At 46.2% G+C, this 57,671-nt stretch carries 53 protein-coding genes, 1 CRISPR repeat array and 1 riboswitch (1 of these 55 cut by a window edge); of the genes, 2 read left to right on the top strand and 51 right to left on the bottom strand.

Annotated features, from left to right (window positions below; translation table 11 throughout):
* Nucleotides 1–339: 339 nt before the first annotated feature.
* The 42 genes from M3629_RS19185 to M3629_RS18980 all read right to left on the bottom strand — a co-directional run bounded on the left by M3629_RS19185 (nt 340) and on the right by M3629_RS18980 (nt 47,181).
* Nucleotides 340–681 (bottom strand): hypothetical protein, encoded by a 342-nt coding sequence (locus M3629_RS19185; protein WP_090922908.1) that lies wholly within the window; start codon nt 679–681, stop codon nt 340–342.
* A 205-nt stretch (nt 682–886) separates the two neighbouring features.
* Nucleotides 887–4,792 carry an S-layer homology domain-containing protein gene (locus M3629_RS19180; protein WP_251509501.1) on the bottom strand — a complete coding sequence of 1,302 codons (3,906 nt, stop codon included), beginning with the start codon at nt 4,790–4,792 and terminating at the stop codon, nt 887–889.
* A gap of 170 nt (nt 4,793–4,962) precedes the next feature.
* A complete protein-coding gene (locus tag M3629_RS19175) occupies nt 4,963–6,090 on the bottom strand; it encodes a glycosyltransferase family 4 protein (protein WP_251509500.1) in 1,128 nt (375 codons plus the stop codon).
* 428 nt (nt 6,091–6,518) lie between these two features.
* Nucleotides 6,519–7,277 carry a WecB/TagA/CpsF family glycosyltransferase gene (locus M3629_RS19170; protein WP_251509498.1) on the bottom strand — a complete coding sequence of 253 codons (759 nt, stop codon included), beginning with the start codon at nt 7,275–7,277 and terminating at the stop codon, nt 6,519–6,521.
* Nucleotides 7,278–7,284: 7 nt separating this feature from the next.
* Complete coding sequence (gene csaB / locus M3629_RS19165; protein ID WP_251509496.1) at nt 7,285–8,442, bottom strand: polysaccharide pyruvyl transferase CsaB; 1,158 nt, start codon at nt 8,440–8,442, stop codon at nt 7,285–7,287.
* On the bottom strand, nt 8,418–10,439 hold the full coding sequence (locus tag M3629_RS19160) for a DUF5693 family protein (protein ID WP_251509494.1): 2,022 nt from the start codon (nt 10,437–10,439) through the stop codon (nt 8,418–8,420). The genes csaB and M3629_RS19160 overlap by 25 nt, the downstream gene beginning before the upstream one ends.
* Before the next feature lie 191 nt (nt 10,440–10,630).
* Entirely contained in the window at nt 10,631–12,352 is a 1,722-nt protein-coding gene (locus M3629_RS19155) for a phospho-sugar mutase (protein ID WP_251509492.1), read from the bottom strand.
* 317 nt (nt 12,353–12,669) lie between these two features.
* Nucleotides 12,670–13,101, bottom strand: coding sequence for a 3-hydroxyacyl-ACP dehydratase FabZ (gene fabZ / locus M3629_RS19150; protein WP_251509491.1), 432 nt, complete (start codon nt 13,099–13,101; stop codon nt 12,670–12,672).
* A gap of 480 nt (nt 13,102–13,581) precedes the next feature.
* Nucleotides 13,582–13,809: a DNA-directed RNA polymerase subunit beta gene (locus M3629_RS19145; RefSeq protein ID WP_221791282.1), complete on the bottom strand. Its 228-nt coding sequence runs from the start codon at nt 13,807–13,809 to the stop codon at nt 13,582–13,584.
* Between the two features lie 11 nt (nt 13,810–13,820).
* A complete protein-coding gene (locus tag M3629_RS19140) occupies nt 13,821–14,657 on the bottom strand; it encodes a flagellar hook-basal body protein (protein WP_251509488.1) in 837 nt (278 codons plus the stop codon).
* Nucleotides 14,658–14,737: 80 nt separating this feature from the next.
* Nucleotides 14,738–15,622: a flagellar hook-basal body protein gene (locus M3629_RS19135; protein WP_251509486.1), complete on the bottom strand. Its 885-nt coding sequence runs from the start codon at nt 15,620–15,622 to the stop codon at nt 14,738–14,740.
* A 104-nt stretch (nt 15,623–15,726) separates the two neighbouring features.
* On the bottom strand, nt 15,727–16,725 hold the full coding sequence (locus M3629_RS19130; RefSeq protein ID WP_145334462.1) for a rod shape-determining protein: 999 nt from the start codon (nt 16,723–16,725) through the stop codon (nt 15,727–15,729).
* 220 nt (nt 16,726–16,945) lie between these two features.
* On the bottom strand, nt 16,946–17,233 hold the full coding sequence (gene spoIIID / locus M3629_RS19125) for a sporulation transcriptional regulator SpoIIID (protein WP_024632710.1): 288 nt from the start codon (nt 17,231–17,233) through the stop codon (nt 16,946–16,948).
* 171 nt (nt 17,234–17,404) lie between these two features.
* Complete coding sequence (locus M3629_RS19120; RefSeq protein ID WP_251509484.1) at nt 17,405–18,142, bottom strand: M23 family metallopeptidase; 738 nt, start codon at nt 18,140–18,142, stop codon at nt 17,405–17,407.
* 380 nt (nt 18,143–18,522) lie between these two features.
* Entirely contained in the window at nt 18,523–19,917 is a 1,395-nt protein-coding gene (gene spoIID, locus M3629_RS19115) for a stage II sporulation protein D (protein ID WP_251509482.1), read from the bottom strand.
* Between the two features lie 475 nt (nt 19,918–20,392).
* A complete protein-coding gene (gene murA / locus M3629_RS19110; RefSeq protein WP_145334457.1) occupies nt 20,393–21,739 on the bottom strand; it encodes a UDP-N-acetylglucosamine 1-carboxyvinyltransferase in 1,347 nt (448 codons plus the stop codon).
* Between the two features lie 522 nt (nt 21,740–22,261).
* On the bottom strand, nt 22,262–22,519 hold the full coding sequence (locus tag M3629_RS19105) for a DUF1146 family protein (protein ID WP_090922880.1): 258 nt from the start codon (nt 22,517–22,519) through the stop codon (nt 22,262–22,264).
* Between the two features lie 636 nt (nt 22,520–23,155).
* Nucleotides 23,156–23,560 (bottom strand): F0F1 ATP synthase subunit epsilon, encoded by a 405-nt coding sequence (locus tag M3629_RS19100; RefSeq protein ID WP_251509480.1) that lies wholly within the window; start codon nt 23,558–23,560, stop codon nt 23,156–23,158.
* Nucleotides 23,561–23,623: 63 nt separating this feature from the next.
* Nucleotides 23,624–25,027, bottom strand: a complete 1,404-nt coding sequence (gene atpD, locus M3629_RS19095; RefSeq protein ID WP_123065309.1) for a F0F1 ATP synthase subunit beta — start codon at nt 25,025–25,027, stop codon at nt 23,624–23,626.
* A gap of 95 nt (nt 25,028–25,122) precedes the next feature.
* Nucleotides 25,123–25,995, bottom strand: coding sequence for an ATP synthase F1 subunit gamma (gene atpG / locus M3629_RS19090; RefSeq protein WP_123065308.1), 873 nt, complete (start codon nt 25,993–25,995; stop codon nt 25,123–25,125).
* Nucleotides 25,996–26,165: 170 nt separating this feature from the next.
* A complete protein-coding gene (atpA, locus tag M3629_RS19085; protein ID WP_251509478.1) occupies nt 26,166–27,680 on the bottom strand; it encodes a F0F1 ATP synthase subunit alpha in 1,515 nt (504 codons plus the stop codon).
* Nucleotides 27,681–27,696: 16 nt separating this feature from the next.
* Complete coding sequence (locus M3629_RS19080) at nt 27,697–28,245, bottom strand: F0F1 ATP synthase subunit delta (protein ID WP_251509476.1); 549 nt, start codon at nt 28,243–28,245, stop codon at nt 27,697–27,699.
* The gene (atpF, locus tag M3629_RS19075; protein ID WP_251509474.1) at nt 28,242–28,730 is read right to left on the bottom strand and encodes a F0F1 ATP synthase subunit B; all 489 of its coding nucleotides are present in this window, start codon (nt 28,728–28,730) and stop codon (nt 28,242–28,244) included. Before atpF ends, M3629_RS19080 begins: the two co-directional genes overlap by 4 nt.
* A gap of 113 nt (nt 28,731–28,843) precedes the next feature.
* Nucleotides 28,844–29,068 (bottom strand): F0F1 ATP synthase subunit C, encoded by a 225-nt coding sequence (atpE, locus tag M3629_RS19070; RefSeq protein WP_090922866.1) that lies wholly within the window; start codon nt 29,066–29,068, stop codon nt 28,844–28,846.
* Nucleotides 29,069–29,142: 74 nt separating this feature from the next.
* The gene (gene atpB / locus M3629_RS19065; RefSeq protein WP_090922864.1) at nt 29,143–29,961 is read right to left on the bottom strand and encodes a F0F1 ATP synthase subunit A; all 819 of its coding nucleotides are present in this window, start codon (nt 29,959–29,961) and stop codon (nt 29,143–29,145) included.
* Nucleotides 29,962–30,008: 47 nt separating this feature from the next.
* Nucleotides 30,009–30,386: an ATP synthase subunit I gene (locus M3629_RS19060; RefSeq protein WP_090922862.1), complete on the bottom strand. Its 378-nt coding sequence runs from the start codon at nt 30,384–30,386 to the stop codon at nt 30,009–30,011.
* Nucleotides 30,379–30,633, bottom strand: a complete 255-nt coding sequence (locus M3629_RS19055) for an AtpZ/AtpI family protein (RefSeq protein WP_251509472.1) — start codon at nt 30,631–30,633, stop codon at nt 30,379–30,381. The genes M3629_RS19060 and M3629_RS19055 overlap by 8 nt, the downstream gene beginning before the upstream one ends.
* 186 nt (nt 30,634–30,819) lie before the next feature.
* Entirely contained in the window at nt 30,820–31,977 is a 1,158-nt protein-coding gene (wecB, locus tag M3629_RS19050; protein ID WP_251509470.1) for a non-hydrolyzing UDP-N-acetylglucosamine 2-epimerase, read from the bottom strand.
* Nucleotides 31,978–32,016: 39 nt separating this feature from the next.
* Nucleotides 32,017–32,646 (bottom strand): uracil phosphoribosyltransferase, encoded by a 630-nt coding sequence (gene upp / locus M3629_RS19045; RefSeq protein WP_090922856.1) that lies wholly within the window; start codon nt 32,644–32,646, stop codon nt 32,017–32,019.
* Nucleotides 32,647–33,116: 470 nt separating this feature from the next.
* Nucleotides 33,117–34,364 (bottom strand): serine hydroxymethyltransferase, encoded by a 1,248-nt coding sequence (glyA, locus tag M3629_RS19040; protein WP_167375780.1) that lies wholly within the window; start codon nt 34,362–34,364, stop codon nt 33,117–33,119.
* A gap of 219 nt (nt 34,365–34,583) precedes the next feature.
* Nucleotides 34,584–35,177, bottom strand: a complete 594-nt coding sequence (locus M3629_RS19035) for a TIGR01440 family protein (protein WP_251509467.1) — start codon at nt 35,175–35,177, stop codon at nt 34,584–34,586.
* Nucleotides 35,178–35,321: 144 nt separating this feature from the next.
* A riboswitch (ZMP/ZTP riboswitch) is annotated at nt 35,322–35,403 on the bottom strand.
* A 96-nt stretch (nt 35,404–35,499) separates the two neighbouring features.
* Nucleotides 35,500–36,072 (bottom strand): low molecular weight protein arginine phosphatase, encoded by a 573-nt coding sequence (locus M3629_RS19030; RefSeq protein ID WP_251509465.1) that lies wholly within the window; start codon nt 36,070–36,072, stop codon nt 35,500–35,502.
* Nucleotides 36,073–36,136: 64 nt separating this feature from the next.
* Complete coding sequence (locus M3629_RS19025; RefSeq protein WP_090922831.1) at nt 36,137–36,697, bottom strand: manganese efflux pump MntP; 561 nt, start codon at nt 36,695–36,697, stop codon at nt 36,137–36,139.
* A gap of 256 nt (nt 36,698–36,953) precedes the next feature.
* Nucleotides 36,954–38,213: an L-threonylcarbamoyladenylate synthase gene (locus M3629_RS19020; RefSeq protein ID WP_251509463.1), complete on the bottom strand. Its 1,260-nt coding sequence runs from the start codon at nt 38,211–38,213 to the stop codon at nt 36,954–36,956.
* Between the two features lie 205 nt (nt 38,214–38,418).
* Entirely contained in the window at nt 38,419–39,084 is a 666-nt protein-coding gene (spoIIR, locus tag M3629_RS19015) for a stage II sporulation protein R (protein ID WP_251509461.1), read from the bottom strand.
* Nucleotides 39,085–39,487: 403 nt separating this feature from the next.
* Nucleotides 39,488–40,714 (bottom strand): FtsW/RodA/SpoVE family cell cycle protein, encoded by a 1,227-nt coding sequence (locus M3629_RS19010; RefSeq protein WP_251509459.1) that lies wholly within the window; start codon nt 40,712–40,714, stop codon nt 39,488–39,490.
* Nucleotides 40,715–40,918: 204 nt separating this feature from the next.
* Nucleotides 40,919–42,148 carry an FtsW/RodA/SpoVE family cell cycle protein gene (locus M3629_RS19005; protein WP_221791297.1) on the bottom strand — a complete coding sequence of 410 codons (1,230 nt, stop codon included), beginning with the start codon at nt 42,146–42,148 and terminating at the stop codon, nt 40,919–40,921.
* 85 nt (nt 42,149–42,233) lie between these two features.
* The gene (gene prmC / locus M3629_RS19000) at nt 42,234–43,124 is read right to left on the bottom strand and encodes a peptide chain release factor N(5)-glutamine methyltransferase (protein ID WP_251509674.1); all 891 of its coding nucleotides are present in this window, start codon (nt 43,122–43,124) and stop codon (nt 42,234–42,236) included.
* Between the two features lie 24 nt (nt 43,125–43,148).
* Complete coding sequence (gene prfA, locus M3629_RS18995; RefSeq protein ID WP_123065296.1) at nt 43,149–44,216, bottom strand: peptide chain release factor 1; 1,068 nt, start codon at nt 44,214–44,216, stop codon at nt 43,149–43,151.
* Nucleotides 44,217–44,653: 437 nt separating this feature from the next.
* Nucleotides 44,654–45,253, bottom strand: coding sequence for an SUKH-4 family immunity protein (locus M3629_RS18990; protein ID WP_251509457.1), 600 nt, complete (start codon nt 45,251–45,253; stop codon nt 44,654–44,656).
* Nucleotides 45,254–45,475: 222 nt separating this feature from the next.
* Nucleotides 45,476–46,576 (bottom strand): redox-regulated ATPase YchF, encoded by a 1,101-nt coding sequence (gene ychF / locus M3629_RS18985; RefSeq protein WP_123065294.1) that lies wholly within the window; start codon nt 46,574–46,576, stop codon nt 45,476–45,478.
* A gap of 134 nt (nt 46,577–46,710) precedes the next feature.
* Nucleotides 46,711–47,181: a GNAT family N-acetyltransferase gene (locus tag M3629_RS18980; RefSeq protein WP_221791300.1), complete on the bottom strand. Its 471-nt coding sequence runs from the start codon at nt 47,179–47,181 to the stop codon at nt 46,711–46,713.
* A 371-nt stretch (nt 47,182–47,552) separates the two neighbouring features.
* Here M3629_RS18980 and M3629_RS18975 point away from each other — a divergent pair, with 371 nt between their 5' ends.
* Nucleotides 47,553–48,014, top strand: coding sequence for a hypothetical protein (locus M3629_RS18975; protein ID WP_251509455.1), 462 nt, complete (start codon nt 47,553–47,555; stop codon nt 48,012–48,014).
* Nucleotides 48,015–48,102: 88 nt separating this feature from the next.
* Here M3629_RS18975 and M3629_RS28705 read toward each other — a convergent pair whose 3' ends face one another.
* The 6 genes from M3629_RS28705 to M3629_RS18950 all read right to left on the bottom strand — a co-directional run bounded on the left by M3629_RS28705 (nt 48,103) and on the right by M3629_RS18950 (nt 52,727).
* Nucleotides 48,103–48,180 carry a hypothetical protein gene (locus M3629_RS28705; RefSeq protein WP_353056759.1) on the bottom strand — a complete coding sequence of 26 codons (78 nt, stop codon included), beginning with the start codon at nt 48,178–48,180 and terminating at the stop codon, nt 48,103–48,105.
* The gene (locus M3629_RS18970) at nt 48,152–48,274 is read right to left on the bottom strand and encodes a hypothetical protein (protein WP_353056762.1); all 123 of its coding nucleotides are present in this window, start codon (nt 48,272–48,274) and stop codon (nt 48,152–48,154) included. The genes M3629_RS28705 and M3629_RS18970 overlap by 29 nt, the downstream gene beginning before the upstream one ends.
* A gap of 341 nt (nt 48,275–48,615) precedes the next feature.
* Entirely contained in the window at nt 48,616–48,753 is a 138-nt protein-coding gene (locus M3629_RS18965; protein ID WP_251509453.1) for a hypothetical protein, read from the bottom strand.
* Nucleotides 48,754–48,755: 2 nt separating this feature from the next.
* Nucleotides 48,756–50,099 (bottom strand): transcriptional regulator, encoded by a 1,344-nt coding sequence (locus M3629_RS18960; RefSeq protein ID WP_251509450.1) that lies wholly within the window; start codon nt 50,097–50,099, stop codon nt 48,756–48,758.
* Nucleotides 50,100–50,976: 877 nt separating this feature from the next.
* Nucleotides 50,977–51,582, bottom strand: a complete 606-nt coding sequence (locus M3629_RS18955) for a hypothetical protein (protein ID WP_251509449.1) — start codon at nt 51,580–51,582, stop codon at nt 50,977–50,979.
* Nucleotides 51,583–51,608: 26 nt separating this feature from the next.
* Nucleotides 51,609–52,727, bottom strand: a complete 1,119-nt coding sequence (locus M3629_RS18950) for a hypothetical protein (protein ID WP_251509447.1) — start codon at nt 52,725–52,727, stop codon at nt 51,609–51,611.
* 347 nt (nt 52,728–53,074) lie between these two features.
* On the opposite strand from M3629_RS18950, the gene M3629_RS18945 reads away from it, so the two are divergent.
* A complete protein-coding gene (locus tag M3629_RS18945) occupies nt 53,075–53,638 on the top strand; it encodes an RNA polymerase sigma factor (RefSeq protein ID WP_251509445.1) in 564 nt (187 codons plus the stop codon).
* 589 nt (nt 53,639–54,227) lie between these two features.
* Nucleotides 54,228–54,530: a CRISPR direct-repeat array (repeat unit 33 nt; unit sequence ATTTCAATCCACGCACTCCATACAGAGTGCGAC).
* A 408-nt stretch (nt 54,531–54,938) separates the two neighbouring features.
* Here the strand turns inward: M3629_RS18945 and M3629_RS28465 are convergent.
* The 3 genes from M3629_RS28465 to M3629_RS18935 all read right to left on the bottom strand — a co-directional run.
* The gene (locus M3629_RS28465) at nt 54,939–55,073 is read right to left on the bottom strand and encodes a hypothetical protein (RefSeq protein WP_285888925.1); all 135 of its coding nucleotides are present in this window, start codon (nt 55,071–55,073) and stop codon (nt 54,939–54,941) included.
* Between the two features lie 24 nt (nt 55,074–55,097).
* Entirely contained in the window at nt 55,098–56,165 is a 1,068-nt protein-coding gene (gene fni / locus M3629_RS18940) for a type 2 isopentenyl-diphosphate Delta-isomerase (RefSeq protein ID WP_251509443.1), read from the bottom strand.
* Nucleotides 56,166–56,639: 474 nt separating this feature from the next.
* Nucleotides 56,640–57,671, bottom strand: partial view of a phytoene desaturase family protein gene (locus M3629_RS18935; RefSeq protein WP_251509673.1) — the 3' portion only. It continues 489 nt past the right edge of the window; the window shows 1,032 of its 1,521 coding nt (coding positions 490–1,521); the start codon falls outside the window, past its right edge — the gene reads right to left on this strand; its stop codon occupies nt 56,640–56,642.

The following is a 57,671-nucleotide window of genomic DNA, read 5'->3' as shown; positions in this document are numbered from 1 at the left end:
TTCTAATAAATAGACAAGATTCTTCACGAGGTCATTCTTGGTAAGTTCCCCAATGTTTTTGACTCTACATCTTAAACGCAGTAGATTTCAAAAAGTTGCGCATTCCACTAAAAAAGTTTTGAATTTATTTATGTATTGATGCAGTGCGGGTTTATAGTGTATTCAAAACCAGTCGTGGCGCCACTTTGCTGATTCACCACCTGCGGGCATGTCAGTGTCAGAAATGTGTTGGACGTTTATTTATACCCGATATTTCTGACAATGAAGCGACAAATTCCACAAACTTCAAAATAAAAAAAGAGAGCCTGTTGGCCCTCTTCCAGATGTAAATTTTGTGAATTAACGAATTTTCATAGCCAAATCGATAATCTGTGCGCGCATTTTCGGATCACTGTTCAACTTCAGGTACATGTCATCAATCGCAATTCTGTTCTCACGATATGTCTTCTCATGTTTCATTGTCGTATGAGACCATTCGATCAGTTCGTTCTCCGCCAGAACCAGATTATTATACGCATCATGGAAGCCGGTCGTCTGAACTAGCCCTTCCATCACTTCCTGAGAGATCTCCTGTGTCTTGCGAGTGTCTTCCAGCTTCTTCTCCAGAAAGACTGCCTGCTTCTCAAATTGTGTCTTTGCCTTCATGTAGCCCAGTTGGGCCTTAGAATAAATCGGTTTCATAAGCTAACTTCACCCTCTAGATCATTGTGTATTTACCGCTATTGTATCTTAATCTCTAGCAAATTACAAAAATAGTTATTGGTAAAAATCCGTTTTCTTCTATTATAAATGCTTTCTATACAATCTCAACTTTCCCCATAAAAAGAGCCTGTCCCTTCTCGTTTAAGGGACAGGCTCTTCCTAAACTAATTCCAGATCTGTTAAATTAACTTAGCGTTTTCGGGAAAAGTTTTGTACCTTTCTTGAACAATTCCACGGCAATCTTACCTGCTTCAGCACGAGTCAGGTTCCCTTTTGGATTGAAAAGGAACATTTTGGCGTTACCCTGTACTGGGCCACCTTCCATGATTTTAGCCTTGGATACTGCCTGCACGGAAGGACGTGCATAGTATTCAATAGAAGATGAATCCTGGAACGATTTAGATAACTGTGATGCGAGTTTACTATCATTCGCCGCAAGCTTCATACTCATCGCTCTTGCGATCATAACAGCCGCTTGTTCACGTGTAATTGGATCTTCCACGCCAAAGAATCCGTCACTAAGTCCTGTAACAATACCCGCTTTGGCTGCTGTCTCAATAGAAGCATAATCCCATGTATCGCTTTTGGTCGTTGGCGAAACGTCAGAGAAGGTCTGTGTATTTGTAAAATTCAACGGAATATCCAAACCTTTGACCAGCAGGGTAGCGAACTCTCCACGTGTCGTCTGATCATCTGCTCCGAACGCGTTAAAGCGCAAATTGTTCATGATACCTTTGGAATACAGAGCATTCAGGATATTTCTTGCCCATGGGTGATTCGTAATATCCGGGTAGCTCTTACTTTGCTTCATTACTTTGTAGTAACCAAACTCGTCGAAAGAAACGGTAATGGTATGTTTCTTGGTGTCGACAGCTCCGCCAATCGGTTCCCATTGTCCGATATTGCTCTTGTCGGAGTAGCGGAATACGCTAATGGTTGAACCTACCTCATCTACGATCGATGGATCGTAAGCAAGAGTCAGTGTACCTCGGTTAGAAGGTACCAGAATCCGTTCTGTAGGGAATTGTGTAAAGCTTCCTTCCAGAGAGTACGGCGTTACCCCATTCGTTCCTGGCTTATAACCGCTTGTCCCCTTATCTCCAAGTTCGCCAATTCCGCCATTAATCCAATACGTATCGGATACCGGAACGAAGTTACTTGTCGTCAGGTTAGAGTTGAACATCTCTGTCAAAATCGTCGGAACTGTGATCGGTGACAAACCTCCGGTACTGCGTGGATCGGCCTGTCCAATATTAAAGCCATAATCATTTTTCCGCTCCAGTACGCCATCCTTCGGATCAACAATACCAAACAGAATTTTGTTGTCCGGGTAGTACTTGATTACGCCACTGCTTGACTTGGAAGCCGATTGCAGAATGGTTGCTTTCGGGAACGACAATTCAAGCTTCTTATTAAATGCAGAATATTTGTTAGCTACTTTCGGAGCCATATACTGTGCATCTACACCAACAGTACTTGTATAGAATACGTTAACCGTATCGTTAATCTTGCCGCCATCTCGCGTAATCTGGATTTTGATGGCATTGTTCTTATCCGGAGACAATCCTACGTAATCCAGAACAAAACGGTTATCCATATCCGGACGTTTAACAGCCGCTTCTTTACCGATCAACACCTGTGTTGCACCTTCTGCTTCAATATCAAAGTGAACATAGTTTTTGTTAACGACAATCTGTTGTCCTACCGTTGCTACAGGAGACAGGATACGGTAAGAAGAAGGTTCTCTTACAATCTCCAATCGTTGTGTCGTTCTTGCTCCCGTGCTGTTGATCAATTCTAATGTATACACATGACTGCCCGGTGCTTCAAAAATATAGTTCCGCACACGGATCATGAATTCATCCTGATTCCCGGCAAAGTCAGCAATATGACCATCTTGAGTTGCCTTGTTTGGATCCGGGGTATCTGTAACAGGAATCGGATAGCTATAAATCAGCTTGGAACCGGAGTACAGATTTGCAATGGTAGCTCCGCCGCCCTTAAATACCAGATCATATCTATCTTTACTCGTTACATACTTGCCATCACGAATAATGAAATCTGGTGTTACTTTGAAGATGTTGACCATCTCTTCGGGTGTGTACACACTAACATCTGCCTTGCTAAACTCCACACGGCCATCCGTTGGAACAGGCACCGGCATGAATTTATCAATATTGGACACATTGCTGTCTGAAATGTAAATTCTGATTTTTTTCTCAATGACTTTGGTTTTGCCAGCTCCGTCTTTATCGGTTCCTATAATGGTGATGGTATTCTCACCGTATACCAGTTCTCCCGTACCACCAATAGTCAACGGGAAAGAAAACTTACCGTTGGTGCCCGGGAAACCAGCTGGTGTTCTGACTACCCCATTCACTAATAGTTGGCTCGTGAACTGTGGAGACGCGAGCGTACTAAAACCGACAAACTCACCATTGACCGTTAAGGACTGTGTTGTTTTTGAATTGAACGTATAGTTCTGTCCATCATACAAGTTAGCTACGTAAATATAGCTTTTGGAAGCATACGATACGGTAACATCGTAATGTGGATCAGGATTGCCATAGTAGAAACGAATTTTCTGCGTGCCATTCGCCACATTTTTTACCAAATAAACGGCTTGATTGTTCGAAATACCCGTAGGCGCATTCGTCCCCGTTGGTGCTCCCTCAATCGTCAGTTTGGTTGTTCCCGTTGGCAGGTACTCACCCTTTACCAATTCACCTGCAATATCTTGGCTAGACTCAACCAAAATATAGAAATCTGCTGTAGCAATCTGTGCATTGTCGAGTGGTACTTTATTGGTTACTGCTCCGCCACTATAATCTGGCAGATAGTACATATTGGTAATCGCTTTAACGCCTGGAGCATAAGTGAATTTCCCTTGGTATCCAGAGCTAAATGTTCCATGCCCCACAACGGCGTTAACGGTTTGATTCTTTAAAATTTCAGCTGGTGTTGTGGTTGACGTTTGTAGCGGATACGCATTATCGGTTGTGAATGTAACAATTCGATATTCAGGCGTTGATCCGTCCGGACCCGGGATAATGGTTTCCGTTGCGTTACTGAAAGTCATGGTTGTTCCATTGACTGTGAACGATCCTGAATCTTTAAAAGAGCTATTGCTTGCGATATAAGGCAGCACCATTTGCACTTCAAGCTTCGCTTCGGTAGCTGCGTTCGAGAATGTCGGGATCATGTTCAGTACTGATTTCTTATCTGTGTTCCCACCGCTCGTTAATGAAACATTGAGTGTGGAGAATGGCTGATCCTTGTCATAGTAATAAACTGCACGTTCCGTAATAATCGAATCAGAGCCATTGGCAATTCTAAACTTCAGGTTATTCAAACCAGCCGTCAGTTTTAACTGTGGCGTGAAAAATGTTCCGTTTTGCAGCAAAGACGAATCGAGTTCTTCTCCGCCATTCAAAGAAACGGTTACTTTAATTGCATTCTGCACTTTACCTTGTACAGACACAAACTGTGTATTAACTACGGTTTGGGCACCTTCATTCAAGCCATAGGAAGTGTTAGATCCTGTGCTTGGGTCCGTGAAGATTTTGAAGTCCTGAATAAAAGGAACCTGGTCATATAACACATAAAACGTATCTGAACGTTCTACCGATCCTTGAGTACCCGTGAAGGTAATCCGGTTAAAACCCGGAAACAAGGTGATGTTACTTGCCGTAAAGTTATTGTTGCCGCTTGTACTCGCGGTCACTGCAGTCGTGTTAGAACGGGTAGCATCCGGCTCCCACTTCGTTTTGCCAGTTCCTGCGCTAACCGAGTTGAGTTGCTCGACTTTGACACGCATCGTATCTTTGGATACAAAAGCGTATGCACCTGTTATTGTAATTGTCCCTTGTGTTGTTTGATAAGCCAAAGAACGGGACAGAAACTTTGCATTAGCTGAGTCTTCAATGTTCAGATCCGCTGTCTTGCTAATCGCGGTATTATCTGGTGTAAAGTAGGTAGTCAGTGCGTTGGCAGCCGAAGCAACGGACCCACCGAATAGACCTTGTGGGAACAACGAGAGCACCATGGTGACCAACATGATCCAAATCAACGGCCGTTTCTTTTGTTGCATTACGTATCATCTCTCCTCTTTTTAAGTCAGTTACCCATATTTATCGGCAAAAAGGTTCCAATTATTTAGTAAAAATCTCAAAAAAAACAAAAAAGCCTTATCCGCAACCGGGATAAGGTAAGGGTCTACATATAATATTGAACGATAGCAGGAAACGAAACTTATCTATTCTAGGATTTCGAACGGGTCTGTGGATTAAGCTTCACACGCATACGCATGAAGAAGTTAATGACCGGTTTTCTCGTTTTACTTACAAGTCCAATGACTTCCGCCCCTACTTGCAGGAAGAACATCATGATACAGATTACAACAAAGGTTACCCAGTTGGCTTCAAACATGGCAGCTGAAGACTGGATAATAGCCAGTATCCCGAAGAATGCCGCAATACCATAGATAATCAGCACGGTCTGGCGGTGGCTGAACCCGAGTTCACGCAAGCAGTGATGCAGATGACCTTTATCCGGTGAGAAGATCGGTTTCCGTTGTACCGCACGGCGAATAATCGCAAACAATGTATCCGAGAGCGGTACACCGATGATGATCAGCGGTGTAATGAAGGACACGACTGCAATCTGTTTGAATCCAAGCATCGAAAGCATCGCCAGAGAGAAACCGAGGAACAGTGAACCGGTGTCCCCCATAAATATTTTCGCCGGGTGGAAGTTAAAGAACAGGAATCCGATAATACTGCCGAGTAACACCAAGCACATCAGAGCAATCATCGTATTGCCCATCAGGAAAGACATCACTGCAATGGTTCCAATGGCAATACCGGATACGCCGGCAGCCAGACCATCCAGTCCATCAATCAGGTTAATCGCGTTGGTTACACCAACGATCCACAGAATCGTCAGCGGAATGGACACCCACGTTTCGAGTGAAGAATACGCATCCTGAAACGGAATGTTCACGAAGTCTACGCGAATGTTAAATCCAAATACAACAACGGACGCTGCTACGATCTGTCCGAGCAGTTTCACTTTGGCAGACAGTTCAAAGCGGTCATCCAGCGCACCAATCAATACAATAATGGAACCGCCGACCAGAAATGCACTGACAAAACTCATATCACGCGTTGTAAACCAGGCAGAGACAAACGGAAGCAGGGCAGCAACCGTAATAATAAATGCCAGAAATATACCCAATCCGCCTAGACGCGGCATAATCCGGGTATGCACTTTACGCGCATTCGGTGTATCCATTGCCCCGATGCGAACTGCGAACTTTTTAACAAGCGGTGTAAGAGCTAGAGCAAGTCCCATTGACACCAGAAATCCAATGATAAAGATCGCTACCATTTGAACATTCGACCCCCAATTATAATACCTGCAGAAAAATTATAAATCCCCTGATCTCTTTTTCTATATATGAAGAAACATTGTTTTTCACTTTTGATGAAAATTTATTGTTGATTCTGAGGCAACAGTTACACGGTACGAAGGGTGCAAGGGAAAACCTGTAGAAGCGCAGCGTTCGCATTTATCACCGAATTTCATCCTTAATAAGGATAAATAGAAATTTGGGGATAAGGGCAATCGGAGGGTTCTCTTGCAATCGTAGTAATAAAGTGTAACAGCTCCTTTAGCGGGAGTGCCTAGTGCAACCAAAGAATGTTTTCATTCGAGTGACACACGTATGTGCCGGATTGAATTATACGCTGATCATTTCTGAAAAGCTATCCTCAATTTCTAGCAAAAACAAGCATTTATCTCGTAATTACCTGTTTTTAACGGACTTTTGTCACGTTTTCTTTGTCCCGCATCACTTTCACTGCGAATTTCGGGAGCGCGAGCATCCGTCCGGCCCGGCTAGGTTCACGAAGCAAACGATAAAACCATTCCAGTCTTAACTTTTGGAACACTTTAGGCGCCCGTTTGCTTTTGCCCGAGATCACATCAAAGCTGCCTCCAACCCCCATCATGACAGGAACTTGCAGCGCATGCTTATGCTTGTGAATCCACGGTTCTTGGGTATCCGCACCGCGAGCGACAAATAACAGATCAGGCGCAGCCTGCTTTATCGCAGCTACAACCTGCTCATCCTCAGCCGAACCGAAGAAACCGTCACGGTAACCCACAATACGAATAGCCGGATACTGCTGTTGTAACCGAACTGCCGTTTCTTGAATCACCTCTGGTGTCGAACCGAGCAAATACACGCCCCATCGATAGTTTTCTCCAACCCGCAGCAATTCATGTAAAAGTTCAAAGCCCGGCACTCGTTCTGCTACCGGATCACCGCAGTAGTTCGCAGCCCATACGACGCCGGTTCCGTCCGGAACAATCATCTCCGCATCCTTCATCACTTTCATGATTGCGGGATTCTCTAGCGCAGCCATCACCATAATCGGATTCGCAGTGATGACCTGATGCGGCTGTTTCGACAACACGGCTTCTTCAAGCACCTGTACCGTTTCTTGCATCGTTAGTTTGGAAAAGGGGATACCATAGATGGAAACGGTAGGGAGCGATTCGGTCTGACTCATTGTTATCTCATCCTTTGCGGCCTAAATAGGTAATAATTTGCTTGGCAGGCTCTATAGCCTCCTGCTTCAATGCAGTAATGCGATCTTCATGTTGTTTCAGCCACTGTGAACGCTGGTCCAGCAAGCCGCCAACCGTATCGGCAAGCTTATCCCCATCCAGTGAACGGGTATTGCCCGCAGGCTCGCTCTCCAATCGAAGCAGGAACTGATCGATTTTCGGATCATACGAAATGCCCACAGGTGGAACATACTGCGAAGCGGCATAAATCAAGCTATGCAGACGCATACCGATCATCAGATCACAACGGCTGACTTCCTCCAACATTTGTTGAGGATCCGTAAGATCCTCCGTCATGCTAATCTCGCTGCCTTTGCTTGTCACATCGCCGATCATTTCCATAATGAAACGGGATGCCTGCACATCATCGGGCAGATGAAACGGCATAAAGCGCAGATGCACAGCCTTTTTGGCAGCCAGTTTCTTCAATCCAGCCGCAATAGCCGTTAATTCTTTGCGATCCGATTCCCAGAACCGAACGGATACGCCGATCACCGGCAGTTTGGCATGGGCTGGTTGTTCTCCACTGGTGGAAGTGCCTGCTTCATCCCGGACTGGTGTTGCTATATCCGGCAAAGGTAATCCCATCACTGGATCAGGCACGACATGAATTTGGTTCCATTTTAGTCCGAGACCCCGCAGATAATCTGCGGATTGCTCGTCTCGAACGGATACATAGGTGCACGATTTAAATACCGACTTGATCATCGGGTTAAACATTTTACGATTAACAGGGCCAATCCCCTGCGCATAGATAAATGTAGGTTTTTTCAACCACTGAGCGAGCTTGATCACACCCAGATAATAAGGAATGGACTTCAATCCAGTTGCATCCTGGAGCAGACTTCCCCCGCCACTGATAAGTCCGTCACTTTCCTTCAGTGCCTCACGAACTTCCTTCAGCTTCATGCGATGTACGGCGCGAACGCCATACATCGAGGTTGTCCACTCCGGATCAATGGAGAGCACAATCGGTTCAATGGTAACATTGGACCGCTGGCTCTCTTCCTGGAGGGCAGTCAGAATGGATTTCAGCACGGCTTCATCTCCGCTGTTGCGGAATCCATAGTATCCTGAGATGACTAACTTTTTAGAAGTGGTGACCATTTTTTCCAACATCCTTCCGCGACTTGCCACACACCCACAGCAATGATACCAAAGATCAAGCCAAGTCCGAGTCCCATCACCCCACGAATCAGTGACAGTACAGCTGGTGTATGAATATGCGCAAACGTATCCACCATCGACAATTGACCCATCGTGGCGATGATTAGCGCAAAAATCACTTTACGGTATTTTAAAGCGGCGAACACGCCAACGATAAACAGTGGGTGTCCCAGCACGAATTCTTTGAATCTCGGCCGTACGCCAAACGTATCCTCCAGCGTGGTACGCAGGAACATCTCAAATGGTGTAACGGAACCAGCGTTCCCTGTACGGCTCAAATAATAATATCCAACAGCAGCAGCAACAAGTGCCAATATGACCATCAAAATGTTAATTGGCATACGAAGCATGTCTTTCACTTGTTTCACAGAGATTGAACCGGAACCACGATAGAATATAATATAGATCGCAACCAAACCAATCGGAGCAAAGTGCAACAAGCTGACTCCACGGAACTGGTTAATAACCAGGCTGTACGTAATGTTATTCAATAATGCGATCACAAACGGTACGGCTACGAACGAAATGATCGATGTTCTTACATATAAAACAAGGGTCTGTGCCAAACGACGGCCCGCAGGGGCATCCGGTTGACGCAGTTGTGTTGCATTCACTGTACGAACCGCCAGTACCATCGCAATGGTTGGTGCGGAAATGGCAGCCAGCAAGGCGATTCCTTGCTCCAGCAATGTAGGTTTCAACAGGAACAGACCCGCGCTTCCTACTAGTCCAAACAGGAACACGGCAATGGTGAATACAGGTGCAAAATATGAAACCATCAGAGTGATCAAAGCGATTGCTCCGATAAGAGCGATCAGCTTCGCAACCCGTTGAATAGACGAATCTTTCACAGTGAATGCTTCAGCTTGTCCAAGCTCAAAGCCGTGTTTGGCCATACGTTCAACGGCATGTCCTGGCTCACCCAAACTTTTGATCAGATTTTCGATCGGGTCGGTGATCTCAGCTTTGGCCGTATTCCGGCTCGGTGAAGCGTTCATATAAATCATGCGAATATTACGGTCTTTGGTTGCCAGTACAAAACGGTCGGCAATAGTATCTTCTTTCAGATTCGCATCGGAGTCGCTTAGTGAATAGAGACGAGTTACGTTGTAATCAATTTTGTAAGCCAGCGTCTGGAATCCTGCCTGTGGCTTCTTCAGATTTTCAATCGCCGCCAGACCAATATGATGTTTGTTCAGGAGCTGGGCAAACTGATCCAGACTTTTCATCTCTGCATTATCATTGTACCCTTTCACTGCATCCCCATCAAACAGGATACGTGTTACGCCATTCTCTTCGAAGAAGGTTAGCAAACGTTCCATCGATTGTTGGTTATAAGGTACCGTGTCGGAGATACGGGGTAAAATATGAAAACCTTTATCACGCAGCATTTTTACCGCGATCGGGTCCGGCTGCATGGGCTGCATGTTGGCATTCTCCGGCGGTGTCTGCAATATTAAGCCGCTGCGACCTTCATACTCCCAGGGTTGAACCGGGATCTGACGTTCAGCGAACGTTTGTTCAATAATAGGGGTGTAGGTCTGCGCATTCTCTTCCGATGTGAACAATACATAGGTATAGTTCGCATTGGAAGGGACCACTTCTTTTGTCATATTTGCGAGATCCTGGCCTGAGTAAACCATCAAGCGGCGTGTTTTTTTGAGTTCGTCCAGCGTGCTCTCAAACACAGCCATCGTTGTCACACCAGCGTCCTTCAGACGTGTCATTTGTTGATCAATGAAGTCTTGCGGGTGAGCCTGATACGCGGAAATATCCAAGAGTCCTCGGTAGTTGAAGACCAGTTCTACTTTGTTCGTAGAAGATTCTGTCTGCACCCGGTCACGGATGACCGGAATGGATGCCACCAAACCAATAATAACGATGAGCCACAACCACTTCCGGGAAGCGTTATTCCAATAAAGCCATTTTTGACGCACTACATGTACCTCCTCAGTTGTTGGAACCAAATGCCCGTTCTGCTCTTAAAATTCTTACGTTCAGCATGTGTTAACACGCTCTCTAATATGCCAGCACACGATCCATTTTATTTCAAAGAAAAACCCCTCCGCCAACCAACCTTACGGTGCGGAGAGGCCTTCTGCATCTTTTTCTTACAGTACCATTTGTTTTATTGTCCGTCTACACGCGACATAACTTCCGAAACCAAACGTTCGATCCGGCTCTCTGCATCTTGCAAACTTTCACCGCGCACAGCGAAGTACACTTTGATCTTCGGCTCTGTACCGGAAGGACGCAGACAGAACCATGATCCGTCCGCCAAAATAAATTTCAGCACGTTCTCCTTCGGCAGGCCGTCCAGACCCAGGGAGTAGTCCAGCACATCCTGCACAGCGATGCCCGCGACTTCCTTCGGCGGATTAGAACGCCAGTCGGTCATTTTCGCCTGAATCTGTGCAACTCCGTCTTTGCCTTTCAGCGTGCGGGACTCCAGCTTCTCCAGGAAGAAACCGAACTGGTTGTACAGCTCCTGCAACACATCGTAGAGTGTTTTGCCTTGACTCTTGTAGTAAGCAGCCGCTTCGGCAATCAACATCGAGGCAAGGACAGCGTCCTTGTCACGGGCATAGTTGCCGGAGAGGTAGCCGTAACTCTCTTCATATCCGAAGAGGAAGGTATGACTTCCGGTTGCTTCGAACTGGTTCATTTTTTCACCGATATATTTAAATCCAGTCAGGGTGTTCATCACTTCTGCACCGTAATGCTGAGCGATAACTGCACCCATCTCACTCGTTACAATCGTTTTGATTACTGCACCGTTGCTTGGAAGCGCGCCTGTCTCTTGGAGACGACTGAGCAGATAATGTACCATAATGGCACCCGATTGGTTACCGGACAAGACGAAATATTTACCATCTTTATCTTTCACGACGGCCCCCATACGGTCTGCATCCGGATCTGTACCGATTAGAATATCTGCACCTACGGATTCACCCAGCTTCATCGCCAGTGTGAATGCTTCGCGTTCTTCCGGGTTAGGAGACTTCACTGTGGAAAATTCAGCATCCGGTTGCTCTTGCTCCGCAACGATATACAATTGTTCGAATCCGATCTGCTCCAATACGCGGCGAACCGGAAGGTTACCTGTACCGTGCAGCGGTGTGTATACAATTTTGAACTCACGGCCGATGCCGGATTGGATCAATTCACGGCTTAGACTGCGGCTTGCAACCGTATTTGCGAATGCCTGATCCTCTTCCTCACCAAGCCAGATCAGCAAACCTTGTGCTTCGGCTTCTTCTTGCGTTAGCTTTTTCACATCCGCGAGAGAAGGCACCTCTTGAATGTACTGGATGACTTTCTCTGCTTCATGCGGTACCAGTTGTCCGCCTTCGTGATTGTACACTTTGTATCCATTGTACTCTGGCGGGTTATGACTTGCTGTTACCACGATACCACCCGTCGCTTGCAGATGACGCACACTGAAGGACAGTTGCGGTGTAGAACGCAGGGAAGGATACAACTTGGCTACGATACCATTAGCCGCCAGTACCAGCGCCGCATCCAGCGAGAATTCAGGTGAGAAATGACGGGAGTCATGCGCGATGACAACCGAAGGTTTGCCTTCCTTGTCCCCATGCTGCTCCAGCAAATAACGGGCAAAACCTTGTGTGGCACGACCGACCGTATATTTGTTCATCCGGTTGCTACCTGCACCAATCACACCGCGCAATCCACCTGTACCAAACTCCAGATTTCTGTAGAAACGCTCCTCCAGCTCTTTCGGTTGATCCTTTAGATCACGAAGCTCCTGTTTCGTTGCTTCATCAATAGAAGCATCCTCCAACCACTGTTGCAACGTCTCGGCTGCTGCTGCGCTTAACTGTTCCATATCCAATAAGCCCCTTCCGTCTATATAAAATTCTATTTTATGCACGTAGCTGTTCAGCGTAGTCATAAGTTGGACTAAAGATCTTTACACCTGCACTCCAATGACAGAACAACCTTCCAATCGCTGTTATCTCCAGATTTTTTGTATTCCCTTTTCTAAAAGGGAAAAATCCGGTGATAAGCATATGCTTCCGATGTAGCTTTCTTTTAGAAAGCCTTCAGGCAAACGCTTCGCTTTTTCAGGTTTTCTCTGTCCTCTCCGTTTATGTGTGAAGAATTAGTTCAACTTATCTGCATGATGTATACATGCCTATGTAATCAGCTTGGGTCTGACAGTGCAAACATGATTTCGCCTTCAGCGACAATTTTGTCGTCCACGCGAGCAGTAGCTTGCCCTTTACCGATCGAACCTTTTAGACGTGTAATTTCTACTTCCAGAATCAACGTATCCCCAGGCACCACTTGTCCACGGAATCGGAAATTATCGAGTCCCGCCAAGAAACCAATCTTACCTTTGTTTGCTTCCAAATTCAGCATCGCTGCTGCGCCAACCTGAGCCAGCGCTTCTGTAATCAATACGCCTGGCATTACCGGATACTCAGGGAAATGACCGATGAAGAACGGTTCGTTAATCGTTACGTTTTTCAAACCAACCGCACGCTTGCCATCCTCCATCTCCAAAATTTTGTCCACCAACAGGAACGGCGGGCGATGCGGGATAATGGATTGAATCTGTTTGATATCTAACACAATGTAATCTCCTCTCGGGGTGTTTATACGAAGGCTCTCCACCATGCAATAATGCCGGCGCAATAGCGTCGTTTCGGAAAGAGATCGTTCTATGATCGCCATTGTCCCTGAATTTTTTTGATTCCATTATTAATGGGTAAAATTCTGTGACAAACGCGAACGCTTTGTTTCTTTTGAATGATTCTCTTCCCTCTACTTACTGTAGTGCAAACCATTAAGCAAGCATGATCAAGTCGATCCTCATATAAATGAGTTTTCATTTTAATGTTGTATGAAATTTGCTTTTAGGGTTAACACTAGTTATATCCTTCATGACTGCAGTAGTGAAGGTTGAGATAAGGGGTCTCTCTTCGCGATGACATACAATGTCTTTCGCAGGGGAGGCCTCTTCTGACGTTAAACGTCATCCATCATTATACTGTTTTCAACACCAAAAAGAAAACTCCTGCCTACGCAGGAGTTTTCGCTGAACTCGTTATCTTATGGAGCAAATACCAGATCATAGACATGTTTCCAGGTACTCCATTGCCATACGGAACCGATATCCTGTTTGCCCAGTACCACATATCCAGCGACCATTCCGCCAGCGAGGGCAAGAACAAGCAGAATCGGAATCAGAAACCATCTTGCGATGCGCCACCAACTCTTCTTTTTCTTCTTGACTTCCTTCTGCTCCGGCTTGCTGTTCTGCTGCTGTGTTTCTGTCATCCCATTCACCTTTATGCTCTCATATTATTGGCAAGACCCGCCATGGAATCACTGGATGTGAGCGCCCGTGCTGCCAGTTGATAAGTCCGTTGACCTTGCATAAGCAATGCCATCTCCTGTGTCATATCCACGTTGGATTGCTCAAGGAAACCGGTGCGGATGGACGCCTGAGGTGCACGTGTTGCTGCATTAGCCCCGAACACATCATTCTCCGTTAACCCTGTGTTCAAACCGAACAGATTGCCGGCCAATTGCACCAGTCCTTCAGGGCGCTCGATATCCACCATCTGCAACTGTCCCGTAATGACAGGGTTATTGTTCCCCTGACGCACGAGCAGATTACCTTTTTCATCAAATGCCACGGTGCTGCCCATTGGAGCCGTCATCGGCTCTCCCTGGCGATTCAGAGCAAAATGGCCATCGTCATTGACGAGCACCATCAGATCAGGATCGTTCGGATTCGCTTTTGGACGCGTATCAGGCACAAAATGAAACGCGCCTTGACGTGTCCATACTTTCTGACCATCCGCCTGAACAGCAAACATCGCATTGCCCTCAATAGCTAAGTCTGTCGGGTTACCCGTCTCCTGCATGCTACCTTGGGACATATCTCTGGTGAGATTGACCAGACGTGCTCCAAAACCAAGGTTATACCCCATCGGTGTCGAACGACCATCCTGCTTATACTTGTCATCTTGTTGCTGTATGCGAGTCAATACATCTTCAAAGTTTGCCTGTTTGCTTTTATAGCCTGCCGTATTCACGTTGGCAATATTATCGGAAATGACATCCAGCCGTTGCTGGATAGCAGTCATCGACACCTTGGCACTAATCATGGAATTATTCATGCGGTGGCTTTACCTCCCCTGCTTTGCTCTTCAAAGGGCTTATCGCCCTGTACTACACGGTTATATGGTAACCATTGGCATCAGACACGACCAACTTCGTTAACGGCTTTTTCTAAACTGCGGTCATAGAACTGAATGACCTTCTGGTTCGCTTCATAAGCACGGAACGCGGCATTCATGTCTACGGCAGCCTGAGAGGCATCTACATTCGATCCTTCCAGATAACCTTGATGAATCTGTACAATATCAGTAGCGCCCATCGTCCGAGCCGTTGCACCATCATCTTCATTCAGGCTAAAGTTACCGTCACCTTGGCGAACCAACTGATTGGGCTGGTCAATAATACTGATTCCAAGCGTAACACCTGTTGGAACACCCGTAACCGAATTAACAAGGCGGCCTTGCTCATCCACTTTAAATTGCTCCACGGAACCTGTCAATACAATCGGCTGCCCATTGCTGTCCAGCACCTGAGAACCGGTAGAACTAAGCAACTGTCCTGTTCCATTTACCTCCATGTGGCCATCGCGTGTGTAACGCGTATTGCCCTGTGCGTCTCGGACGGTGAAGTATGCTTGCGGCTGGTACGTGACCGTTCCATCTGCTCGTACATACTTGCCCGAAGCATCAAACGGAATAGGCTGGTTGGTCTGCGGATCATCCACGCTCAGATTGGACGAGATCGCAAAATCACTTGTACGCTTCGTTTCCATGAGAGCGCCTTGAACATTCATAGATAAACTCTCTTCGGCGAACACACCCGAGTTGAGTCTGCCCAGCCGCTTTGTTGGAAGATTGGCATCCCCGCCTGTTAAAGTAATGAGCATTTCCGGGAAGGAGCGGTTCACGCTGTTCACCTGCTTGTATCCCGTTGTGTTCATATTTACGATATTTTGTGTAGCGGTGTCGTGGCGGCGCTGTTCTGTAATCATTCCCGCAGCAGCGGTGTACAGACCTCTTAACATGAATGAACCCCTCTCCTCAAACGCTTGTCCCTGCATAGCAGGTAGCTGTTTGTCCGTTCTGTTCACCTTTTTCGGTGAACCTGCCTGCTTTTTATATCGGCAGACTAGAACTTTTTCTTAACCACTTGGTCCAAATTATTCAGCATGATTCCTGTTCCTTTTACGACGCAGTGCATCGGATCCTCTGCAACCCATACCGGAACATGCAATTCATTGGACAACAGTTCATCCAATCCGTTCAGCAATGCACCTCCACCAGTCAAAACGACACCACGGTCGATAATATCCGCAGACAGTTCAGGTGGTGTGCGCTCCAGTACCGACTTGGCCGCAACGATAATGGATTGCACGGAATCCCATAGCGCTTCCTGCACTTCACTACCTGACACAGTGACTGTAACCGGCAGACCGGTTACCATATCGCGGCCGCGAACGTCCATCTCGGCTTGAAGACCCGCCGGGTTAACGGTGCCAATCGCGATTTTGATATCTTCGGCTGTACGTTCTCCGATCATGAGTTTGTATTTGGCTTTAATATACTTGATAATCGCTTCGTCGAACTTGTCCCCCGCAACTTTAATAGAAGAGGCGGTGACTACGTCGCCCATAGACAGGACTGCAACGTCAGTCGTTCCGCCGCCGATATCCACGACCATATTGCCGCTCGGCTGGAATATATCCATGCCTGCTCCGATGGCTGCCGCTTTCGGCTCTTCTTCCAGGAATACTTCTTTGGCACCGCTGCGCTCCGCTGCTTCACGGATGGCCTTCTGCTCTACAGAAGTGATATTCGTTGGTGCACAGATCAAAATTCGCGGGTGGCTATACCAGCTTCTTGCCCCTACACGACTAATGAAGTGTCTAAGCATCGCTTCCGTAATTTCGAAGTCCGCAATAACGCCATCGCGCAGCGGTCTAATGGCAACAATGTTACCCGGCGTACGCCCTACCATACGACGCGCCTCTTCCCCGACAGCAAGGACACGCTTCGTATCGCTTTCAATGGTCACGACGGAAGGTTCATTGAGCACAACTCCGCTTCCTTTCACGTGAATAAGCACGTTAGCCGTGCCAAGATCAATACCGATATCCTTGCTAAACATAAAAGAGCCCCCAAAGTGATATTATTTGGTCAGCGTATCCTGTGAAAAAGTGTCTCTTATCACGTCACCGCTCGTTCGACAAAGTGCAACATATATATGTAAAAATCGGGCTGATAAGATGTCATAATTCGATCCTGTACCAGCTTTTAACATATCATACTTCAGGGGAGGGATTCAATCCATACTGTGAGCTTTTTGGCCTAGTTCTCGAAGAACTTGCTTATGATTTGGCGGAAGCCAGCACCTCACGTTTTTTTCCACTCGTTTTTTTGTACTTGATCTTAGTCGCTTCACCGCCCCGCAAATGACGGATCGACTTATGATATTCCAAAATGTGTTTGACCTGGTCAGCAAGATCAGGGTTGATTTCCGGCAGACGCTCCGTCAGATCCTTATGCACAGTACTCTTTGACACGCCGAATTCTTTGGCAATGGTACGGACCGTATTTCTTGTCTCAACAATGCAGCGACCAATTTTGATAGTCCGTTCCTTGATGTAATCGTGCACGCTCCCGCCTCCCTACTGTGTGGATAGTTTGGTACATTATATGAGGAGCATGCCTATATATTCGCGGTTTAGAGGTGTGACAAGCTTCGAAGGTCCCATTATTTTCTGAAAAGCATAAAAAAAGCAGAGGTTATTCACCCCTGCCCATCATGTTAGTACGGTAAAAATCATTTATTTTTCCGGAAGATATCCTTGCGGGTTCACTGGCTGGCCATCTTCATACACTTCAAAGTGAAGGTGGTTCCCCAGGTTTTTGCCAAGCTCGCTCACACCGGCAGATGCAATCGCATCTCCTTGCTTCACTTCATCGTCCTGTTTTACTTTGACGTCCGCAAGGCTTTGGTATACGGTTTTCAGGTTATCGCCGTGAGTAATCTCCACCACTTGACCTGTAAGCGGGTTTTGCTCAACACGTGTAACTTTTCCGCTGAGTGCTGCTCTAACTTCAAATGATTTGTTATCGCCGCGTGCCAGGTCGACACCTGTATTCGGAATAAATGTGTCATTGTACTGCACCATCGCTGCCTCATGCTCTTCACTTGAAGCCTCGTTGTCATAGAAAGGTTTCACGACCGAAATCTCGGACGAAGATGCTACGGGCCAAACAAAATTTTCCGACTTTGCAACAACTTCCACACTTTCCTGATCCCCACCTGTAACGGCTCCTTGGTTGCTCGCTGCACCCGATTCTACTGTTTCTTTAGGAGAGTCCGGGTTCAGTGCTTTATCGCCTGTTCCCTGATAGACCCACACTAGAGTTAGTATAATGCCTGCTGCTGCGATGTAGACTGCCGGGAAAACCCAACGTTTGGACATTGCTTTTCTCCATGAAGAGGGCTGAGCTGCCGGTACTCCTTGTGTTGTTTTAGGAGTTTCTTCTTGGATTGTTTTTTTGTTGTTTTCATTCATCTTGATCACCTCAGTAACAAGTGTTACCGGGTGCAACTCTTTTATACACGCGCGACTCTAAAAATTTTCACACAGCTTTCAAAGAATGCTATATATTGGAGAACAATGTTAGTACGTGCACCGCTCCGAGGCCAGAAAACCTTCCGACCGCAGGTTACTATCAGATTTCTTCTATCTCCTTTTTCAAAGGTGAAATCCGGTAGTAAAGGCAAGTTGCTTCCGATGCAGCTTTTTTTCAAAAAGCTTTCAGCTTCGCTTCTACAGGTCTTTTCTGTCCCCTGCGCTCTCCGTATGCTCTCACTTTACACATATATAGCCAAATCTTAAAAGCTCCGGAACGGGAGGGTAACAGAGAAACATCCACCATAGTCATCAATCAGTCATCTCTCCTGTTTTGAGGCTAGCATCTTGGATGCCTGTCCGAAAGAGATTCCCGTGTAATAATGTTTCAGAATCTCTGTAGCCGTGTGTCCCTCTTGCGCCATGCCATTCGCTCCCCATTGACTCATACCCACTCCATGACCGTAACCGTACGTTGTGATCTGTACTTCATCCCCAACAGTTTTCCAGCTGAACTGGCTGGATCTGAGCCCGAGACGTTTGCGGACTTCCGGGCCACTGAATGTTTCGCCTGCAATCTGTATTTCTTTAATACGATGCCCTTTTGTCGTAGATAACACGTTGATCCAAGAACCGTTCTTATTTGCTGACACCGGAATCGCATCCAGGTTCATCTTTTGCAAAATTTCACTGCGCTTCAACGTGATCGTTTCTTCGAAACCCGGTGCAAGCTTTTTATCCCACGGGCTAGCCACACTTTTTAGATAGGGAACCACGTTGCCCCACACATCCTCTGCATTTTCCGTATATCCATTGCTGGTTGAGAAAAAGGATGCTGTGATCGCGCGGCCTTGATACGTCATAACTGCATCTCGGCTTTCACGAACGGCCTGCTGAAGTTTTTCCCATTCCTTCGCTTTACCTAACCTTGTCCAATCCGCCTTGACCTGATCGGGTGGAAGGAAGACCTGATGATTAATCGTATCCGTCACGTCGGCTTCACCTGAAGGCACGCCGCTTGTATCATTTGCGGCCATTCTTCTGACGATAAATGTGCGAGCGGCTATCGCCTGAGCTTTCAATGCTTCCAGTCTGAACTCAGCTGGCATCTCGGCAGCGACTACTCCCGTCACATACGACTCAAGCGGCAATTCAAGCGTTGTCCCGGTAGCAGACAAGTAAACACGCACCTTCGGCTCAGGATAGCTTACAGGCGTTGCAGATACAGGATCAGGAGTCTTTAGACCCGTGCTAGGATTCGTCTCTGTAGGAGTGGGCTTTGGTTTTATCTGCTCCCCTGCACGCGGCCACACCAGGATGACCGGAATGCATATCGCCAGAACAAGCAGTGCTGATACAGCTGCTGCAGGCTGCCACCGCCCTGGGTGACGTCCCCAGCGGTGACTACGACCAAAGGTACGCATACGACGACGCTTTACCTTACGAAACGCATCCAACTCAATAAGAGGCATATGGATATGTTCTGTGGCTTCCTCTCTCAATTCCTCTGTAACATATTTCCCGGGTTTAACATGTAACGTTTCCCGCTTGCTCCCTATCACTACGTGCATCTTCGCCATCTGTAGCGGGTTACCTGTCTTCTTATCAGGAGCCAGCCTGTCCAGGTCTGCATCCTGCGTCGTACTCTCCTCTGATCCCTGCATCCCGGGCCGCGGGACAAGAGGTACTTTTACCTGTACACGAGCTTCTTTCATCCGTGATACCCCTCCGTTGTATATGGGCATGGTATGGCTGGTTCTTTTCTCAATTCCATAGTTTAAGATATGAGTTCACTCGATCTGATAGAACCGGATTTAAGAGAAACGGGAACCGTTGCTACCTAATAAGCACTTCTTCCATTACTTGTTCAGATCCCTTAAAGCACCGCTACTACGCGGGTTGCAAAGTGAAGCCCGATCAATGGTTATGGAATAACCGGCCTTTCATATGGTCAGATTAGATACAAACATAGATGGTTATGTTATACAAAGTTAGGATCAGGTATTAATAGAATCAGGTCCTTAACAGACCATCCTCATATATCTTTTGAAATTGTAAAAAACAAAAAGAAGCCAAGCCCGGAGGCTTAGCTTCATCATCAAACGGATATGATCCATTTAATCTTGTTCCTGTATATTCTACACTGTACGGCAGCTATCAGAAATAACACTATGTGATTTAAACGAGGATTTACACCCAAGTTGGTTGTACTTTAAACATAGGAACTTCTTCCTCAACCTTTTCGCTAGGTGCCTTAACTGCATCCAGCTTAGGCTCTTCCACCGAAATTCGGTAGATATCTGCGCCAAGGCCATTTAACTTTTCTGCCAAATGTACATAACCTCGGTCGATGTGATGCACACCACCTACCTCCGTTGTGCCTTCAGCAACCAAGCCAGCAATGATCAGAGCAGCTCCTGCGCGCAGGTCTGTAGCTGTCACTTTAGCACCTTTCAGCTTAGCATTGCCTGTAATGATGGAGGATCTTCCTTCCACTTTGATCTCGGCATTCATCAGTTGGAACTCATCAACGTGCATAAAGCGGTTCTCAAAAACCGTCTCCGTCACAACGCTCGTTCCTTCGGATGCCAGTAACAAAGCCATCATTTGGGATTGCATATCTGTCGGGAATCCTGGGTATGGTAACGTTTTGACATCCACTGCTTTGAGTGGACGGTCTGCAATGACACGCACACCATTCTCGTCAGGCTGTACGGTTACTCCCATTTCTTCAAGCTTCGCAATAACGGAGCCCAAGTGGTCGGAGATGGCACCTTCAACATATACGTCACCACCAGAGATTGCTGCGGCAGCCATATACGTACCTGCTTCCACACGATCCGGGATTACCGTATGCTTAACACCGGACAGTTTCTCTACACCTTCAATACGAATGACGCCTGTACCGGCTCCGCGAACTTTTGCACCCATTCCGTTCAGGAAGTTAGCCAGATCGACAATCTCAGGTTCTTTCGCCGCATTCTCCAGAACCGTTACACCTTCGGCCAAAGTTGCGGCCATCATAATATTTTGAGTGGCACCCACGGAAGCCACATCCAGATAAATTTTCGCCCCACGTAACCGCCCTTGGCTACGTGCTTCGATATAACCTTGGCCCAAGCTAATCTCGGCTCCCATGGCTTCAAACCCTTTGAGATGCTGATCAATCGGTCGTGTACCGATGGCACATCCCCCAGGCAGTGAGATTCTTGTTTGACCCAAACGCGTCAACAAAGGCCCCATGACCAGAAAAGACGCCCGCATTTTACTAACCCATTCATACGGGGCTTCACAGGAAGTAAGGTTCTCCGCATTTACGGTAATCACTTCGTCCCGGTATGTAACTCCCGCTCCTAGCGATTCCAACACTTTGTTAATCGTCATCACATCGTCTAGAGGAGGTGCGTCAATAATAACGCTTTGTCCTTCTTCCCCTAAGAGAGAGGCAGCGATGATCGGAAGAACAGAATTTTTAGCGCCGCTAACTTTGACACTTCCGGTCAACCTTTTGCCACCGCGGACGATAAATTTGCTCATCATGGTTCCCTCCGCGCTTTTATTCCCTTTTCCTCATTCCGGAATACGTAAGCCCCACTGTGGTAGAAAGGACTGTTGCTGTGTGTGGAATTTCGACAAATTCTGGCATATACGCACAGATGTCTGATCAGAAAAGAATTGGTTTGTATAATTCATATCGATGATACCATGTGTCTGTAAACCCTGCTTCATGGCTTGTAAAATTCATTAAAAAACCCATCTTAGCACCGGAACAGACCTTTTGGGATGTTTTTTAGCCGGCAACTACCGGATATCCCCTTTATAACCTACATAATTAGTGAAAAATTGTGAATTCCCTAACTTCCATCATAACATTGTTGAATTGTACGATACAAGCATTTTTTACATATTCGCTTCAAATTCGTTCCATTAAACGTTCACATTTATTTCTTACATTATTGGCCGACAGCTCATACTCTAATTGTTAACACAATTAATCGATGTTATTCGACAATGAGCCGCTTGAAGAACCTAACAGATGATTAACCAACCATCTCAACATTAAAACAAATTTCTTAACATTTGAGTCCAGGACAAATAATCAATAACAAAGCCTGCAACGGCATGCCCTAAAATAATGGCGAGCAACAAATGTAACAGTCTTCCCTGAGGACCCTTCGGCTGTCTGATCACTAAATCCAATTTCAGATTTTGCAATGACCACCACGTAATCGCTATACATATAAGAGAAACGACAATTGAGATCAGGCTGTTGGTGCTCAATGTCTGGTTCACCTGATTCGCCAGATCATTACCCATATCTTCTTACCTCCACCTTCATTGTTGCAACGATCGGCATATCATATGCCTTGCCCCCATAACTTGTTAGTACACAGGAATGTCCGAAGTAGAAAACATGTCTGTTCAACTGTCAGGCATCCCTCGAATTGACAAGATCATCTGATGCCTACATGACCAAGCTACAACAAATCAGCTGAACATGATGAAGGAAATCTAGTATCCAACTTCTTGCATCTGCTGACTCTAAGGAATATAGGCTGTTTCACTATTACTTGTCAACTACATTGATTTCCACTCCAAAAACATTTTAATTATTATCCGTCAGCATTGTGTAACTAAAACGACATAAAAGAGCGTTACAACGATATCGATTCTGTCATTTCCTCGGAAATAATTCAACTAAATCTCTTAAAATTAGTTCTATGTGGGGGATATGCCCATACTACTTAAGTCCTACATGTTATTCACCTGATCATCGAAAGGTGAATCTAAGTCATTCATGCCATATAAAGAGAACACTCTCTAATGTTCAAATCCAAAAATAATGTAGTAATGGTTACTATACTTACTATACTTGTACTCACATTAATTTGATTTCCTTGTAAAAGATTAAAAGAACCCGGTAGACTAGGCCACCGGGTTCCATAAATCACTTTATTTTCCGTATACGTTAATCCGGTTAACCGCTTTTTGCAAAGCAATCTCTGCACGGCGGTGATCAAAGTGGTCCTGATTGTTCTGGCTGGCAAGCCGACGTTCTGCCCGCTCTTTAGCCGCACGCGCACGATCCACATCAATACTTTCCGGGAATTCGGCACTTTCCGCGAGTACAACAACCTTATCTTTACGTACTTCGATAAAGCCGCCGCCAATGGCAACCTGCTTGTTCTCTTTTCCGTTTTTGATCATGATTGGTGCAATCTGTAAAGGTGTGACCATCGGGATATGACCAGGGAGAATTCCCAGTTCCCCTTCAATGCCACGAGCAATGATGCTATCCACTTGTTGTGAATACACAAGACGCTCAGGTGTTACGATTTCCAACAAAAAGGTGCTCAATTCCATCCCTCCTGAAACTATCCGAAGGATAGCTCGCTTCATAAGGACAATCCTGGACTCAGATTATACCAGTGTTTTAGCTTTCTCCACTGCCTCTTCAATCGTACCCACGAAGAGGAATGCTGCTTCCGGCAGATCGTCATGCTTGCCTTCGAGAATCTCTTTAAAGCTGCGCACCGTTTCTTTAACCGGAACGTATTTACCCGGAATACCGTTAAATGCTTCAGCAACGTGGAAAGGCTGGGACAAGAAACGTTGAATTTTACGCGCACGATAAACGAGCGCTCTGTCTTCTTCGCTGAGCTCGTCCATACCCAGGATCGCAATGATATCTTGAAGTTCGTTATAACGTGCCAAGATACGTTTAACACCTTGTGCAACACTATAGTGCTCTTCGCCAACAACTTCAGGAGACAAGATCCGGGAACTGGATGCCAGTGGATCTACCGCTGGGTAGATACCCATCTCGGAAATTTTACGCTCCAAGTTGGTTGTTGCATCCAAGTGAGCGAACGTTGTTGCAGGAGCCGGGTCAGTGTAGTCATCCGCAGGTACGTAGATCGCCTGGATGGATGTAACCGATCCTTTTTTCGTTGAAGTGATACGCTCTTGCAATTGACCCATTTCTGTTGCCAGCGTAGGCTGGTAACCTACCGCGGAAGGCATACGTCCAAGCAAGGCAGATACTTCTGAACCCGCTTGGGTGAAACGGAAGATGTTATCGATAAAGAGCAACACGTCACGGCCTTCTTCATCACGGAAATACTCCGCCATTGTCAGACCGGTGAGGGCTACACGAAGACGTGCGCCTGGTGGCTCATTCATTTGTCCGAAGACCATTGCTGTTTTGTTGATAACGCCGGAATCACTCATCTCGTGATACAAGTCATTACCTTCACGTGTACGCTCACCAACACCGGCAAATACGGAGATACCACCGTGTTCTTGCGCAATGTTGTTGATCAGTTCCTGAATGGTTACTGTTTTACCTACACCAGCACCACCGAACAGACCGATTTTACCACCTTTTGCGTAAGGAGCCAGCAAGTCGATAACTTTGATACCTGTTTCAAGCATTTCAGCTTGGGTAGTCAGTTCATCGAATGCAGGAGCAGAGCGGTGAATCGGGTTTTTGTGTTCAGCTGCTACTGTACCGCCAGTATCAATTGCCTCGCCGAGTACGTTAAATACACGGCCCAGTGTCGCTTCACCGACAGGTACAGAGATTGGAGCTCCAGTATCTACGGCTTCCATGCCACGTACGAGACCGTCCGTGGAGGACATCGCGATACAACGTACCCGGTTGTCACCCAGATGTTTCGAAGCTTCGAGTGTAAGATTTACACTCACGCCGCTTTCGGTTGCTGTAGTGATCGTAATGGCATTGAGGATTTCCGGCAGACCGCCGCGATCAAACTCGACGTCAACAACCGGACCCATGATGCTCACAACGCGTCCTTTGTTCATCTTAACGTTCCCCTCCTACAAGCCTGCTACTTTGACAAAAATAAAGTTCCGTTCATTCATTTTTGCAGTGCAAGCCTTCATTAAATAAAAAACGGTTAGCCTTGTGCTGCGTTGGCACCTGCCACAATTTCCGTAATCTCCTGCGTAATCGCTGCTTGACGGGCACGGTTATATGTCAATGACAGATCGTTAATGAGTTTAGATGCATTTTTGGTTGCATTGCCCATTGCCGTCATTTTCGCACCCAGCTCACTCGCTTTACCGTTCAACAAAGCGCCGTAAATCAATGTCTCCGCGTAACGCGGAAGCAAAACTTCCAGCACAGCCTCAGCTGAAGGTTCGTACTCGTAGCTTGCAGTCGGTCCATCTGCAGCAGATAACTCAGGTGTATCCATAGGAAGAAGTTTTTCGACCGTTGGAATCTGGGTCAACGCATTTACAAAGCGGTTATAACAGATGTACAATTCATCAAATTTAGCCAGCTCAAATCCGTGAACCGCTTCGTGAGCGATGGATTTGATATCGGCGAAAGCAGGTGAGTCCGACAGGTCAGTTATCGTAGAAGCCATAGCCATTTCACGACGTCTGAAATAATCGCGCCCTTTACGTCCGATAACGAACAATTCATAGTCATCTTGAGAGTTGTGACGCTCTTTCAGCGTCAAGTTAACCTGACGCAAAATATTCGCATTGTATCCGCCCGCAAGACCACGGTCCGATGTAATGATCAGATATGCTGTCTTTTTCACCGGACGGCTATCCAGCATAGGATGCTGAATGCCTTGCGTGCTTGTTGCGATACTTGCCACAACTTCCTTCAGCTTCTCTGAATAAGGACGTGCTGCCTCTGCTTTTTCCTGCGCTTTACGCAGTTTTGCAGCTGCAACCATCTCCATTGCTTTGGTGATCTGCTTTGTGCTTTGTACGCTTTTAATTTGCCGCTTAATTTCGCGCATGCCTTTTGCCATGATTTCACCACCTTAAAGTTTTGACATAGTCAAAACTACTTCGTAAGCATAAGCTTGACTTTAGCAGAGCCAAAGTTACTTCGTAAGCATATTCCTGCTTTGACGGAGTCAAAGTTACACATGCAGACATGCGGAATCGGTTAAACAACTCCGCAGCTACATGAATCTATTTAGATAGAGACAGCGAAGCTCTTTCTGAACTTCTCAATTGCATCTTTAAGTGCATTCTCATTGTCTGCTGTCAATTCTTTTGTATCACGGATGGAGCCAAGGATTTCCTCATGGTTGCTCTCCATGAACGCAAGGAACTCACGCTCAAAACGAGTTACATCACCTGTTGGAATTTCATCCAAGTATCCTTTAACTGCAGTGTACAGGCTGACAACCTGTTGTTCTACAGGAAGCGGCTGGTTTACACCTTGCTTCAGGATTTCCATCATTCGAGCACCACGATTCAGGCGAGCCTGAGTGGATTTATCCAAGTCGGAACCGAATTGAGAGAACGCCTGCAACTCACGATATTGGGCGAGGTCGAGACGCAGGGAACCTGCAACCTTTTTCATCGCTTTGATCTGTGCAGAACCACCGACACGGGATACCGAGATACCTACGTTGATCGCTGGACGTTGTCCGGCATTAAAGAGATCGGACTCCAAGAAGATTTGACCGTCCGTAATGGAGATTACGTTAGTCGGAATGTAAGCAGATACGTCAGAAGCTTGTGTTTCAATGAATGGCAGAGCGGTTAAAGAACCACCACCAAGTTCATCATTCAGCTTCGCAGCACGCTCCAGCAAACGAGAGTGCAAGTAGAATACGTCACCTGGATAAGCTTCACGGCCCGGAGGACGACGAAGCAACAGGGACAACTCACGATATGCTGCAGCTTGTTTAGTCAAGTCATCATATACTACCAGCACGTGCTCGCCTTTGTACATGAAGTATTCACCCATGGAGCAACCGGAATACGGAGCAATGTAGAGCAGTGGTGATGGATCCGAAGCGGATGCTGTTACTACGATTGTATATTCCATTGCGCCTCTGCGACGCAACGTTTCTACGACCTGAGCAACAGTGGACTGCTTCTGACCAATAGCCACATAGATACATTTCATGCCGCTACCTTTTTGGTTCAGGATCGCATCGATCGCAATCGATGTTTTACCTGTTTGACGGTCACCGATGATCAATTCACGTTGTCCGCGACCGATTGGAACCATCGCATCAATCGCTTTGATCCCTGTTTGCATCGGCTCATGAACCGATTTACGATCCATAACGCCAGGTGCTTTACCTTCTACTGGACGGAATTCCGTTGTAGCGATTGGCCCTTTGCCATCCACTGGAATACCGAGCGGGTTCACAACGCGTCCAATCAACGCTTCGCCAACTGGCACTTGCATGATCTGACCTGTACGTTTTACTTGGTCTCCTTCACGGATATCCGAGTAAGGTCCCAGGATAACGACACCCACATTGCTTTCTTCTACGTTCATGGCGAGGCCCATTACACCGCTTGGGAACTCAACCAACTCGTTGGACATGACATTCTCGAGTCCGTATACACGGGCGATCCCGTCACCAACCTCAATAACTGTACCAACTTCGACTACATCGATATCCGTCTTATATTGTTCAATCTGACTCTTAATTAATGTACTGATTTCTTCTGGTTTGATACTCAAGTGTCCTCACCCCAATCTACTGTACTCGTCTGTTAAAAGACTGCTCAAGACGTTCGAGCTTGCCAGCCAAGCTGCCGTCATAGATCGTATCGCCAATGGCGACTTTCAATCCGCCCAGCAGTGCAGGATCAACAATGTTCTCGATACGGATCTTTTTATTCACACGGCTACCGAACTCACGGGCTACCGCTTCTTTCTCTTCTTCATTCAATGCATAGGTCGAGTATACGCGAGCATCGGCGATTCCAAGGGAATCCCCTTCGATTTTCACATAATCGTTCAACAGGTCTTGCAACAATTCCACGCGGCCACGCTCAATCAGAAGCAAAACCGTGCGAAGGACAGGTTCGGACACTTTGCCATCAAGGCTTGCATGAAGCACATTTTGTTTGGCTTCATCAGAGATGTTAGGAGAAACAATAAACTTGGTAATTTCTTGATCTCCGGTTAATCCACTGACAACGGCACGCAGTTCCTGTTCAACTTCAAGCACTTGCTGCTGTTGAAGAGCAACTTCGAACAGTGCTTTTGCATAACGCTTGGCAACAATCGTATCGCGGCTCATTGTCGGCCCCCTACCTCATTGAGGTATTGGTTCACAAGTTCCTCTTGTGCTGGACCGTTCTCAACTTCTTTTTTGATCAATCTGGAAGCAATTTGAACGGAAGCAGTACCCAGTTCGCTGCGAAGCGCGGCAACCGCTTTGTTCTTCTCACTCTCGATTTCACGTACTGCATCGTCTTTGAGACGCGTTGCTTCAGCCTTAGCATCTTCCAAAATGGATTCTGCTTGCTTGCCACCCGTTTGTCTTGACTGTTCGATAATGTCGTGAGCTTCTTTGCGCGCTTGTTCCAGAGCCTGCTTTTGCTCCTCCACATAAGCAATCGCCTGTTCCCGAGTCTGAGCAGCCTCATTCATCTGGCTCATTACGAGTTCACGACGCTTTTCCATGATGGAGAACAACGGACCGAAAGCATAGCGGCTAAGCAGCCAGTATAAAACCAAAAATGCGATAATCGCAAGAATCGTATTTTCCCATAAGAAACTCAATCTGTTCACTCCTTCCTGGAGGTATCCTAAACCGTTATCCCTTACAGGATAAGTTTCTAGCTAAAAAGAAGGCGCGGAGGGCTCCAGCCTTCCCCGCCGTACTGTGTTATGTCTTAAGCTGCACCGTAGAACATGAACGCGAGTACCACACCGATGATCGGCAATACCTCGATCAAACCTACCCCGATGAACATTGTTGTTTGCAGAGTGGATTTCGCTTCTGGTTGACGAGCGATCCCTTCCACTGTTTTGCTAATTACCATACCGTTACCGATACCTGCGCCGAAAGCGCCCAATCCTGCAACAATTGCTGCTGCGATTAATGCCATTGCTCCCATTTGTATATCCTCCTTAAAATTATAAATCAATTTTATTGTTCAGCCTGATGGAGAGATCCCCGCAGGTCTAAAACTTAATGTTCTTCGTGCGTTTCGATGGTCTGTGAAATGTACACCATCATGAGAATGACGAAAACGAAAGCTTGAATTCCGCCGATAAAGATACTGAAACCTTGCCACACTGCAAGCAGCGGTATTGCGAAAATCGCACCCAGCACTTTGAAGCTGGTCAATTTGAGGATGGTTGCAATCAGCACCTCACCCGCAAAAATATTCGCGAACAAACGCATGCCGTGCGTGAGCAGCTTGGACGCCGTCTCGATAATATTAATCGGAAGGAACAGCGCGTAAGGCTGCACATAGTGCTTCAGATAACCTCTAGTGTTCTTGAACAGTCCGAGTCCATGTGCTACGAGGAAGGCTACGAGAGCTAGTCCCATCGTTACGGACAAGTCAGCTGTTGGTGATTTGAACCAAGCCAGCTCGATGTGCGGATGCGCTTCTGGATCCTTCGCGTGAGCCTTTTCATAAGCCTCAACCGCTGTAACGATCGGTTTCCCGAAAACGGTAGCTGCATTAACATCCTTAACATCGGTAACGGCCTGGAATGGAAGTCCAAGCATATTTCCTACGAAGATGAACAAAATCATCGTAAGTGCGAGAGAAATAAAGTGTTTGCCTTTCTTCATGTCCATCGTACTGGATATCAGATTACGAACGAACTCAACAGCCCACTCCATAAAGTTTTGCAGCTTTCCCGGATTATCCACCGACAGGTTCCGTGTAGCGATGATGGCAAAAATGAAGACAATGGCGCTGGTTACAATCAACATCAATAGTACGGACAAGTCCAGATGAAATCCACCAAGCATAATCACTGGAGCTTCATGCATATTTTTTTCTCACCCCTTTCTCTACCTGAAAGTTGCCACACTCAAAATCACTCTGCTTTGCGGGACATGATGATCCCTATAATTAATAAGGAAAATTGCGCAATGGCCAGACCGCCTGCAACCGCATATGTATTGAAATACTGCGGAAAGCGCATCGATATGTAAATACCAAGCACTGCGAGCGCCGCTCTTGTCAAAAATCCCAGGTTCACACGCTTCAGATTACCTTCTGCCGCATCATCGGACATCTTCCTCACCTTGTAGCCCAGGTAAAATGCATTAATCAAACTGATGCTAACACCCAGGGCCAGTCCCAAAGCAATCGTTTCCAAACGGGGTGCAAACGCAGCCGTTAGAAAACATATCATGAGAATATACATGACGGAAACGGTCATCCATCTGCGATATCTGGCTAGTTCACTCATCACTTTCCCCCATGAATTTTTTAGCAATAAAGTAAATGCTTACCCCACCTGCCGCAAGAAAAAAGAGAACGCTTACGGCGATCCATATTCCGTTGCCTCCAATGGTCCTGTCCAACCACGAGCCAGCGTAATATCCGGCAACAGCGAGCAAGGCAATCTCGATCCCAAAAGCTGTCACGAGCCCCATTGCTTTCCAGACCTTCTCATCATGGTTACGGGATGAATTTGGTTTGTTCGAATCGGCCATTTTCCACGCCACCCTTGCAATCCCAGTTAATTTTACTGAATGATGAGAGCCTTTGTCAATTGATTGATTTTAGCGTTTTAAAGGGAGAAACGACGGGTCTACCGCTTAATAAAGCCCATAAACCCGCGTAAACCGTACAGTTTAACTGTATGCTATCCCCTCTATAAATCCAACAGAAAATGTGAATTATTTTTTGAACTTTCTGTGAAATGATTCCGGACGTTCACTTTTTACGCCGAAATGGTGCAAAATCGCATTGACAATTCTTTCCGATGCATGTCCATCACCGTATGGATTAGCAGCTTGACTCATGCTTGCATACAGTGCTTCGTCTGTAAGCAGAGCCTTGGTCCGTTCATATACACGTTCCTCTTCTGTCCCTACCAATTCGAGCGTGCCCGCTTCAATGCCTTCCGGGCGCTCTGTTGTATCGCGCAATACAAGAACAGGCACACCAAACGAAGGCGCTTCTTCCTGCAGACCGCCTGAATCAGTCAGGATCAAGTGAGTGTGCGGGTAAAAGTTATGCAAATCCACTACGTCTAGCGGATCAATTAACTGAATACGGGGATGATTCCCCAAAATCGCATGAGCCGGCTCCTTCACAGCAGGACTAGGGTGCACCGGGTACACGATGGCAATATCTTCAAATTCGTCAGCAATCCGTTTGACGGCCTGGAAAATGTTGCGGTGAGGCTCGCCTTGAGATTCACGGCGATGAGCAGTCATCAGCACCAAGCGTTTGCCTTGTGCCCAATCAAGTACCGGGTGTTTGTAATCCTCCCGTACTGTATATTGAAACACATCCGTTACCGTGTTGCCTGTGACGTAGGTACTAGACTCCGGTTTATTTTCCTTGGCAAGATTGGAAGAAGACCAGTCTGTTGGTGCGAAATGAAGATCGGCCAGAACACCCGTCAGCTGACGGTTCATCTCTTCCGGGTAAGGCGACAGCTTGTTCCATGTCCGCAGACCGGCTTCCACATGTCCTACCTGAATCTGTTGCAGGAACGCTGCATAGCTGGCTACAAATGTAGTCAGCGTATCCCCGTGAACGAGCACGATATCGGGTTTAGCTTCACGCAAAACCGGCTCCAGACCGCCAAGAACACGAATCGTGATCTCATTCAGTGTCTGACGATCTTTCATGACATCCAGATCATAATCGGGATGAATGTCGAAAACTTCAAGAACTTGATCCAGCATCTGGCGATGCTGCGCAGTTACGCAAACAATCGACTCAATAGACTCGGGATGTTTTTGCAATTCCAGAATAAGCGGAGCCATCTTGATCGCTTCCGGACGCACCCCGAAAATAGTCATCACTTTAACTTTTTTGGACATTCGAGCAAAGCCCCTTTTCTAATCCGCATGAAAATATGCTTATTTCGTTCCGTACAAACGGTCTCCTGCATCGCCAAGTCCTGGCACGATATATCCGTGATCATCCAAACGGTCGTCAAGCGCAGCTACATAGATGTCTACGTCTGGATGTGCATCTTGTACTGCTTTTACTCCTTCTGGTGCTGCAACAAGGTTCATCATTTTGATCTGCGTGCAACCGCGCTTTTTGAGCACGTCAATCGCTGCGATTGCCGAGCCGCCTGTCGCAAGCATCGGGTCAATCACAATGAGTTGGCGTTCAGTTACATCTGTAGGCAGCTTGGTATAGTATTCTACCGGTTGCAATGTTTCCGGATCACGGAACAAGCCAACATGTCCTACTTTCGCCGCTGGCAGCAACTTCACCACGCCATCAAGCATCCCCAGTCCCGCACGCAGAATCGGCACCAGTCCAAGCATACGTCCAGAGATAACCTTACCTTGTGTTGCGGCTACAGGTGTCTGTACGTCGATCGATTCCAGCTCAACGTCTCTTGTAATCTCGTAAGCCATCAACGTGGCTACTTCATCAACCAATTCACGAAAATCTTTCGTATTCGTACGCATATCGCGTATAAACGTCAGTTTGTGTTGAATCAGGGGGTGATCACATATTACTAATTTTCCCATTAAATTGTCCCTCCGGTAAGTTCTTCATGAGTTAAGCATTTCCAAATATACCTAGCCGTCATTCACAGGCTCGATAAATCCTGTATATTATATCATCACCCACACTGAATTACACCATCAAAGGGCACCTAATCATTACAGAAAAGCGAATCCTACAAAAACAGGACCGGAAAATGATTCATCCGGTCCTGTTTGCTCGTGCTGTTGTGTGAGTTGAATGCTTAAAATACGTGTGAACACTAAAAATGCTCTTTTGTAATACAATACCACTCCGCCACCAGAATGCTCCTTCGATCGCCGTTATCCCCGAATTTTATGAATCACCTTAGGTAGGTAAAAATTCGGGGATAAATGCGAACGCTCCGCTTCTACAGCCTGATTCTGCCCACTTCGTTCATCTGTATTCCATTTTAACAACCTTCAAAACCAAACAGCACGAGCAATGTTTTCTAGCAGTAAAAGAGGCAGTATTAGTATTTAAGGTCGGTGTAGAGTGGGTATTGATCCGTCAGAGCAGTTACTTCTGCACGCGCCTGATCAAGTGTTGCTGTGTCTTTTGGATTTTTAAGTGTTTTGGCAATGATCTTACCGATCGCTACCATTGCTTTTTCATCCATACCGCGGGAAGTCGCCGCAGGTGTACCGATACGGATACCACTTGTGATGAACGGACTTGTTGGATCGAATGGAATCGCGTTTTTGTTCACGGTAATGCCGATGGAATCAAGCACATGCTCTGCTTCCTTACCTGTGATGTTTACGCTGCGTGTGTCAATCAGCATCAAGTGGTTGTCTGTACCGCCGGATACGATGTTCAATCCTTCAGCGATCAATGTTTCAGCCAGCACTTGTGCGTTTTTCACTACGTTCTGAGCGTACGTTTTGAATGAAGGCTGCAAAGCTTCACCAAATGCTACAGCTTTGGAAGCGATCACGTGCATCAAAGGTCCACCTTGGGAACCCGGGAATACCGCTTTATCAATAGCAGCTGCCCAGGACTTGCGGCACAGAATCATACCGCCACGTGGTCCGCGCAATGTTTTGTGTGTCGTTGTTGTCACGAAGTGGGCATGTGGCACTGGGTTAGGATGCAATCCAGCAGCAACAAGTCCTGCAATGTGTGCCATATCGACCATGAACAGCGCGCCAACATCGTTCGCGATAGAAGCCAGCTTTTCAAAATCAATCGTACGCGGGTATGCACTTGCGCCTGCTACGATCAGACGAGGGCGGTGTTTGAATGCTGCTTTGCGAACTTCATCATAATCAATGAGGAATGTATCTTCTTGCACGCCGTATGCAACGAAGTTGTACAACAAACCAGAAGCGTTAACCGGGCTACCATGCGTCAAGTGACCGCCATGCGCCAAGTTCATACCCAGAACCGTATCACCAGGCTTCAATGCTGCCAGATATACAGCCATGTTCGCTTGTGCTCCGGAGTGCGGTTGCACGTTCGCATGTTCTGCACCAAACAATTCTTTCGCACGATCACGCGCGATATCTTCAACGATATCGACATGCTCACAGCCACCATAGTAACGTTTGCCTGGATATCCTTCAGCATACTTGTTGGTCAGGACAGAGCCGAGTGCTTCAATTACCGCTTCACTTACGATGTTCTCGGATGCGATCAGCTCGATGTTGTTCTGTTGACGTTTCAGTTCAAGATTCATTGCTTCCAGTACTGCAGGGTCATTTTTGCGCAATTGTTCCATGATTAAATTCCTCCTAAATTATAATGAAGTTATAAAGCGAGCCTTCAGGTTACACTCCTGACTTCGATTGCATCACCATCTTACGATCACTGTTATCCCCAGATTTCTTTGAGCCCCTTTTGACAAAGGGGAAACCCGGTGATAAAACGTGAACGCGCTACTTCTCCAGATTGGTGTTGCGCTCTCCGTTTTCGTGTAAACATCATTTCACTTTATACGTTAGTCACAAAAAGTAGCATTAGGCTCTTCTTCCATTCGATAAACCGCACGTTCGCCGCCAATCAGCTTTGGACGTGTAAGTGCTGCTGTGACACGAGCCTCACCAATATAGCGAAGCGATGTCCGAAAAGGTACCGCTACATGGCGAAGATGCATTCCAATCATCGTCTCCCCGATATCCAGACCCGCATGAGCCTGAATATGTTCAGCCAGACATGGATCGGACAGTGAACGATAAGCGGTAGATGCCATAGAACCCCCAGCTTTCGGCACAGGTACAGCGCCAACCTCCGTTAATCCGAGCCGATGAAGCAATGCACGTTCCATGACAAGCGCCCGGTTCAAGTGTTCACAGCACTGGAATACCGTGTCGAAACCAAACTCTGTCTGCACCTCGCGAATACCCGCAAGCAACTGCTCCGCCACATCGACGGCACCACTTGTACCAATGCGCCGACCTGCAACTTCGCTTGTACTCGTGCCGATAACAACAACATAGCCAGCCCCAAGCTTACCGGCCATTGCCAGTTCGCGCAGGATCGATGCTGTCTGCTGCTGCAATCCGAGTTGTTCCGAATCCAATTCAATAGTCATCCTATCGCCTCCCGATAAAATCATGCCCGTCATCTTGTGATCATTTTGCTCAACGCATACGTTGCATGGCATTTCAGGTACTATTATAGCGAAAAATCAGATGAAAGACGAAAAAAAGAGCAGTCTGCGGGTAACGCAGAATTGCTCTTTTGCCCAGGCGACCGGCCGTTTGTTCCGGTGCTCCATTGTGGTTGTGCCCACTTCGTCGCCAGTTACACCGGATCCCTGTTTTCCCCTTCATCATAAATCAACCCCACTTGAAAATCAACGGTTAATTTACATTCCATGTTCTGTTTCTATATCTTGTCTCGGTACAACTGAATTATTCAAGCTTATCCAGAAGTTTGGATATCGCTGTACGAATCTCTGCCGCCGCAATGTTATAATCGTCCCGGTTACCGCCAAATGGATCGGAGATATCGAAACTTGGGATGCGCTGCCGAATTTCGATCGCACGCTCTCGCTCCGATGCCAGAATCTCTTGGCCCAAGGCCCGTTTCATCTCTAGCGAAGCAAACAGGCTGTCCAATGCCTCCAGATCTTGAAGCACTTGTGCATCATTCTCGGCATATTCTTTCAGCGTGTACGTCTTCTGAATAGAATCCGGGAACACCTGCATCACATGTTGCTTATGACTCCGCGTTAACGTCAGAATCAGATCAGCCCATTCGATCAACTCTTCACTAAGCTGTGTAGACTGAGATGGGCCCTCAGCCTGATGATCTTTCAAAACTGCTTCGGCATGGCGTGATATCGGCATACCTGACGACGCAGCCACACCTGCAGAACGAACATCTACCTCGATACCGCGCTCGGATGCGAGTTTGCGCATAAGCCCTTCTGCCATGGGGCTGCGACACGTGTTTCCTGTACATACAAACAAAATATGTTTCATTGTAATAGCCTCCCCATATGATCAAGATGTGATATGCCTATCTTATCGTTCAACCGCTTTATTTTTAAAATATAAACAAAAGTCCAAAGGCAAGCAAGATCGCCCCGCCTACAGCTTCGCCGTAATCTCCCAAATTCTGACTCACCCTACGTCCCAGAAGCAGACCCATGATCGACATCAAACCGCCGCAGAAACCAAAGGCCAGAATCGTCAGGACAAGATCACTGCTGAACATGCCGAGCGATACCCCGACAGAGAATGAATCGACGCTGACACTAAGCGAAAACAAAAGAATACCCAGTAAAGATCGATGATCGACCAGCTTGGTTTCCCCTTCACGAAATGCATTCAAAATCATGTGAGCGCCTAGCAGTACCAATAGTCCGCCTGCTGCATAATTCGTAATATTGCCCAGCAAAGAACTGACATACTTGCCCATATACATGCCAGCAAGCGGCATAATGACATGAAACAGTGCCGTAACGGTACTAATTTTCAATACATCCCGGAGCCGTATACCCTTCATGCCAATGCCGATGCCCAGCGAGAATGCATCAAGCCCCAGTGCCACCGCCATAATCAGAATGGTTACCAACTGCCCTACATGGGCAGACACATCCCACATCCTCATACCCCCAAGTCACATAAGGTTCTTGTACACGATATGCGGACAAGAACCCAAACATGACGGTTACAGGGAAACGGAGCTAAGAAGTATGGATACAATCTTCCGATGAAAAAACAGATCAAAAGCGCGCCTTGCTAATATGAAAATAATAGATTGTTACGTTAAACATTACGTCTGTATGCAGCGAGAGGAATGCTTGCGAAAGTTGAGGCTCGCTTCTGATCCTGTGGCCAGGAGCGTTGGGGTAGGCGGCTCAGCCAACTTGAATAAGTTGGTTGCCTGCCGCCTTGAGCAGCCGATTCATGACGGCTGCTCCCAGCCCTTCGCGCGAGCAGGCTTCCGCCACGATATATGTGGCGCCCTGCTCATCGCAGCTGCGCAGCGCGGCGTATAGCCTGCGCGCAGCTTCCTGTAACTCGCTGGCGTCACCCAGCGAGAATACGGCATCGGCGCGGTACTGCTCCGCGTGCTCGGCGAACGCCAGCACCGCGGTGCGCTCTCCGCGCTGCGCCGCCTCCGCTAGGGCGGCGCGGGTCCAGGCCGCCACCGCTGCGGGCGGCCCCTCTACCACGCACAGCGCCCCTGCGGGTGCGTAGTGCGTGTACTTCATGCCCGGCGAGCGCGGCGCCGGGCTGTTGCTGTCGCCACCGGACCCCTCGGATAGAAGCGCCGGGTCCGTGGCGACACGGGCGGCCACGGCGGACAGCTGTTCCGCCGTGATGCCGCCAGGGCGCAGGATGGTGACGGTACCGTCGTCACCGGCCTGCACCACGGTGGACTCGACGCCCACCCCGGTGGGGCCGCCGTCCACAATGCCGCCGATGCGGCCATCCAGATCCTCCCGCACATGTGAGGCGAGGGTTGGGCTAGGCCGCCCGGAGCGGTTCGCACTTGGCGCAGCCACGGGGCATGCCGCCGCCGCGATGAGTGGCAGCGCCACCGGGTGGTCCGGCATGCGCACGGCCACCGTGTCCAGTCCGGCAGTGACCCGCGGGGAGACCGCCCCTGGCCTAACCGGCAGCACCAGCGTCAGCGGGCCCGGCCAGAAGGCCGCCATCAGTGCTTCCGCCGTTGCATTCACCTCAGTGACCAGTTCATGCAACTGGTCACGGTACGCGATATGCACAATCAGCGGATTATCGGATGGCCGGCCTTTGGCGGCAAATACCGCCTCAACTGCTTCTGTGCTACGCGCGTCTGCGCCGAGGCCGTAGACCGTCTCGGTCGGGAAGGCAACCGTCTCTCCTTGACGAAGGCAGGCCGCGGCTGCCTGCAAGTCAGCGAGCGCCGCTTCGCGGGCGGCGCTCCCCTTTTTCACATCCGATACTGGGGAAATCTCTTGCACGTGCACATTTATGTTCTCGCCCTCAATCTGCTCATGCAACAGTGCTCTGACATCCCAAAAGGCCGTGTTGTGTTCCACCTTGGCTCTCTCTACCACCGCATCATCATGCTTGTCCTCTAACGAGGGTTGTTGTACCTTTTCGTGCTCTCTGCTCATATATATCATCATCCCTAAACTTTCAAGTAGGTTCAATTTCAGTACATATAAGTATACCATATCTATCACGGTAGAGGTTCGATCCAACCATAGGGTACTTCTCCCGCATATCCTGTTCATGTAAAAAAGGAAGGTCCCTGCACACCTGCAACGAAACTTCCCTCTCTTCATTTCTATTCGATATCTCACTCTATCTAAATGTATTACATATTCGTTGTTAAGCGAATAAACCTGTTAACCAATCCCATAATTTCACGGCTACATCCCATAGAAAAAATCTAGCTTCAGGCGTCTCACCTTGCACAGTTGCTTTCACTCCTACCGCGTCCGCAGCTGAGGCAGAGACTGTCGTTGTCGTTGGTTTAGCTAGCGCGTCCCCTGTACTTGCATCGATGAAACAGAGCGGCGGGAACAACACACACCACCAGTTCTGCCCTTTGCCCTCGCCCAGCGTAATCCGTACTGCTTCGTATTCCCCAGCAGGGTACACCGTACCCCCATACAGCTTTGTTGGAAAAGGAACCTTGCCCAGCTCTACCTGATAATCATAAGTTAGACCGCGTTTTATTAACTCTTCCCCTACCCGATTCTCAATCTCGGACAGATGCTCCCGAATGACATGCCTTGCCTGTTCCAGACTTTGCGGATTCTCAAGCGCCCCAACCCATTCGCCCATCTGCGCAACGACCGCATCCCGAATCTCCCGTTTCACGAGCTGATCTCCCGCCGCATCGGAATTCGCTAGAATCCGCAAACGGATTGACTGCTCCGGAATAGTAGTCGCGGCAACAGCCGCATCGGTTTTCTGACCTTCCCACATCATAATGATCATCATAAGACATACAATGATAAGTCCAATTTGTTTTACAAGCCGTCTGTTCATCCCGTTCTCCCCCTCGATTCCGATATCCAGCTGCAACTCTCTCATGTCTATCAGTATGCCCGGTAGAGGAAGATGTAAACCTAGTACAAACCTGAAATCTATTAAAATTTTTCATAGAAACGGATGAAAGGGCTATGAAGCTTCCATTTTCGAACATAAAAAAAAGCTTAGTGTTCACTAATTTAGCGTTCACTAAGCTTTCTTCGCAAATAGCCATGGATGTAGAGTGCTACTTTAATCGGAATTATATAGATGCTGAATAATACTTTCTTGCATTCGATTACTATGTTTCATTTCTACATAGATTAGGCACAGTAAAATTGTTATTAACACGAGTAATACAGACACAATTCTTTGAAAACTATTCATCATGAATAATCCCTCCAACTCGTGAAAAACACAGCTACATCGCACTGTTCTCTTTTTTCTTTTTCAGTAAACTCCAAATCCGCTGCATCAACGATGGAGACTGTTCCTCCGGCAGCCATTCATCCTCGTCTTCATCACCGTACAGCTTAATGCTCATCACCAGCCCAATACAGGCCATGTTGATCAGCAAAGACGTACCGCCATAACTAATAAACGGCAGGGTAATGCCCGTTAGAGGCATGAGGCCAAGGAATGCACCTACATTTTCAAACACCTGATAGAGTAACATCCCGATAATACCCACAATGATAATGGGTCCGGCCCGTTCTTTGCACTCCAATGCGATCAACACCATCCGGTGGATAAGGATAAAATATAACAGGATTAAGAGCGAAGCTCCGACAAAACCAAATTCCTCTGCGACCACCACAAAGATGGAATCCGAATACGTATACGGCACACGTCCGCTTTGAACCGAAGTTCCTTCCAAAAAGCCCTTGCCCATAATCCCGCCCGATCCGATGGCAAGTCCTGCATTTTTTGTATGCCACATCGCTTTGGCTGTGGCTTTCTCGGGTACAAGCCACGGATCGATCCGTTCAGCCCAGTGCTCCCGTTTGATCTTTTCCAAAAAGGCGAATATTTCATCATGGTAGAAGGTATACGATTTGATGAAACCAATAAAAAAAGCCCCCACAATCGCTAGCCCGATTAACGCATGTTTTAACTTGATATTACCAATCCATAAAATAGCAACCAGAATGACCACATAACCGAGAGCGTTACCCAAGTCATTCTGAGCCATAACCAGTGCGAACGGAATAAACGTCCAGAGCCCAATCGGTACCACATCTCTCCAGAACCCGAGCTCCCCACGTTTACGCTTCACAATTAAATGGGCAAGAAATAGAACTAGGATCATTTTGAACAATTCCGCAGGTTGAAACGAAATGCTGTCCGTGATTTTCAGCCAGCCATTCGCGTTATTCAACGTACTTCCAAGCACATTGGCCAGGATCAAGAAAACAATGCCTATACCATATAGAAGAAAAGCGTATTTTACGTACAACTTGTAATTAAACAAACCAATCCCGATGACTGCAATGAATCCAACCACGTAGAAATAGATTGTTTTCACATGATGATTCGCCAGATTGGGATCAAATCGTGTTCCGCTATAAATCGCAAGTATACTAATCGCCATTAACAACAACAATACAAAAAGAATGACGCCATCCAGCTTCTTTACCATTTTCCACATGATGTTTGAATATCCCCCTAGTTCACACATCGCACTTTACCAATAATGATCAATATTACCATTGTACCTAATCGGATGGGAGAATGGAAATCCGGTTGATTTTAAAGCAAAAAACCTTGAAAGTCCGTTCCCCAGCGAATGCCGGGAAGAACGATTCCAAGGTTGATCTGACTTCTTTTTCCATATTTCTGTAAACATTCATGTTCACTGTTCCGGTTGCTCCTGTTGCACAGGTTTGCGTCTGAACAGCTTCAAGATCAGTTCCGTAATACTCGGCTGCTCCGCTGCTCCCAGGATATCTTCATTCTCTTCGGTGTGTACCTTGATGCTCATAGCAATCCCCATACTGATCATGTTAATGAGCAGTGATGTTCCTCCATAACTAATGAATGGCAAGGTAATACCTGTCAGTGGCATGAGTCCTATAAACGGTCCGATATTGACAAAGACCTGATACAGAATCATCGCAATAATACCTACAATCAAATAAGCCCCTACGCGATCCTTACATTCCAAAGCGATCAAGACTAACCTATGAATCAGGATAAAATACAATAAAAGAAGTACCGATGCACCAACAAAGCCAAACTCTTCACCAATCTGTACAAAAATCGAGTCTGCATAGGCCAGAGGTACCCGATTGGATTGAATGGTGGTACCCTCCATGTAACCCTTCCCCGTAACCCCACCAGAACCAATGGCAAGTTTGGCATTGTACGTCTGCCACAAGACGTCTCTGGATGTCAGTTCAGGTACAAGCCATGGGTCAAATCGTTCTGCCCAGTGTGCACGTTTAATATCTTTGAGGAAACTTGTAATTTCATCATGATAATGAATGTATGCTTGTATGCCAGCAACGATAGCACTTACCGCCAGTACAAAACCAATCAATGCATGTGAAAATTTGATATTGCCAATCCATAATAAACCGATCCAGATAAAAATATAACTGAGTACCGCACCCAGGTCATTTTGCAACAACACAAGCAGCAAGGGCGGCAGCACACATAAACTGATCGGAATGACATCTCGCCCAAAAAACAAAGGCCTGTTCTTCTTCCTGGCGAGCAGTGTCGATAACATGACAATTAGACATAGCTTGAACAATTCCGAAGGCTGAAGACTGATTCCGCCAATCGAAAGCCAACCTTGGGCTCCGTAATACTCATTACCAATGAACAAAACCAGAACTAACAGTAACAGACCCAGCCCATAGATATATAAATAATTTTTGACGATAAATTTATAGTTGATCATGGACATTCCGAAAAAAACAACAAAACCCAAAACATAAAATACAATCATATTTTTGGAGAATCCCTCAACCTTTGGACGACCAAACGTAGTACTGTAAATGGCCATTATACTAATGACCATCAGGATCACCAAAATAAAAACGATGGAGTAGTCGATCTTTTTGAATTTGTGCAGCATGTCTTTATGTTCCTCCAAGCATTCAGAAAATCTTCGGCATACCCCATTGTAGAGGATTTCGCGGCAAAAAGAAAACTTACGTGCCTTACATTTTTGTCACCTGTTCCGAAGGTCGAACACCCAGGACATGCCGCTCAATTCCGGCAAGGTCGGGAACGATGATAATCTCCGGCCAATGCCCCGCCGATTCCAGCAATGCCGCCACGTCCCGAGCCTGGCCCATGCCCAGCTCAAAACCGACAATCTGCGGCGGCGCAGGCAGCAGATTCAGCTGCTCTACCATGATGCGGTACGGGGCGAGCCCGTCCGGACCGCCATCCAGAGCGAGGCGCGGCTCATGATCGCGCACCTCTTGCTGTAACCCGGCGATATCTCCCGCCGGGATGTAGGGCGGGTTGGACACCAGGATGTCCAACCGCTCCCCAGCGAACGGTGCAAGCAGATCGCCTTCACGGAAGTCGATCTGTACGCCGTTCGCGGCCGCGTTACGCGCGGCCACATGCAGGGCATCCGCCGAGAGGTCCCCGGCGGATACCTGCCACTGCGGGCGAAGCGAAGCCATCGTGACCGCGATGGCACCGCTGCCCGTGCCAATGTCGACGGCGCGCACGGCACCGCCGGCGCCGGCAAACACGCGGTCTGCTGCGCGCAGCACAGCTTCGACCAGCAGCTCGGTCTCCGGCCGCGGAATCAGCACGGCCGGCGTAACCTCGAACGGCAGCCCGTAAAATTCCTGGCTGCCGATAATGTACTGCGCCGGCTCACCCGCAGCCTTGCGCGTGACGGCGTCCTCCCAGCGGCTACGCAGCTCGCTGGGGAACGGCTCCGGCTGCATCATGTAATACTGGGCGCCATAGACGCCCAGTACATGCTCCAGCAGCAGCCGTGCATTGTTTTGCGGCTCGTACACGCCGCACTTCTCCAAAAAAGAGGAAGCCTCTACGAAGGCTTCCCGGCAACTCTGCTCCGGCGTCATTACAAACGGTCCGCCCGTCACAGATTATTCTCCTCTGTCCATCATCTCGGTCTGCTGAGCAATTGTCAGTGCAGACAAGATATCTTCAATCTCACCGTTCATGATTTGATCCAGCTTGTGCATGGTCAGACCGATGCGGTGATCGGTTACACGGCTTTGCGGGAAGTTGTACGTACGAATCCGCTCACTGCGGTCACCCGTTCCCACTTTGCTTTTGCGCTCCACGGAGATTTTCGCTTCTTCTTCCATCCGTTTCATATCAAAGATACGTGTACGCAGAACTTGCAACGCTTTTTCTTTGTTGGAGTTCTGGGATTTCCCATCCTGACACGTCGCTACGATACCTGTTGGTACGTGAGTTACCCGTACTGCCGATTTCGTTGTGTTAACCGATTGTCCACCGGCACCACTGGAACAGAACGTATCCACACGAATGTCTTTATCGTGAATTTCGATATCAAAATCTTCCGCTTCCGGCATTACCGCAACGGTTGAAGTCGATGTATGAATCCGTCCGCCGGATTCCGTTGTCGGGATACGTTGTACACGGTGTGCTCCGCTCTCGTATTTCATTTTGCTGTAGGCGCCGCGGCCGTTGATCATGAATACAACCTCTTTGAATCCACCGAGGTCATTCGTGTTCACATCCATCAGCTCGACTTTCCAGCCTTGTGCATCCGCATAACGGGTATACATCCGGTACAGATCCGCCGCAAACAATGCCGCTTCATCTCCACCAGCCGCGCCGCGAATTTCCACAATAACGTTTTTGTCGTCATTCGGATCTTTCGGCAACATCAGTACACGAATCAGATCATCCAGTTCTTTCTGGCGAGCGGACAATTCTTCAATCTCCATTTTGACCATCTCGCGCATCTCGTCATCCAGCTTCTCGCCTTGCATTTCCTTCGCCGCTTCCAAATCCTCGCTTACCTGTTTGTACTCATTGTACGCATCGTATGTCGGCTGAAGATCGGATTGCTCCTTCGAATATTCACGCAGCTTTTTGTTATCGCTAGCTACATCCGGGTCACACAAAAGCTCGCTCAGCTTGTCATAACGATCGGCCAATGCCTGCAATTTATCCAACATGTATAGTCACCTCACGTTTTTATTTTGTCTTTGCACATGCCGTCTTTCATAACGAACCAACATGCACACTTGCTGTATATATCTATCATTCAAAATTCCACAAACCACAGGATTCTTCCGAATCCCCTGACCGCAGCATCTCATTCGAATTCTGAGTTATATGATCGACGTATAACCTCGCTACAACGTCATCAAATCCTTTACTTTTAAAGTGATATAAAGAAGTCGCCTACCTCCTGAAAACCGCCGCCTCATCTTATCGATTACAACGAATAGTTAATCAAGGGTATACGACTCTTAATTATAGCATATGCTTATGCTTCTGAACAGCAACAGTTCATGGTGTAAACATGATTTTTTACGTAAAACCACGATCCACCAAAATTCATGCTTTCGCCTTCATCTTCCCTGGAAACACTCTTCACTTATTCGCGGCGCTAAAGCAATCCATCCTCCAACTGCTCCAGCACAACACTCCACCAGGTTTCTTCATGAAGCACACTTACAGGGTCTTTCTCTGTATAAAATAAACGAAGTTGCTTCACCGCTTCATCTCTTCCGGATTGCTCTTTTTTCTGCAAATGAGGTTTAATCTCTCCACGGCGGAACGCCTCCAGCTTCGCCTGCACTTGCTCCAGTGTCATGACACTCGGCTCATTCGTTTGGGAATGATCCTGTACAATTTCCCTGTACCTTCTTAGAAACGTTAGAAACAGGTGGATACTGCTGTTCATTACATCATAATCTCTGCTCTGCACATCGACTCTATACAATATGCCCGTTCCAGCTTCTAATCCGAGAATCGCTGTCTCCTCATCCCATTCATAACCAATGGGTAAGAGCGTTTTGAGTACATCCCATGTGCTCATCAACCCCATATCCGGCATCGGATTAAAGCTGATCCCAAGGATATCCTCACCATCCAACGTAAGCTGTGGCAAGCCAGAATGAAGCAATAACTGCTGCGTTTCTTCGGATAAATCAGCCTTTCCTACAAGCAGAGGATTATATCGAATATACCGAGACGTTATATCCACTCTTGCCACCTCCTGCAAAGGTACTTCTTTTCTTTTATTATATCCATCATGGGTAAACAATCCAGTGAAAACGTCATCAAACTTGCATAAACTGACCTGTCGTTTCGGAGTAAAATGAAAACAAAAACAGCACTATTCCCCCGCGAAAGAGCGTAGTGCTGTTCTTTATTTTAACCGGTAAGCCTATGAGGGCTGACCCGTCTTTAATCAATTTTTTTAAGATTACACGTTGAAACGGAAGTGCATCACGTCGCCGTCATTCACCACGTACTCTTTGCCTTCCAGACGCAGTTGACCGCGTTCTTTGGCGCCGTTCATGGAACCTGCTGCTACCAGATCGTCATATGAAACAACCTCTGCACGGATGAATCCGCGTTCGAAGTCGGTGTGGATAACACCCGCTGCGCCAGGCGCTTTCGTTCCTTTACGGATGGTCCATGCACGAACCTCTTGTACACCCGCCGTAAAGTACGTGTACAGGCCGAGCAATTTATAAGCCGCTTTGATAAGCAAGTTCAGACCGGAATCCTCGATCCCGAGCTCTTCCAGGAACATTTGTTTATCTTCGCCTTCCAGTTCGGAGATTTCTTCCTCCACTTTTGCACTGATCGGCACCACTTCTGCATTTTCAGCAGCTGCGAACTCACGTACCTTTTGCACATATGCATTGTTCGCTACATCACCGATTTCGTCTTCAGCCACATTGGCCGCATACAGAACGGGTTTCAGCGTAAGCAAGTGCAAGTCACGTACAATCAGACGCTCTTCGTCTGTCAGCTCCATGCTACGTGCAGGCTTGTCTTCATAAAGGACCGCTTTGACTTTCTCCAATACTTCCACTTCTTGAGCAGCCGTTTTGTTGCCACCCTTCATGTTTTTCTTGGAACGGTCGATTTTTTTCTCAACACTCTCGATGTCCGCCAGGATCAACTCCAGGTTAATCGTCTGAATGTCACTTACAGGATCAATCTTGCCATCGACGTGAGTGATGTTCTCGTCTACGAAACAACGAACAACGTGCACAATCGCATCCACTTCACGAATGTGTGCAAGGAACTTGTTACCCAGGCCTTCACCTTTGGAAGCTCCGCGTACCAGACCTGCGATATCAACAAACTCAAATGCGGTAGGCACTGTTTTTTTCGGTACAACGAGTTCTGTCAATTTGTCCAAACGCTCGTCCGGTACTTCAACGATCCCCACGTTCGGGTCGATCGTACAAAACGGATAGTTTGCAGACTCGGCACCTGCTTGTGTAATTGCATTAAACAATGTAGATTTACCAACGTTCGGCAAACCAACGATTCCTGCTTTCAAAGCCATGTATATGACAACTCCTCATTCATTACTTGTTCGGTATGGATAATCCTATCCATTATATATGACAAACCCCAAGGCATCAAGGAACTTCGCCGATTCACCCGCAGCCATCTCCATCTTCAAATCCCTGGTTCCTGCTAGCCTTTGATTTCCTTGTACATCGTCAAGTCCGTCACTTCATAGCCCATCTTGCGATACAGGCTGCTTGCCCGCTCATTATGTCCAAACACATGCAGCCCGATGCGATCCACCCCAAGACTTCGCGCGGTCTTTTCGAGTGCATCCATCGTTTCTGTGCCGTATCCTTTGCCGCGATACGCTTCTTCCACCACGATATCCAGCAGAAAAGCTTCTTTCCCCCGGCGATTCTCCGTAATATTAAACCAGAGGTATCCGACAATGCCGTCCACCGGATGCATCAGATTAAACACATATGCCCCTGGCGTCTCTAATCCTTCCGGCAGATAACGCTCATACGATTCCTCTGCCCGTTGTAGCGCTTCTTCTGGCGCCCACGTTCCTGCTTCTACTTTTTCCTGTGCAAAATCTTCAATTGAACGTCTGCGAAAACTCGAAAATTGTTCCGTATTCATGGGGGACAGTTCCATGTTATTCCCTCCTGATCTAGTTGTGATCACTTGAGTGTGATTGTTACGATGGCCTACGTATGAACTTTATGTACAGTCTAGTACACTTACAAATCAGCACCTCTTCAAGTACCTCATTACATGAACCACATTAAATGAACCTTATTCCAAGCGCTTCAACTTCTTATGTTGAGCATTCATCCTAATCGACTTTACACGTTTCCACGCATTTATATTATTGCTCTGCTCGTTCTCCTTCATATTGTACCTTATTCATTGAACATACACTGTAAAATAATGCTCCTGCACCAACTTTTGCATGCATCCCTGCGTTTATATCTTTAATACGAGACACCCGTATACAACAATCGAATAGAAAGGACGGTTTAACCATGCACACCAGACCACGTCGTCCCTTTTCCAAAATAAAACTAATGATTGCCCTTGGCCTGTTCCTTGCACTGGGTACCATTGTAGTGATGAGTCTTCTAAATGCCATGGATCCGTTCCGCAAACTCAGAATTACGATTGATAATCAGTCAGACTATGACATTACTCAGATTAAGACAGGCATAACCCATTTGAATCAACCCGTTCTCGATGCGAGTACAGCAGATAAAACAGAAGATTCCGATCTGCTCTATACCTTTAGCGAAGAAATCGTTAGCAGGGAAAAAATAAAGTATACTCCAAAATTGCATTTTTTAGGCGAAAGTTCCGTCTACGTCATACTTAAGGACAGTCGCGGCAAAACCTATACAAAAACAGCCTGTGGATATACAGAATCTGTGTCAGGAACTTCCCTCATCACGATAACTAACGAGAATATCACTGTGAAGGAAAATTGTACTTAAATTGAATGTTTCTCTTTTTACACATCCACTTATGTTAAAATAGAAGGGCGAGCGACCGGCCAAAGTTTCTCGCCCAGAGGTCGATGGATTACTCCATCGGCTTTATCCTTTTAACATAATTGTACATATTAATAAGTTCATCCAGCACCATAGATTGGTGGATCACCTGAGGGTGAAGAAGCTCGCCGTACTCTGTTTTTAATTTGATGGAGTCTCTCCCTCGCTTCCTCGATCCGCAGTTTGAGTTCGTCACGATCCATAACACCCCTCCCTGCTGTATCATTTTAGAACATCCTGCTAATTAACATAAATTCAAATAAACTCCAACAGGGAATATTTTAATTTTTAAATAATATGAAGTTCCAAACTACAGATGGAACACAAAAAACCCCCTTCGCAGTAGAGAAATTACTTCTACTCAGGGAGTTGCTTAGAAGAATTATCACTCAAGACACTTGCAAACTAACCTCCAAGACCATGACAATTGGTTGTCATTCGGGTATCTGGTTGATTTTCAGTACCTTCTTTTACTGGAGTTGGAACAGCTAGTATAATGAGAAACATATAACATCATTTTCGAAAATCATCATTAGGAAAATGTTTAACTTCCCATCCCGTGACCATTCGTTGTTATAATTACAGGAGGTTGTTTCTCAATAGGAACAACTGGAGTAATAGGAATGAATCCTCCTACGGTGATACTACATAAAACAATAATTGCTGCCAGCTTTGTTTTCATGTTCAGACCTCCTGAATTAATTGACTGTATTGCAGTTTAACTTCTTCAACTGCATAACTCCTGAATTTCTCAAACTCCTTTATACAGTCCAAAATTCCATCTTTATTTCTGATTCTGATTGCAAAATCCAACCCATTCAGAATTGCCCCAAAGCCTTTAATGTATCTTTCTCGCATTAAATAGTATTTCCCTAGATTGATTAGCAAAGCTCCGTACTGATCACTTGTATATTGCTCACTGATTTTTCCTATACGGCTATTCTGTTCTTGATACGTTGTATAAGACTCATACTGGTCGAGAACAAGATCAACGTTAATATCAAAACGGTTTGCTGCACTTACTATTGCGCATAGAGCGGGGAAAATCTCTTTCTCTTTTTTGGAGATATAATTCAGATAATCTTGTACGACCTCTGTCTTACCAGACATCAATTCATACAGGTAACGATTCCCCTCTGCCCACTCCTCGAATTGGCGGATAACAACAATCTCCTCTTCTTTAGGCCTGGTTACCCAACTAACATCAGCATAGGCAGAAATAAATTGGATTCCTTCTCTGTATTCTTCATAAAAAAAACAAGCTTCTCCTAAAGCCAAGTCAGCATAAAGCACGTAAAATAGCACCTGTTTTTTGGATCTATGTTCCACAACTTTCGCATTCTTATTAAGCTCATACTGTATCATTGCTTTTATTTTTAATTGCTCAGCAAATATCCTAACCTTATCCCATCGACGCAAGGATGCATATACATTAATCAGATCATTTAATCCATCAAGTTGATAAGGCTCGTCTAAACGATCCACAAAAAATTCAAACTGTGTGGCAAGTGCTAGGTTACTCATCTGATCTTTGGAAAGTCCAATCGTAAACAACCGATACTGACTTAGCGCCAACCGTTCCGAATGTTGCATCTTCTCACTCTCAGCTACAGAACGATAGAGAGGTCTAGCTGCTATCAGCCTCCCTTCATGATATAACTGCTCTGCCAACTCAAATAAGAGAGGAGCATAAGACAGATTATCCATAATTAGGTTAACAGCTTCTTCCATATATTTAACCTTATCAAGTTCCGCACAACGATACAAAAACGGTCTCAACCTTCGCCAATCCGGACTTGAATGCACAAAACATTCTTGTATGTATAAATCGTAAAAATAACCTTCCTCCAGCCCCATGCCTTCCGTAATCCGATCTAGTTGTTGCATACCAATAGGGCGGCTCCCATTCAACGTCCCGCTTAACGTACCAGAATTAACACCTGAAATTTCTGAAAATTGATTAAGAGTCATATGATTTGTTTTCAAATAAATTTCTAAATGTTCACGTATTGTGGTATTTGAGTTCAACGGGAACACCACCTTCCAATCAATAATTAGGCAACGGTCAATAAAATCATACTATAGGATGGTGTTAATTAGCAATATTTTACTTGTAAATATTTTACTAAAATTATCTTAACACCTAGAATACAGGCTTAATACCTTTAGGATGTAAGGAAAGTTTAACAAAACTAATTCTATTGGTAAAAAATTTCTGACAAACTAAAATGAACAAATTGTATGTTTTTTTCAATTTAACGAATAGACCATATCCATATATCCCCATATTTAGTTTAATGATTAGAGTTGCGAAAATTGATTTACTAAATAAATAAGTTTCAAAATTTCTTTTAGCTACTTATACGGGTGAAAGTTTATCTACATTTATAAGCAAAAGATCCGTTCAATTCACATGAACGGATCTTTTTAGGAAAACTTACATTCTGCTAGTCAAAACTACGTCATCTAATTGAATTCCTCAGTTACAAAAACTAAGGGCTTTTTTTAAGATATCTTCCCAATGCAAAACCTGCTACTCCGCAAGCATAAGCACAGACTATGCTTATTACAGCAAACATCACATTAGACGGAAGATTCAAGACGTATCTTAGTCCATAAACAGGTCCCGCCCAAAGGATAGATCCGGGAATAAAAAGTAAGGCTACGTCCAAATAATAACCAGCAAGGAGTAAAATTACACCCGTTAACCAAAACAAAGTAGATCTCAACACAAATTCGTTACCCTTGCTCTTAAAACCCAGAACAAACCATGCAAGAAGGAATAACAAAGAAGCTACGGCGTGAACTAAGTGAGGGGGGTGTCCTTTTAAATAAAAACTAAAATTAATGATAGTGAAGGGCACTGCAATTAAGATCATAATCAACACTTGTTTGTATTTACTCATTATATTGCTGTAAGGTAATTAACTTGTTTTTTGGGTGTGATAAGAGTTCCACTATGCTGATCCCTGATCCAAATATCGTTCTTGGTGACATCCCATTGCGTGTCATTACCAAATACTCTATACCCGTACCATTCGTAGATATACTCGACAACTCCATCACATCGCATAGAGCTCACCTCATCATATTTGACATAAGTGCTGGCATTATTATTATTATAATATACCTGATAAGCCAAATTATAAGATATATCCTGTGTACGCAAATTTCTGCCCATTGCTACAAATAGATCTCTTTGGGATGATGATGGAGCATTATTAGGTCTATATGTTCCTTTGAAAGTATTACCATCGATAAAATTATTCCAAGAGTCCCATTGTACACTTTTCCCTGTTCCTGGAGCATGTAAAATAGGAAGACCATAGTTTGATGCCGGTTCATCCCATAAACCTGCATGCCAATCGAATCCGAAAAACACTCCATCTCTATATGCAGCATACCCTTGATTTCCAGTCGCTGCATCCGCTGTCCTAACTCCCGTATACGTTGTTCCTAAAAATACTAGAGCCATTAGAATCAGAGATAACTTTTTGTAAATGGATTTCATATTTAAATAACCTCCCTTACTTATTTTTATTTATCCCACTTATGATTTGCACTAATACCTTCTTCCTTGGCCAAAACAATAACTTTATCAATGCGTTTCTTTAATTCGACATCGCCGATGTGGGGAATTAATTCGGTTAGAGGTTCAACCAAGTCTGTAATGGGCAAAATCTCCAAAGCTGAAACTACTATTTCTATATCCTCTTTTGTGGGATTTTCAGTAAGCATCTCTTTTAACACGATAAAATTTTGATCGATAGCAAAAGCTTTGAGTTCTTTTTCTATCAGATCACTATTTATAATTTGAGTTATGGCATTTTGGCTTCCTACCTCAGAAATTGCGAAAACTGCAGAATCTTTAAGAACCTCATCATTACTTGATTTCATGATATTAAAACTTGTTTCAATAAAACTTCCTTCAAGATTAGATGAATTTTTCTGAAGGTTAGTATGACCGGAATTATGAAGATATTTAGCTGTAGCTCTTAAAGCAGCAGAAATTCTATTCGATGATTGCTCTTGCACATTCGACAAAATGTTTTTCGAAATTTCATATGCTTCACTTACATTAATATTACTTAATCGTTTCAAACCGTTAAATGCAAGAATGTCATCATCTTGTTGAATGATTTCCTTCAATAGACCTACATCATCCGAAGTAAAATCAGTCGTAGCAACAATTCTAGATTTCACTTGGCTATTAATCTCATCTTGAAGAAGAATTTGTTTCAGTTCTTCCCCACCTTTATTTCCTTCATGCTTAAGTACATAAAGATCTACCAATGCTTCACGGGTGATTACTGATTTTGTATCATCGGAAACAACTTTCAAAATATCTTTATCAGGGATCTGATCTTTCCTTTCAAAAAGTTCCGACACAAATGGGATGAGGGTATTGATATCATTAGCCCCAGCATTACTGTTTTTAGCAAACGTTGAAGGATTACCTACAGTAGCAGCCACACTTTCTATTTCATTAATCAATTGTTCAACACTTAACTTCTTAATGTTATTTTGCAAAACCACTTCATCCCCCGATAAATGTTTCTGTAGAACATTATTCAGGTTTGCTCCAGCTATTCCTACAGACAAGAAAAGCGCGAGACAAGCAGAAGTCCCAATTAACACCAACTTCTTCTTATTCATGTTTACAATCACTCCTCTAATAATATTTAGAATACTGCACCGCTTTAATCCTACAAAATAGTCCATGACCTAATTTTATAATCATGTCGCAGGAAACGATTGCAGATTCCCCACGTCGACAACAGTCTATAATTATAACAACCCTCCGTTTCTTCTAACTTCATGTTAGTTAACTGTGTTTCTATATATGTAGACTCCCTTTCAAACCTATATCTAACGATTTTTATTCATAAATTCCATAATTATTCATTTTATTATTGTAATTACTTACAATTAATCCATATATAATATAAAATAAAAAGGTGCCTCTCCTTATTGAGAAGAATAAAAAGAAAGGATTGAGTACTATGGATACAATTTATCTTTTCCATAAAAACTTCAACGATCTTCCTCCACCTTTACAAAATTCAGCTTATCGGTCATTTTATAATTTGGTTTTTGACGACATTACATACTTGTTAGATGGAGATCACATATTAACAGAAGATATCATTCAAGAATGTTTCATAAAAGTTATTTATAAAGTCAATAAACAAAAAATTAACAACTCTACAGCGTGGTTAAGAAAAGTCGCTCGTAATCACACTTTCGATTACTTAAAAAAAAATTATATTGACCGGCAGGCTAGTAACATTACCAAAGTTTCTGAAAAAAAATTTTCTCATACTGTTCAACAAATCAGCATTGAAGGTGAAGTTGAAGAAAAACAAAGAGACAAATTATTACAAGAGAGTATCGCAGAATTAAAACCAGACTATCAAACAGTCATTACTCTTTTTTACATTGAAGAACTATCTCACAAGGAGATCTCAGTTTTGCTTGGTCTTTCAGAGTGTGCTGTCAGTCAAAAACTAGCTCGTGCACGAAAAAAGCTTTTTCAGCATTTCAACAGAAAATGGATTGATAAATAAAAGGCTACGGATCAGTTTTGTGTGAAAACCTATATCGATTCTAAATATCCATTCTGAGAACTACGAACAGGACGATGGATTCTAACAGTGAGTTACCCACCATGAAATTTGAACGTTTGGAACGCTGTCCAAATATATATTTAAACTACTTCAATTCCTTGAATCTCAAGAAGTTACGCATGTCGCTGTAGAGAACACAGGTATCTATTGGAAACCTGCATATAACATAAAGACCTAACTTGATCTATGATTTGTGCTAGGGAAAAACAAAGAGGTTTGACCTAGTTACTTTAAACAATATTGTAAACACGTTGCTATCAATGACAGGAAATGATTACTCTCTTCGGACTTGCTTGTGTACGGACCAGAAGATAAATAAACTGTATTACACACGTAACAAAGAACATGAAAAGTAAACTTTAAACATAAGAAACACCCAACCCCATCTGATTAGATCCAAGATGGGGTTGGGTGTTTTTATCATTTCTATAATATGAAAAAAAATGTATGGAAGATGTTCTGCGTAGATCAAGTCAATCCACACGGAGTTCGATAAGGAAAGCAAGTGGCAAACCATGTGCGCTTAATCATTCCAATCCACGCACTCCATACAGAGTGCGACCTGCTGCAAAATCTCTCCTTAAACCGATACTGCTTAATTTCAATCCACGCACTCCATACAGAGTGCGACCAACGCTCTTTTGTCGTGTCGATATCTTTCAAACGATTTCAATCCACGCACTCCATACAGAGTGCGACGTTCCCCGCATTCATTCCAACAGCTTGCGGATGATTTCAATCCACGCACTCCATACGGAGTGCGACTTTCCCCTACGCTGCTGCTCACGTTCCTGCGCCAATTTCAATCCACGCACTCCATACGGAGTGCGACAGCGAAAATAGACGTAGTAAAGTTGTAACATCTAATTCGCATGACGTATCTTCTTCATATTATATCGAAATACCTCGCCATTTTCTTCAAAAATACACCAATATGATCATACACTGTTGCCAAAAGGTCACGAAAACATCAAAATACTGGTGCGAATCCTCCGGGAAAATCATGTGAGCTTGGGGTTCGCACCACGAAATCTCCTTCAGTAACACATTACATTCCTACATCGAACAATCATCAAGTGCCAGATGAGAGTCCACAAATTCTAACGATCACCAGCGACGCTATTTACCCCTTTTGGGTCACTTTGAGATTCTAACGATCACCAGGGAGCTTAATACTGGAAAAGCCACGTTTTTCGCCCACTTTTGCGGGATTTCGCACAAATAGCGCTTGTGGTGATCGTTAGATTCGTAAATAGCTCAAAAAGCGCAAAATAAGCTTCTGTGAGATCGTTAGAGCTTTTGGAGCGATACCGATACCGATGCTGCCAGTCCGCCGCTCACTAACCTTCGATTCACCACTCTGACTGCTCGGCATCCATGTCGCCCGACCCCAACAACATTACCGCCGCTCAACCAGACGTTCTGTCCGCTTCACCTCTGCGATGCTACCTGCGCCGATGCCGAACATAACGGTGCGTAGCTCGAATTCGACCTGCTCCAGTCGCTCGGACAGTGCTTCGTCGGAGGTGACGGCGGATTCGAGCAAGGAGCGACCAAAGCCTGCTAGGTCGGCACCGAGTGCGAGTGCTTTGGCCGCGTCCACGCCAGTGTACAGTCCGCCGCTACCGATCAGAGCCCCATCGGGGTTCAGCGCGCGCACGTCCTGGATGCATTCAGCTGTCGGAATGCCCCAATCGGCAAAAGCTTCAGCAGCCACTCGGCGTACCGGGTTATTGTTGCGATACTTCTCCACCTGTACCCAGCTTGTACCACCTGCGCCAGCCACATCGATGAAGGCTACGCCCGCTTCGTACAGTCGCTGTGCCGTCACGCCATCGATGCCAAAACCAACTTCCTTAACACCGACAGGCACGTCCAACTCACGACACAATGTCTCAATTCGCTGGTACAGACCACTGAAGTTCGTATTGCCTTCGGGCTGGAATACTTCCTGCAGCGTGTTCAGATGCAGCACAAGCAGATCCGCGCCGGCGATATCCACGGCACGCTGGAAATCAGCCGTGCTGAAGCCATAGTTCAGCTGAACCGCGCCCAGGTTCGCGATGACCGGGATGTCCGGTGCCCAGCGGCGGACATCAAATGTGCTCGCGAGTTCCGGCTGCTCCACGGCAGCCCGGATCGAGCCTACCCCGAGCGCCCAGCCTCTGGCGTTCGCTACCCTTGCAAGGCGCTCATTGATCGCGCCTGTGGTCTTGCTTCCACCCGTCATCGAACTGATGAGCAAGGGTGTACGCATTTTTTTGCCAAGGAACGAAGTGTCTAGACGCACCTCTTCAAAATCCAGCTCCGGTAACGGATGATGACGGAATGCATACTTCTCCAGTCCGCTCGTTATGCCTTCTCCTGCCACATTCTCCTCCAGACAGAGGCGCACGTGCTCCAGCTTCCGTTCTCCCGTTGCCACTTCGGGTAGCAGCCGTCTGCCGGCTCGTTCTTGTTCGTTCATGATGAGACCTCCTATGTGAGAGTGAAGTGCAGGGTAGGCTCGCCTGCGTTGTTTTGCTTCCTGCTCCCTACCCCATGCTGAGTTGCTCTGTACCTTTTGTTTCTATGTAAATGGACATACGGTGCGATGGAAAGCTCGGAAGTTCTCTATCCACTCACACATCCCGATAATCTTCCCAGTATCTGTACCCGCTCAAGTTATTTATTCGAATAACTAGATAAACCCTGTAAGGTAGCGTCCATCAATGGACAACTCCATCCAGTATACCGTTCCTCTCTAACTAATGAAAGGACACTCCAAACCCCATAATCTCAATCATTACCTTATCGGGGTTCAGAGCACCTATTTGCCTTATTGTAGTCTCGAAGCACCTATTCAGCCATGAATGAACCTTTCAGTACCTCGGTCTACCGCATAAAATGCATTGAATAACTTCATCGAGTTCCATCACATCATGTCCTCCATGCATTTGCTCTACCTCCCCAGCTCCGCTGCAAGTTGCTCCCCTACAAGCTGACCAGACAGCGTAACAATCGGGGTTCCGCCGCCAGGGTGGGTTGTGCCGCCGACGTACCAGAGTCCGTGAACATCTTTGCTCTGGTTACCTGGTCGCATGAAAGTTTGTTTCACCGAATTGGAGGAAATGCCGTAGATAGAACCTTGATGAGCAAGCGTATCTCGTTCGATATCTTGCGGTGTATAACAAATTAACACTTCCGATTGTTTCAATCCGCCAATACCACGCACCTCCAATTGTTCGAGCACGAACTCACCATATCGATATTTCTGCTCTTCCCAGTTCCATGCCTTGGACAAATACGGCGCGTTCACCAGAATGAACAGATTGCTGGCTCCTTCCGGAGCCATGCCTGCTTCGGAGTAACCGGAGTTACAGATGTATATCGTTGGATCGGAAGGCATCCTGCGATCACGGAAAATATCATCAAACTCCAGCTTATACTGCTCTGGAAAAAAGACCGTGTGATGTAATAACTGATCGTACTTTCTGCGCACTCCCGCCAGGGTTACGAATCCTGAGATGGAAGGTTCGTACTTGGCAATCCGGGCATCACTCATTCGTTTCCGATGCTCCGGCGCGAGCAGTAACCTGTTTACACTAAGCACATCTCCATTAGCCACGACCTGTTCTGCTTCCATAAAGCCCCGATCCGTATCCACGCCGATCACCTTGCCATGCCGAGTCACGATCTGATGCACTTCTACACCCGTCAGAATCCGCACGCCTTTTTCCTGCGCAAGCCGGGTCATGCCTTCAATCAGCTGATACGTTCCGCCTTTGACCCCGTAGATGCCCACCTCTGCTTCCACATGACCCATCATGGCAAAAATAGAAGGCGACAGATACGGAGATGATCCTACATACGTGGCGTACCGCCCGAACATGGCGAGTGTGTGTGGATGGCTGAAATACCTGCGTAGCAACTTATCCAGCCTGACTGTAGGCCGCACCCGAAGCAGACTGCGCAACATTTGAAGGTTGTATTT

The organism is Paenibacillus polysaccharolyticus (genome assembly GCF_023714295.1).
GTDB classification, from domain to species: domain Bacteria; phylum Bacillota; class Bacilli; order Paenibacillales; family Paenibacillaceae; genus Paenibacillus; species Paenibacillus polysaccharolyticus_A.
This window is presented reverse-complemented; position numbering and strand designations above follow the sequence as displayed.

What these genes read in the sequence shown, in the direction of transcription:
- M3629_RS19135 (WP_251509486.1), bottom strand. Translation starts at nt 15,622, where the DNA reads ATGTTAAGAGGTCTGTACACCGCTGCTGCGGGAATGATTACAGAACAG.
- M3629_RS19180 (WP_251509501.1), bottom strand. Translation starts at nt 4,792, where the DNA reads ATGCAACAAAAGAAACGGCCGTTGATTTGGATCATGTTGGTCACCATG.
- M3629_RS19175 (WP_251509500.1), bottom strand. Translation starts at nt 6,090, where the DNA reads ATGGTAGCGATCTTTATCATTGGATTTCTGGTGTCAATGGGACTTGCT.
- prmC (WP_251509674.1), bottom strand. Translation starts at nt 43,124, where the DNA reads ATGACGCCGGAGCAGAGTTGCCGGGAAGCCTTCGTAGAGGCTTCCTCT.
- M3629_RS19140 (WP_251509488.1), bottom strand. Translation starts at nt 14,657, where the DNA reads ATGAATAATTCCATGATTAGTGCCAAGGTGTCGATGACTGCTATCCAG.
- spoIID (WP_251509482.1), bottom strand. Translation starts at nt 19,917, where the DNA reads ATGAAAGAAGCTCGTGTACAGGTAAAAGTACCTCTTGTCCCGCGGCCC.
- prfA (WP_123065296.1), bottom strand. Translation starts at nt 44,216, where the DNA reads ATGTTGGATAAATTGCAGGCATTGGCCGATCGTTATGACAAGCTGAGC.
- M3629_RS19020 (WP_251509463.1), bottom strand. Translation starts at nt 38,213, where the DNA reads ATGATGATATATATGAGCAGAGAGCACGAAAAGGTACAACAACCCTCG.
- M3629_RS19155 (WP_251509492.1), bottom strand. Translation starts at nt 12,352, where the DNA reads ATGGAACAGTTAAGCGCAGCAGCAGCCGAGACGTTGCAACAGTGGTTG.
- fni (WP_251509443.1), bottom strand. Translation starts at nt 56,165, where the DNA reads ATGAACGAACAAGAACGAGCCGGCAGACGGCTGCTACCCGAAGTGGCA.
- glyA (WP_167375780.1), bottom strand. Translation starts at nt 34,364, where the DNA reads ATGGAACAATTGCGCAAAAATGACCCTGCAGTACTGGAAGCAATGAAT.
- M3629_RS19030 (WP_251509465.1), bottom strand. Translation starts at nt 36,072, where the DNA reads ATGAAACATATTTTGTTTGTATGTACAGGAAACACGTGTCGCAGCCCC.
- M3629_RS18980 (WP_221791300.1), bottom strand. Translation starts at nt 47,181, where the DNA reads ATGGAACTGTCCCCCATGAATACGGAACAATTTTCGAGTTTTCGCAGA.
- M3629_RS19035 (WP_251509467.1), bottom strand. Translation starts at nt 35,177, where the DNA reads ATGACTATTGAATTGGATTCGGAACAACTCGGATTGCAGCAGCAGACA.
- atpD (WP_123065309.1), bottom strand. Translation starts at nt 25,027, where the DNA reads ATGAACAAAGGACGCGTTGTGAGCATCATGGGTCCGGTTGTTGACGTC.
- M3629_RS19170 (WP_251509498.1), bottom strand. Translation starts at nt 7,277, where the DNA reads ATGAGTCAGACCGAATCGCTCCCTACCGTTTCCATCTATGGTATCCCC.
- spoIIR (WP_251509461.1), bottom strand. Translation starts at nt 39,084, where the DNA reads ATGAACAGACGGCTTGTAAAACAAATTGGACTTATCATTGTATGTCTT.
- M3629_RS19105 (WP_090922880.1), bottom strand. Translation starts at nt 22,519, where the DNA reads ATGGGTAATGATCTGGCGAATCAGGTGAACCAGACATTGAGCACCAAC.
- M3629_RS19005 (WP_221791297.1), bottom strand. Translation starts at nt 42,148, where the DNA reads ATGCTGCACAAATTCAAAAAGATCGACTACTCCATCGTTTTTATTTTG.
- M3629_RS19145 (WP_221791282.1), bottom strand. Translation starts at nt 13,809, where the DNA reads ATGACAGAAACACAGCAGCAGAACAGCAAGCCGGAGCAGAAGGAAGTC.
- M3629_RS19010 (WP_251509459.1), bottom strand. Translation starts at nt 40,714, where the DNA reads ATGTGGAAAATGGTAAAGAAGCTGGATGGCGTCATTCTTTTTGTATTG.
- M3629_RS28465 (WP_285888925.1), bottom strand. Translation starts at nt 55,073, where the DNA reads ATGCCGAGCAGTCAGAGTGGTGAATCGAAGGTTAGTGAGCGGCGGACT.
- M3629_RS18955 (WP_251509449.1), bottom strand. Translation starts at nt 51,582, where the DNA reads ATGAAATCCATTTACAAAAAGTTATCTCTGATTCTAATGGCTCTAGTA.
- M3629_RS19120 (WP_251509484.1), bottom strand. Translation starts at nt 18,142, where the DNA reads ATGAATGAAAACAACAAAAAAACAATCCAAGAAGAAACTCCTAAAACA.
- murA (WP_145334457.1), bottom strand. Translation starts at nt 21,739, where the DNA reads ATGAGCAAATTTATCGTCCGCGGTGGCAAAAGGTTGACCGGAAGTGTC.
- atpE (WP_090922866.1), bottom strand. Translation starts at nt 29,068, where the DNA reads ATGGGAGCAATGGCATTAATCGCAGCAGCAATTGTTGCAGGATTGGGC.
- M3629_RS19130 (WP_145334462.1), bottom strand. Translation starts at nt 16,725, where the DNA reads ATGTTTAGCAAGGATATCGGTATTGATCTTGGCACGGCTAACGTGCTT.
- M3629_RS18975 (WP_251509455.1), top strand. Translation starts at nt 47,553, where the DNA reads ATGCACACCAGACCACGTCGTCCCTTTTCCAAAATAAAACTAATGATT.
- wecB (WP_251509470.1), bottom strand. Translation starts at nt 31,977, where the DNA reads ATGTCCAAAAAAGTTAAAGTGATGACTATTTTCGGGGTGCGTCCGGAA.
- M3629_RS18965 (WP_251509453.1), bottom strand. Translation starts at nt 48,753, where the DNA reads ATGAAAACAAAGCTGGCAGCAATTATTGTTTTATGTAGTATCACCGTA.
- M3629_RS18945 (WP_251509445.1), top strand. Translation starts at nt 53,075, where the DNA reads ATGGATACAATTTATCTTTTCCATAAAAACTTCAACGATCTTCCTCCA.
- atpG (WP_123065308.1), bottom strand. Translation starts at nt 25,995, where the DNA reads ATGGCAAAAGGCATGCGCGAAATTAAGCGGCAAATTAAAAGCGTACAA.
- M3629_RS19055 (WP_251509472.1), bottom strand. Translation starts at nt 30,633, where the DNA reads ATGGCCGATTCGAACAAACCAAATTCATCCCGTAACCATGATGAGAAG.
- atpB (WP_090922864.1), bottom strand. Translation starts at nt 29,961, where the DNA reads ATGCATGAAGCTCCAGTGATTATGCTTGGTGGATTTCATCTGGACTTG.
- M3629_RS18970 (WP_353056762.1), bottom strand. Translation starts at nt 48,274, where the DNA reads ATGGATCGTGACGAACTCAAACTGCGGATCGAGGAAGCGAGGGAGAGA.
- M3629_RS18950 (WP_251509447.1), bottom strand. Translation starts at nt 52,727, where the DNA reads ATGAATAAGAAGAAGTTGGTGTTAATTGGGACTTCTGCTTGTCTCGCG.
- M3629_RS19080 (WP_251509476.1), bottom strand. Translation starts at nt 28,245, where the DNA reads ATGAGCCGCGATACGATTGTTGCCAAGCGTTATGCAAAAGCACTGTTC.
- upp (WP_090922856.1), bottom strand. Translation starts at nt 32,646, where the DNA reads ATGGGAAAATTAGTAATATGTGATCACCCCCTGATTCAACACAAACTG.
- M3629_RS19060 (WP_090922862.1), bottom strand. Translation starts at nt 30,386, where the DNA reads ATGAGTGAACTAGCCAGATATCGCAGATGGATGACCGTTTCCGTCATG.
- M3629_RS19025 (WP_090922831.1), bottom strand. Translation starts at nt 36,697, where the DNA reads ATGTGGGATGTGTCTGCCCATGTAGGGCAGTTGGTAACCATTCTGATT.
- csaB (WP_251509496.1), bottom strand. Translation starts at nt 8,442, where the DNA reads ATGGTCACCACTTCTAAAAAGTTAGTCATCTCAGGATACTATGGATTC.
- ychF (WP_123065294.1), bottom strand. Translation starts at nt 46,576, where the DNA reads ATGGCTTTGAAAGCAGGAATCGTTGGTTTGCCGAACGTTGGTAAATCT.
- M3629_RS19185 (WP_090922908.1), bottom strand. Translation starts at nt 681, where the DNA reads ATGAAACCGATTTATTCTAAGGCCCAACTGGGCTACATGAAGGCAAAG.